Here is a 56,717-nt window from a genome sequence, read left to right as displayed (position 1 = left end):
CAGTACCTCGAGCAGCAGGGCTACGACGCGACGAACGTCGACGGCGGCATCACGCAGTGGCAGGCCGAGGGCCTGCCCGTCTCGCGCGGCTGACGCTGTCCGAGCGCTCCTAGAGGGCGTTCTGCCGTGGCACGACGACCTGCTTGATGATGAGCAGGATCGCGGCCGCGGTGGGGATGGCGATGAGCGCGCCGAGGATGCCGAGCAGCGTGCCGCCGGCCAGCGCCGCGACGACGACGAGCACGCCGGGCACCTTGACCGCGCGGTTCATGATGTTCGGGCTCAGCACGTAGGCCTCGATCTGCATGTAGATCACGTAGTAGATCGCGCAGATGATGAGCACCGGCAGGCTGAAGCCGCTGAACAGCCAGGCCGACAGCGTGATGATCACGGAGCCGGTGATGGTGCCGACGAGCGGGATCAGCGAGAACAGGAAGGCGATGAAGGCGAGCAGCGCGTAGTACTTCACGCCGAGGGTCGCCGACAGGATCGACAGCAGGATGAAGCTGAGGATGCCGTTGCAGAGGCCCAGCGCGACCTGCCCGACGACGTAGCGTCCGACGGCCTGGCTGATCTGCTCGGCGATGTCGATGAACTTCTCGCGCTTGGTGGCCGGCACCAGCTGGTACAGGCCGCGCTTGATGCTGCCGAGCGAGGCGACGAAGTACAGGGTGAGGATCAGCACGATGATCACGCCGAAGGCGCCCGAGCCGATGGCGGTGATCGTGCCGACCGCGGCGCCGGTGATGCCGCCGAGGTTCTTGGTGAGGTAGTCCTGCGCGCTCGTCAGGGTGGCGTTGTAGTCGAGCCACGGCAGGTTCGTCGTGACCCAGTCCTCGAGGCTGTTGTTCTGGAACAGGTCGACGATCGAGGGGATCTGGTCGATCAGCGCGCTGACCTGGTCGGTGATCACCGGGATCAGGGCGAGCACGAGCCCGGCGAACACGCCGAGGATCACGACCAGCACGATGAGGATCGCGAGCGGGCGGGGGATCTTCCGGCGCTCGAGGAAGCTCACGGCCGGGTCGATGCCGAGAGCGAGGAACAGCGCCGCGCCGACGTAGGTGAGGATCGTCGTGAGCGACCCGACCGCCATCCCGATGACGAGCGCGACGAGCACCCCCAGTCCGCCGAGCAGTCCGAAGCGGAACGGGTTCTGGATCTTCACTCGGCGGCTCCGCTTCCCTCGGCGATCCGCGCGAGGGATGCGCGCGCGATCAGTTGGATGATCCGATCTTCTCAGCCTGCGTGAGCATTCCGCGGAGGTTCTCGAAGTAGCCGCCGATCGCGTCGCGCTCGACGCGGATCTTCTCGAGCCGCTCCTCGGCGTCCGCCATCAGCTCGGCGGCCTTCTCCTCGGCCTCGGAGGTGATCGCGAGGGCCCGCGTCTCGGCGTTCGAGAGGATCTGCGCCGCGGTCGAGCGGGCGTCGGCGAGCGACTCCCGCGACTGCTTCTGCGCGGACTTCAGCAGCGTGTCCGCGTCGGAGCGCGCGGCCGCCGCACGGCCGTCGGCCTCGGTCAGCTGCTTCTTCGCCTCGTCGAGGAACTTCTGCGTGGAGGCGGCCGCCTCCTGGTGCGCGGAGGTGTACTCCTTCTCGGCCTCGTCGCGACGCGCCGTGAGCTCCGCCTCGAGGTCGAGCCGGGCCTGCGCGGCCTCGCGGGCGAGCGTCTCGCGCTGCTCGTCGGTCTCGGCGGCGAGGGCGGCCCGGGTGCGGGTCGCCTCGTCCGCGAGCGCGGCGCGCTGGCGGGCCGTGTCGCGGTCGAGGTCGGTGCGGGCCTTCTCGGTGTCCGACTCGAGCGCCGCGCGGGTCTCGGCGAGCTCGTGGTCGATCTCGGCGCGCGCGGCGGCGATGTCGGCGTCGAGCTGCGCCGTGCGGCTCGCGATCTCGGCCTCGAGCGCCTCGCGCTTCTGCGACGTGTCGGCGGCGAGAGCGGCGCGGCCGCCGGCGTGCTCGGCCTGGTACTTCTCGCGCTCCGTCGCGACCTCGGCGTCGAAGGCGGCGCGGGCGTCCGCCAGCTCGCGCTCGTGCTCGGTGCGGGCGTGCGTGAGCTCGGACTCGAGCGTGGTGCGCTGGCGGGCCGTCTCGGCCTCGAGGTCCGAGCGCTCGCGCGTGACGTCGCTCTCGAGGCGGGAGCGCGTCTCGGCGACCTCCTGCTCGAGGTCGGCGCGGGTCGTGGTGACGTGCTCGTCGAGCTCGGCGCGGCCGCGAGCGACGTCGGCGTCGAGGGTGGCGCGGGTGGTCGTGACGTGCTTCTCGAGCTCCCGGCGCGTGCGGGTGTCCTCGGAGGCGAGCTTCGAGCGGGCGCTCGCGACCTCCTTCTTCAGCGCGGCGCGGGTCTCGGTCAGCTGGGTCTCCAGCGCGAGGGTCTCGTCCGCCACGCGCTGCTCAAGGGCCGCGGTCGTGTCGGTCACGTGAGCCTCGAGCGCCGCACGTCGCTCGCGCTCGTCCCGCTCGAGGGCGGTCGTCGTGTCGGAGACCAGCTTCTCGAGCGCGGCGGTGCGCGTCGCGACCTCGTCGGCGAGGGCGGCACGGGTCTCCGTGACGTCGTTCTCGAGCGCGGTCCGCGCGGTGGCGACCTCGTCCGCGAGCTCGGCTCGCACGGCGGCGGCCTCGGCGGCCGCCTCGGAGCGCAGCGTCGCGGACTCGGCCGCGGCGGCGTCGCGCAGCGCGCTCGCCTCGGCTGCGGCCTCCGCGCGGAGTGCGGTCGCCTCCGCCACGGCCTCGTTGCGGATGCGGGCCGCCTCGTTCTCGGCCTCGGCGCGGGACTTCGCGACGTCGTTCTCCAGCTCGGTGCGCGTGCGCGTCACCTCGTCCTCGAGCTCGGTGCGCGCGCGGGTCACGTCGTTCTCGAGCGCGGCACGGGTGCGGGCCACGTCGTTCGCGAGCTCCGTGCGGGTCTGCGTCGACTCGGTCTCGGCATCGCCGAGCAGGCGGGCGACCTCCGCGTCCACGGTCGCGCGCGAGCGGGCGACGTACTCGTCGGTCTCGGCGCGCTCGGCGGCGACCAGGCGGTCGTGCGCATCGCGCGCCGCGACGAGCTCCCTCTCCAGGGCGCCGGACCGGTCGGCGATGTCCGCCTCGAGGGCGGCGGTGCGCTCGGCGACCTCCGCGTCGATGGCGCGCTGCTTGTCGGCCACCTCGGCGTCGACGGCGATGCGCGACTCGGTCACGTAGGTGTCGGCGTCGGACGTGCGGCGCGTGATGTCGGCGTCGGCCGCGGCGAGGGTTCGGGCGAGCGTGCGGTCGTGCTCCGCGCGCTCGTCGCCGATCGCCTGGTCGTGGTCGGCTCGCGACTGCCCGAGCTCGGCGTCGAGCGCGGCGCGGTCCTGGCCGAGCTCCGCGGTGAAGGCCTCGCGGATCTCCGCGAGCTCGGCGGCGAGCTCGGCGCGGGCCGCGCGGAGCTCCTCCTTGAGCTCGGCCTTCTGGGTGCGCTTCTCGGCGGCCAGCTCGGCGCGGACGCGCTTCTGGTCGGCGTCGAGCTCGCCGCGGCGGGTGGTCAGCTCCTCCGCGAGCGCGGCACGGGCGCTGTCGAGCTCCGACTGCAGCGCGGTGCGCTGCGCGGCCTCGTCGTTCTGCAGCACGGCCTGGGCGTCGGCGATCTCGCGCTCGAGGTCGGTGCGCCGCTGCTCGAGGTCGCGCTCGAGGTCGCCGCGGCGGCGCTCGTCCTCGCTCGTGAACTCGGCGTTGCCGCGCTCCGTGTCGCGGGCGAGCGTCGCGGCGGCCTCGCGGGCCTCCGACGTCTCCTTCTGTGCGACGACGCGGAGCTCGGCGGCCTCCCGCTCGGCCTCGGCACGCAGCGCGGCGGCCTCCCGGCGCGCGGCGGAGCGGGCGTCGGCGGCCTCGGTGGCGACGGCGCCGCGGATGGCGGCGGCCTCCCGCACGGCGTCCTGGGTGAGCAGCTCGGCGTCGGCCTGGGCTCGGGCGACGATGCCCTCGGCCTCCTCGCGCGCCGCCTCGGCCATCTCCTCGACGCGGGACTGGGCCTCCGCGAGCGCGGCGGCCGCGGTGCTGGCGGCGTCCGTGCGCAGCTTCGTGACCTCGGCCTGCACGCCGCCGCGGAGCTTCTCCGCGTCGATGTCGGCTTGGCTGATCAGGCGGGTGGCCTGCTCCTCCGCCACGCGCAGCGTGTTCTCGAGCTTGGTGCCGAGCCCGCTGTAGGTGGGGCTGCCGACCTCGTCGAGCTCCGCCTGCAGATCCTCGACCACCGCCTGGAGGCGCTTGGCCTCCTTGGCGCTGTCCGTCTTGTCCGAGTTCGCCTTGATCAGCTCGCGACGCAGGTCCGCGAGCGCACGGTCGACCTCGTCCTTGCGGTATCCGCGCAGCTCGGTGCCGAAGCCCGAATCGTCTGCCGCCACAGCCCCTCCTCCTCCGTTGGCGCCGAGACCGCCGGTCCGACGGCGCCGGGAACCTTCCGAGTCTAGAGGGAGGGAGGTGACCGGGAAGGAAACGGGGATCGGTCCGCCCAGCGCACTCCCCGACGGCTTTCAGGAGTGCTCCGATACGCTGGTATGTCTTGTCTGCGGCCCGGAGGAGCTCCGGGAGCCGTGCGCCCCGTCCGATGCGGGATCGCGGACGCCGGGCCGACGCCCGCGCGCAGATGCGGAAGGAGCCCCTCGAGTGAGATTCGTCCTCGCGATCGTGCTGTTCGTGTGCGCGCTCGCGTCGGCCGGCCTCGGCATCGCCCAGCGCACGGTGCTGGCCGGCCCGAGCGAGCTCTCGGCGACCGCCGATGTCGGGTCGTCCGCGCAGCTGACCGTGATCGACGGATCCACCCTGACGGCGGTGCCCGGGAGCCAGCGGCTCACCCTGGCCGGCTCGGGTGACGTCTTCCTCGCCTACGGCCGCACCGCCGACGTGCACGCCTGGGTCGGCAAGTCCGCCTACAAGACGGTGACCTGGAACTCGGCGAAGCAGAAGCTGGTCGGCTCGACCGTCGACGGCACCGCCACCGCCGTGCCGACGCCGAAGGGCTCCGACCTCTGGCTCGACGAGCGCACCGGCACCGAGGCGGTCACCTGGCCGCTCCAGCTCGACTCGGGCTACTCGGTGATCGCCTACACCGGCGAGAAGAAGGCCGCTCCGGGCGATGTCACGATCCGCTGGCCCATCGACAACTCGGCGCCGTACTCATCGGCGCTCATCACCGCGGGGGTCGGACTGCTGCTGCTCGGGCTCATCGCGTTCATCTGGGCGCTGATCCACGCCCGCCGCCGCCGCGGACCCCGCCGACGTCAGCCTCGGCTGCCGCGCGCCCCGCGCCCGCCGCAGCTCACCCGCCGGTCGCTGCGCGCCCTCCCCGCCGGCCCCTCCCGCGGACGCCGCCGCGGCTTCGTCGCGGGTCCGGTGCTCATCGGCACCCTCGCGCTCACGGGCTGCTCGCTCGGCGCCGCCCCGGCCAGCCCGACGCCGACGCCGAGCGGCTCGGCGACCGCGGGCCCGACGACCGACCCGGTCGCCGTCACCAGGCCGCAGCTGACCCGCATCCTCGAGCGAGTGTCGGCGTCCGTGAAGGACGCGGATGCCGCCATCGACCCCGCGAAGGCCGCCACCCGCCTCCAGGGCCCCGCGCTCGCCGTCCGGACCGCGAACTACACGATCCGCGCCGGCGACAGCACGCAGCCGGCGCCGACGGCCATCCCGTCCGGCCCGATCCAGGTGATGCTGCCGCAGCAGAACGCCGGCTGGCCGCGCACCGTCTTCACGGTCGTCGGCGACGAGAAGAGCCCGATCGCGCTCATGCTCATCCAGGCCGCCGCGCGCGACGAGTACAAGGTCGAGTACGCCCTGCAGCTGCAGCCGCGCGCCCAGGTGCCGGCGCTCGCGCCGCCCACCGTCGGCGCCCCGCGGGTGAAGTCCGACGTGCCGTACCTGCAGATCGCGCCGGATCAGGTCGGCGCCGACTACTACGACCTGCTGACGAACGGCGAGTCGAGCGAGAACTACGCCGAGTTCGACGAGACGAAGGACCAGGGCATCGTCGCGCTCGGTCCCGCGTACCGCGAGGCGCACAAGGCCGACACCCAGGGCGCGCCGCTCGCCTACTCGATGGAGAAGGGCACGGGTCAGACGATCGTGCTCAGCTCGGTCGACGCCGGTGCGATCGTGGCCGTCGACCTGCACGACATCGAGACGGTGACCCCGCCGGAGGCCGGGTCGACCATCAACGCGCAGGGCCGGGTGAAGCTGCTCTCGGGGCTCGGATCGACGCCGAAGGGCATCGCCTCGACCTACGACCTGCAGCTGCTGTTCTACGTCCCGCCGAAGACCGACAAGGACGCCAAGACGACGCTGCTCGGGTTCAGCTCTGAGCTCGTCGCAGCCAAGGAGGCCAGCTGACATGAGCAACCCCGGACCCGCAGCCCCCGGCCCGAGCCTGCGCGGCGCCGTCGACCTCTCGTCCTTGGTGAACCGCGCGAACGCCCCGGCCGGCGGCGCGCCCGCCGCGGCTGCTCCGGAGGCCGGCCGGATCGTGTTCGAGGCGGACGACGCGTCGTTCGAGTCGGTGCTCGACCTCTCGGCCCAGGTGCCCGTCATCGTCGAGTTCTACGCGAACGGCATCGAGCCGGCGCTCGAGCCCGCGGTCCGGGCCTACGGCGGACGCCTCGCGCTCGCGACCGTCGACGGCTCGCGCAACCCGCAGCTCGCCCAGGCGTTCCAGGTGCGCGAGGTGCCGACCGTCGCCGCCGTGATCGGCGGGCGTCCGCTGTCGCTGTTCGTCGGCATCCCGGAGGACGGCGAGCTGCGCCAGGTGCTCGACCAGGTGCTGCAGGTCGCCGCGCAGAACGGCGTCACCGGCTCGATCGCCCCGGCCGACGGCGAGGAGCCCGAGGAGCCCGCCGAGCCGGTGGAGGAGCCGCTGCCGCCGCTGCACCAGGAGGCGTACGACGCGATCGCCCGGGGCGACTACGCCGCCGCGCAGACCGCCTACCGCACCGCGATCGCGCAGAACCCGCGGGATGCGGAGGCCGTCGCCGGGCTCGCCCAGGTCTCGCTGCTCGCGCGGCTCGACGGGTCGACGGCCGACGCCGTCCGCGCGGCCGCCGCGGCGGCGCCGGAGGATGTCGACGCGCAGCTCGCCGTCGCCGATCTCGACGTGTCGGGCGGCCACCTCGAGGACGCGTTCGCGCGCCTGCTCGACCTCTTCCCGTCGCTCGACCAGCCCGGTCGCGACGCCCTGCGCGCGCGCCTGCTCGAGTACTTCGAGGTCGCCGGCGGCGACGACCCGCGCGTGGGCGCGGCGCGCGCCCGGCTGGCCTCGCTGCTGTACTGACGACGCTGTACTGACGACGCGGGCTCGAGCGGTTCGCACTCCGGTGGCTGAGTAGGCCGAGGAACGAGGCCGTATCGAAGCCCCGCGCCCTCGTATGCGGTGCTTCGATACGCTCCCTCGTCGCTACTCAGCCATCGGGGCGGCTACGCGGTGGGTGCCTCGTACTTGAGCCAGAGGCCCGCGAGCGGCGGGAGGGTGACCTCCGCCGACGCCGGCTTGCCGTCCCACGGCTCGGCGACCGCCTCGACGGCGCCGAAGTTGCCGACGCCCGAGCCGCCGAACTCCACCGCGTCGGTGTTGAGCACCTCGCGCCAGGTGCCGGTGCTCGGCAGTCCGACCCGGTACGAGCCGACCGGGTTGCCGCCGAAGTTCACCAGGCACGCGAGCCGGGAGCCGTCGCGCGCGGTGCGGAGGAACCCGATCACGTTCTGGTCCGGCGAGCTGGTGATCCAGTCGAGCCCGTCGGGGGAGCTGTCGAGCTCCCACAGGGCCGGCTCCTCGCGGTAGATGCGGTTCAGCGCGCTGACGAGCGTGAGCAGCCCGCGGTGCACCGGCTGGTCGAGGATCCACCAGTCCAGCTCGCGCGACTCGCTCCACTCACTCGGCTGCCCGAACTCCTGGCCCATGAACAGCAGCTGCTTGCCGGGGTGCGACCACATGAAGGCGTAGTACGCCCGCATGTTGGCGAGCTTCTGCCACTGGTCGCCCGGCATCTTGCCGAGCAGGGAGCCCTTGCCGTGCACGACCTCGTCGTGGCTGATCGGCAGCATGAAGTTCTCGCTGAACGCGTACACGAAGCTGAAGGTGATCTCGTTGTGGTGGTGCGAGCGCCACATCGGGTTCTCCGAGATGTACGACAGCGTGTCGTGCATCCAGCCCATGTTCCACTTCAGGCCGAAGCCGAGCCCGCCGGCGTCGCTGGGGCGGGTGACGCCGGGGAACGACGTCGACTCCTCGGCGATGATCACGATGCCCGGGTTGCGCTTGTAGGCCGTGGCGTTGACCTCCTGCAGGAAGCCGATCGCCTCGAGGTTCTCGCGGCCGCCGAACTGGTTCGGCAGCCACTGGCCGTCCTCGCGGGAGTAGTCGAGGTAGATCATGCTCGCCACGGCATCCACGCGGAGACCGTCGACGTGGAACTCCTCGAGCCAGTACAGCGCGTTCGACACGAGGAAGTTGCGCACCTGCGACTGCCCGAAGTCGAAGATCAGCGTGCCCCAGTCCATGTGCTCGCCGCGGCGCGGATCGCCGTGCTCGTAGAGCGGCTGTCCGTCGAACTTCGCGAGCGCCCACTCGTCCTTCGGGAAGTGCCCGGGCACCCAGTCCATGATCACGCCGATGCCGGCGTTGTGGAGGCGGTCGATGAGGTACTTGAGGTCGTCGGGATGCCCGAACCGGGAGGTGGGGGCGAAGTAGCCGGTGACCTGGTAGCCCCACGAGCCGCCGAACGGGTGCTCCGCGAGCGGCAGGAACTCGACGTGGGTGTAGCCGAGCTCGGTGAGGTAGTCGACGAGCTGGTCGGCGACCTCGCGGTAGCCGAGGCCGGGGCGCCACGAGCCGAGGTGCATCTCGTAGACGCTCATCGGGGCCTCGTGCGGCGCGCGGGTGGCGCGCTGGGCGATCCAGGCGTCGTCGCTCCAGGCGAACAGCGTGTCGCCGACCTTCGAGGCGGTCGAGGGCGGCACCTCCGTGTAGCGCGCCATCGGGTCGGCGCGCGTCACCCAGTCGCCCGACGCGGTGAGGATCTCGAACTTGTAGTTGGTGCCGGCGCCGAGTCCGGGCACGAAGAGCTCCCAGACGCCGTTGTCGTCGAGCCGGCGCATCGCGTGGCCCGCGCCCGACCAGTCGTTGAAGTCGCCGACGACGTGCACGGCCTGCGCGTGCGGCGCCCACACCGAGAACGAGGTGCCGTCGACGCCCTCGTGCGGCCGGTGGTGCGCGCCGAGCCAGTGCCACAGCTGCTCGTGCCGGCCCTCGCCCCAGAGGTAGAGGTCGATCTCGCCGACGCTCGGGACGAAGCGGTACGGGTCGCCGGCGGTCCAGTCGGGCCCGTCGGCGTAGGCGGTCTCCACCTCGTACGGCTGGCCCTCGCCGGGCAGGAAGCCGTGCCAGAGGCCGTCCTGCACGTGGCCGAGCTGAACGCGGGTGCCGTCGGCGCGCACGACGGCGACGCGCTCGGCGAGCGGGCGGATGACGCGCACCACCCAGCCGCCGCCGGCGACCGGGTGCGCGCCGAGCGCGTCGTGCGGGTGCGGATGGCGCCCCAGCACGAGCGCGCGGATGTGGTCGGCGTGCAGCTCCGGCAGCGCGGCGGCCGTGCCGCCGGCGCCGGTTCCTGTGGTCTCGGCCATGGTCAGATCCCCCTCGGGTAGTCGATGGCGAGCACGTGCGCCGGCTCGGTGAACGCGTCGAGGCGCACGTAGTTGGAGGTGCTCCAGGTCCAGCGCTGGCCCGTGATCAGGTCGCGGACGCCGAACTCCTCGGTGCCGGCCGGGAGGCCGAGCGCGGCGAGGTCGAGGTGCACGGAGGTGGCGCGCACGGAGTGCGGGTCGACGTTGACGACGACGATGACGCCGTCGGCGCGACCGGAGCGGACGAACTCCGCGGGCAGGGTCTTGGAGTACACGAGCACCGAGTCGTCGTCCGACCAGTGCACCTTGAGGTTGCGGAGCTGCCGCAGTGCCGGATGCTCGGAGCGGATCTGGTTCAGCAGCGTGAGGTACGGGGCGAGCGAGTCGCCCGCCGCCTCCGCCGCGGCCCAGTCGCGGGACTTGAACTCGTACTTCTCGTTGTCGATGTTCTCCTCGCTGCCGGGACGCGCGACATCCTCGAACAGCTCGTAGCCGGAGTAGACACCCCAGCTCGGGGAGGCGGTCGCGGCGAGCACGGCCCGCACCTTGTACGCGGGCCGGCCGCCGAACTGCAGGTACGGGGTGAGGATGTCATGCGTGTTCACCCACATGTTCGGGCGCATGTACGAGGCGGTGCGCGTCGAGATGTCGGTGAAGAACTCGGCGAGCTCGTCCTTCGTGTTGCGCCAGGTGAAGTACGTGTACGACTGCTGGAAGCCGGCGCCGGCGAGCGTCTCCATCGTCGCGGGGCGGGTGAAGGCCTCCGAGAGGAAGATCACCTCCGGGTGCGTGCCGTTGACCTGCGCGATCAGCCACTCCCAGAAGCGCACCGGCTTCGTGTGCGGGTTGTCGACGCGGAAGATCTTCACGCCGCGCGCGATCCAGGTCTCGACGATGTCGAGCCACGCCGCGGAGATGCCCTCGGGGTCGTTGTCGAAGTCGAAGTTGTAGATGTCCTGGTACTTCTTCGGCGGGTTCTCCGCGTAGGCGATCGAGCCGTCGGGCCGCTTCGTGAACCACTCCGGGTGCTCGGCGACCCACGGGTGGTCGGGGGAGGCGTTGAGCGCGAGGTCGAGCGCGACCTCGAGCCCGGCCTTCTCGGCGGAGCGGACGAAGAACCGGAAGTCGTCGACCGTGCCGAGCTCGGCGTGGATGGCCTCGTGCCCGCCCTCGGCCGATCCGATCGCGTACGGGCTGCCGGGGTCGCCGGGCTCGGAGGTCACCGAGTTGTTGCGGCCCTTGCGGAACGTCGTGCCGATCGGGTGCGGCGGCGGGATGTAGATGACGTCGAAGCCCATGGCGGCGACGGCCGGCAGCCGGCGCGCCGCGGTGCGGAACGTGCCGGACTTCCAGGTGCCGTCCTTGCGCTGCCGCGCGCCCTCGGAGCGGGGGAAGAACTCGTACCAGGCGCCGACGGCCGCGCGCTCGCGCTCGACCCGGAGCGGATGCTCCTCGGAGTCGGTGTGCAGGCTCGCGACCGGCGCCGCGGCGATCGCGGCGGCGAGCCGCGGGTCGTGGGCGACCTTGAGCCGGGCGGCGCCGGAGAGCCGCTCGTCGAGGAAGGCGGTGCGGGCATCCGCGAAGACCTTGGCCTTGCGCTTCCTGAGCAGCTCGGCGCCCATCGCGAAGGTGAGGTCGATGTCCTGGTCGGCGGCGACCTTGCCGTCGGCGTAGTGCACCCAGGTGGCCCAGTCGTCGCTCCAGGCGCGCACCCGGAAGCGCCAGACGCCCTCGGCCGTGACCGGCACCTCGGCGTGCCAGCGGTCGGTGCCGGGTGCGCCCGGCGCGAGCGGGTGATACGTCTGCTCGCCGGCCGGGGAGGTCAGCACCACCTCCGCGCCGAGCCGGCCGTGCCCCTCGCGGAACACGACGGCCTCGAACGGCACCACCTCGCCGACGAAGGACTTCGCCGGCCAGCGGTCCTCCGGTTGGACAGGGGAGAGCATGCGGATCGGGATGCGCCCGATGCGTCCGGACCAGGTGTCAGCCACCGTCCGACCGTATCGCGCGGGCCCCGCCCGGCGGAGGGGGGATCCGGCCCGCTCGGAGGCCCCTCCCAGGGCGCGCCGAGGGGCGGCCGAGGACGGGCGCCCGCCGTCGCTGCGTCCGATCGGGCGCCGGCGGGGCATCCGCTCACCCGGGGGACACCTCGTGTACCGACCGGTATATCCCCCTCCCTCTGGGGGCATCCGGGTCATTGCCTCCGCTTGCGGCGCCATCTAGCGTTTGAGGCGGGGGAGATCCCACTGTGCGGGCCGGACCCGAAAACCCGACACCTCGCACAGAGCACCACCGCCACGGCCGGACCCGAAGCCCGACCACCGTGACGTTCCACATCCCGAAACCATGCGAGGACCCGAAACTCGCGAACGCTTGATCAGCGGCCTGGGGGGCTCGGCTACGCCGAGGACCGTGCGCGCTGAGCAGTCCAGCGCGCCCAGGGTTCGAGCTCTGCCGTCATCGTGCGATGACGAAAGGACCCGAAGAATCATGAACAAGCTCACCAAGGGCGCCATCGCCGGTGCCGCCGGCATCATCCTGCTCATGGGCGGCGCGGGCTCGCTCGCGTACTGGTCGGACAACGTCACCGCCGGTGCCCAGGGCCAGACCGTCACCGCCGGCCAGCTGAAGTTCGGCACCCCGGCCGCCGGTGCCTGGTACCTCAACGACTCGACCACGGCGCTGACCGCGACGCAGCTCTCGCAGCTGAAGATCGTCCCCGGCGACAAGCTCGAGTTCAAGCAGACCGTCGGCTTCACCGCGCAGGGCACGAACCTCAAGTTCCAGCTCTCCAACGTCGCCGGCACCTGGTCCGCTGCGACCACGGGCAACGCGAACGACACCGCGCTCGCCAACGCGATCGCCTCCTCGGCCGCCACCACGGCGACCGTGTCGGGCACCGGCTTCACCAACACCGCCGGCACCTACACGATCACCACCAACACCGGCCAGGCCGTGACCGGCTCGGTCGCGATCAGCGTCTCCTTCACCTTCCCGTCGAGCACGACCGGCACCGTCGGCCAGCTCGGCAACGTGAAGCTCGACTCCACGACGGGCGTCGTCACCATCTCGCAGGTGGCCTAACCCTCTCGACGACGGCCGGGGCGGACCCGAACAACGTCCCGGCCGTCTTCACCTCCGATCCCTCAGCGGATCGGAGACCTCCACCCGACATCCCGCACGACCCGGAAACGGCGGACATCATGAGCAGGAACACGCGCGCGCTCCGCGCGACGAGGGCGACCGCCCCGTCGCGGCGGCGGCTCGCGCTGCTGATCCTGCTCCCGCTGGCACCCCTGGTCGTCGTCGCCCTGCTCGTCGCGACGCTCACCGCACATTCGCGGTCGGGCGCGCGGACTCGCGTCGCGGCGGAGGACGTCGCGGTGCCGGTGACCGACCGGACGCCCACCCGCTCTGCGGGGGTCGGCGTTTTCGGGACGCTGCGTGCGGCTCCCGGTCGGATGCTCGCCGGCGCCGCGGCGGTCGGGGTGGCCGTCGTGCTCGCCGTGACCGGCGCGGCCGGCAGCTACGCGTACTACAACAGCCAGACCTCGGTCGCCAGCTACACCATCTCCTCCGGCTCGCTCGCCATGACCGTCCAGTACGGCAGCGGCGTCGCCGGCGCATCGGCCGCTCTCCCGGCGACCGCCTTCCAGAACCTCCTGCCCGGCGACATCGCGAGCGTGCCCGTCACGATCGCCAGCACGGGCAGCGCGACCTCCACCGTCACCGCGCGGCTCGTGACCGCGGCCCCGGCCGGCTGGGAGGTCCGCATCGCGTCGGGCGCGTGCCCCGCGGGTCAGCTCGGCACGACCGCGCTGACCACTGCCGCGCTCGCCTACGGCACCTTCCCGGGCGGCACCTCGACCCCCGCCTGCGTGCAGGTCGTCCTCCGCGCCGACGCCGCGGCGGCCGTCGCGAACCTCGCCTTCGACATCCAGATCGACTCGACGCAGGTGCCCTCATGAGCGCCCGCCTCCCGCTCCACCGCCGCCTCGCGCGGCGCATCGGCGCGTACCGGGGCAGCGCCCGCACCCGCATCGCCGCGGTCGCCGGCATCGTCGTCTTCGCCGTGCTCGCCGGCACCACCGCCGGCTGGGCCTTCTGGAGCACCTCGCTGCACGTGACGGGGTCGGCCACGCGCGCGACCCTCGCGATTACCACCGCGAACTTCGAGTCGCTGAACTACACCTTCATGAACAACACGCTGACCACCACGGGCAGCGTGACCGTGACGAACACGACCGTCACCTCGAGCACCACGCCGGGCACCGTCACGCTGGGCTTCGGCCAGGCGGCGACGTCGACGCTCGGCACGAAGGTGTCGCTCACCGCGTGGCCGACCACGAACGTCGCGACCTGCACCACGGCCGCCGCCGTGGGCACCGGCTCGTTCACCGCCGTGTGGTCCGCCGGCACGAGCACGACCTTCTCGCTGGCGCCGGGCGCCGCGAAGTCGTACTGCGTGCGCAGCTTCGTCACGAGCGGCACCCGCAACTCGGTGTGGTCGGCGAGCGGCACGCAGAGCTTCACGCCGCGCCTCACCGCGACGATGACCCTGAGCACGAACGCGGCCTGGACCGCCTCGGCGACCCCGGTCACGACGACCGAGAAGACCCAGGCGATGTACCAGCCGACGACCGTCGACACCGACGGCTGGCTGTGGCTCCGCCCGAACTGGGGCAACGCGCAGTACGACTACTGCCTCGACGTCTCGGACGGCAACACGAACCCCGGCGGCTTCGTCATCGCCTACGGCTGCAAGACGACGGGCTCGACGAACCAGATGTTCCGCTTCGTCAGCACGGGCGACGGCTTCTACCGCATCAACCCGCGTCACGCGTCCGGCCTCTCGCTCGACACGGACGCGTCGCAGACCGCCGGCACCGGCATCTCGACGCGCACGACGGTCGCGGCCTCGAACAGCCAGCGCTGGCAGGCCCAGGACATCGGCAACGGCTACATCCAGCTGATGAACGTCGACAGCCTGCTCTGCCTCAGCGCGCCGAACGGCACCGGCCTGAACAACGGTCCGCTGACGCAGGCGCCGTGCGCCGACGCGCCCGGCCAGCAGTGGACCCTGTCGCGCACCGTCGAGAACGACGCCGCTGCCACGTCGAACAACTCCTCCGCCAACGCGACGATCACGTACACCTGGACGTCCATCCCGGACGGGCCGTACAAGGCGCAGCTGCTCCGCAACGGGGCCTGGGTCGACATCACCATGGCGTCGACGAGCGCGACCGGCCTCAGCTTCACGGCCGCCTCGCTCTACGCGGCGAACGGCAACACCGCCGGCACGAACCTCACCGTCCGGGTGCTCGACAGCTTCAGCACCCGCGTCGCCCAGGGCACGGTGTCGTTCTCGCGCACCACGTTCTTCACGACGTACTACACGGTCAGCGCCAACACCCTGTCGGACCTGCAGTGATGACCCGCCTCCGCGTCGCGCTCGCCGCCGTGACCGTCGCCGCACTCGCGGCGACGGGCGCGGTCGCGAGCGCACCGGCCGCCGCGCAGGCCGCGACCGCCGTGCAGGTCAGCCCGGACGGCACGAGCTTCGGCTCGTCCTGGGCCGGCCAGCTGTTCTCGGGCGTCGCGCTCGTGCCGCGCGACTCCGTCACCCGCCCGTTCTGGGTGCGCAACGCCGCCGGGGAGGCCGCCTACCTGCGGATCACCCTCGCCGACGTCGTCGTGCACGACGCGGACGTCGCGGATGCGCTCGCCGTCCGCTCCTCCGTCGCCGGCTGGCCCGGCTCCCCGATCGCGGTGACCGCGGCGCAGCCGTGCTACGTGCTGACCCAGGGCCCGGTGCTCGCCTCCGGCGGCACGACGCGCGTCGACACCGCGCTCGACCTCGGCGACCTCCAGGGACTCGCCGGCCAGGCCGGCACGGTGACCTTCTCGATCATCGTCACGCTGAGCTCCACCGCCATGACCTCGCTGCCGCCGACCGACTGCCCGTCCGTGGGCACCACCGTCATCGGCTACACCGGCGACGCCGCCCCGAGCTGGTCGACCGGCCGCGCGGGAACGGCCGTCTCCGGTGGCACCGCGGTGCTCGACCCCGGGACCGCCGCCGGCGGACTCCCGACCACCGTCGTCCCGGCACCCGCCGAGGGCACGGACCCCGTACCCGCCACCCGCGCGTCCGCGGTCGTGGCGAACACCGGCCGACTGTGGCAGGAGCTGGACGTGCTGTTCTGGCTGCTGCTCGCCGTCGCCGGTGCTCTGGTGGCGCTGCGCCGCCGACGCAAGGACATCCTGAAGGGAGCCGCGCCATGACCGCGAAGACCACCGAGAAGCGCCGCCGTGGACCCGTCTACTGGATCGGCATGATCGTCAGCGGCGCGCTGCTGCTGGCCGTGCTCGCCGTCGCGACGCTCGTCGTCGCGGTGCCGGCGCTGACCCGGTCGACCCCGTACACGATCCTCACCGGCTCGATGGACCCGACCTACCCGCCCGGCACCCTCGTCATCGTGAAGCCGACGGACCCGCAGCAGATCCGCCTCGGCGACGTCGTCACGTACCAGCTCGAGTCGGGCGAGGGCGCGGTCGTCACCCACCGCGTCATCGAGATCCAGGCGCCCACCGCGGCGACGAAGGGCGAGCCGCGCTTCATCACGAAGGGCGACGCCAACGACGTGCAGGACCAGAAGGCCGTGCGCCCGGTGCAGATCCGCGGCGTCGTCTGGTACGCCGTGCCCTACATCGGCTGGGTCAACAACGTCGTCAACGGCGACATGCGCCCGGTCATCATCCCGATCGTCGCGGGCGGCCTGTTCCTCTACGCCGGCTGGATGATGATCGCCGGCCTGGTCGACCGCCGTCGCACCCGCAACGGCGCGACCGCCGCCATCGAGGCCGCGGTGCCGCAGCCGGACCTGCGCGAGGACCCGGCCGACGACGCGGTCGAGACGCCGGCCGGGCCGGTCGTCGCGGGCGCCACCGCGCCGCGCGTGCGCCGGGAGCTCGAGCGCACCGGCTCGCGCCGCTCGCGCTTCGAGCCGCCGACCTCCTGAGCCGCTCGCCCGCACGTGCCGGAGGGGCCGTGCGGGCGGGCCACCGCCATCCGATCCCCGCATCGGGATGTCCGCCGTTCCTCGACCGTCGCGCAGCCGTCGCACGCGCGTAACCGGTTGCAGCCCCGGACGTCCTAGGCTGGCCGGGTGAAGGCCATCCGTCGTTTCACCGTCCGCACCGTCCTCCCCGAGGCGCTCTCCGCGCTCGACGAGCTCGCCGCGAACCTGCGGTGGTCGTGGCATCAGCCGACCCAGCTGCTGTTCCGCGAGATCGCCCCGGAGATCTGGGACGCCTCGAAGGATCCCGTCGGCACCCTGGGCGAGGTGGAGCCCTCGCGGCTCGCCGAGCTGGCCGCCGACGCGGACTTCATCGCCCGCGCCGAGGCGCTCCGCGACGGGCTGCGCGTCTACCTGACCGAGCCGCGCTGGTACCAGTCGCTCGAGGGCGACACCCCCGAGACCATCGCCTACTTCTCGCCCGAGTTCGGCATCGCCGCGGCGCTGCCGCAGTACTCCGGCGGCCTCGGCATCCTCGCCGGCGACCACCTCAAGAGCGCCTCCGACCTCGGCGTGCCGATCGTCGCGGCCGGGCTGTTCTACCGCGCCGGCTACTTCCGCCAGGCCATCTCCCGCGAGGGCTGGCAGGAGGAGAGCTACCCGGTGCTCGACCCGGACGGCCTGCCGATGTCGGTGCTGCGCCACCCGGACGGCACCCCCGCCGCCGTGACGCTGGCGCTGCCGGAGGGCCGCGCCCTGCACGCCCGCATCTGGCGCCTCGCCGTCGGCCGCGTCACGCTGCTGCTGCTCGACACCGACATCCCCGAGAACGACGAGGAGCTGCGCGGCGTCACCGACCGGCTCTACGGCGGCGGCGGCGAGCACCGGCTCCTGCAGGAGCTGCTGCTCGGCATCGGCGGCGCGCGCGCCGTGAAGCTGTACACCTCGCTGACCGGCCGCGCGCCGGCCGAGGTCTTCCACACCAACGAGGGCCACGCCGGCTTCCTCGGCCTGGAGCGCATCGCCGACCTCATCGCGGCCGGGCTCTCCTTCCCGGAGGCGCTCACCGCCGTCCGCGCCGGCACCGTCTTCACGACGCACACGCCCGTGCCCGCCGGCATCGACCGCTTCGACGCCGGCCTCGTCGAGCGCTACCTCACGCCGGAGCTGCTGCCCGGCGTGCACGCCGGCGACGTGCTCGCGCTCGGCGCCGAGGACTACGAGGGCGGCACGCCCGGCACGTTCAACATGGCCGTCATGGGCTTCCGCCTCGCGCAGCGCGCGAACGGCGTCTCGAAGCTGCACGGCGACGTGAGCCGCCGGATGTTCGGCGCGCTCTGGCCGGGCTTCGACCCGGACGACGTGCCGATCACCTCGATCACGAACGGTGTGCACGCCCCGACCTGGACGGACGACCGCGTGCGCCAGCTCGCCGGCGACCGGCTCGGCAGCACCGACTCGACCGCCGTCGACTGGACCTCCGACGCGCTCGGCGACGCCGAGCTGTGGGCCCTGCGCCGCACGCTCCGCGAGCAGCTCGTCGAGGACGCGCGTCGACGCGTCACGGCGGCCTGGGCGGAGCAGAACGGGGGCAGCGCGGCGCCGAACTGGTACGCCGACCTGCTCGACCCCGACGTGCTGACGATCGGCTTCGCGCGCCGCGTGCCGACCTACAAGCGGCTCACGCTGATGCTGCAGGACCCGGAGCGCCTCCGCGCCCTGCTCACGCACCCGGAGCGCCCCATCCAGCTCGTCATCGCCGGCAAGTCGCACCCGGCCGACGACGGCGGCAAGCGCCTCATCCAGCGCCTCGTCGAGTTCAGCCAGGACAAGGAGGTGCGCAAGCGCATCGTGTTCCTGCCGAACTACGACATCGGCATGGCGCAGCTGCTGTACCCGGGCACCGACGTCTGGCTCAACAACCCGCTGCGCCCGCTCGAGGCGTGCGGCACGTCCGGCATGAAGGCCGCGCTGAACGGCTCGCTGAACCTGTCGATCCTCGACGGCTGGTGGGCCGAGTACTTCGACGACGAGAGCGGATGGGCGATCCCGTCCGCCGACAGCGCCGGCGACGCCGCGGAGCGCGACGCGCTCGAGGCGAACTCGATGTACGACCTCATCGAGCACCAGGTCGCGCCGCGCTTCTACGACCGCGGCGCCGACGGCGTGCCCGGCAAATGGGTCAGCGACATCCGCCACACGCTCGCCACGATGTCGCCGGAGCTGTCCGCCGACCGGATGGTGCGCCAGTACGTGCAGAACCTGTACCTGCCGGCCGCCGCGGCCGAGCGCGCCGCCTCCGCCGACGACTTCCGCCCCGCGCGGGAGCTCGCCGCCTGGAAGTCGCGCGTCATCGCGGCCTGGCCGGGGGTGCACGTCGCGCACGTCGAGTCCGGCGGCGTCGACACGAGCCCGCAGGTCGGCGAGACGCTGCAGGTGCGGGCGTTCGTCGAGCTCGGCGAGCTGCAGGACTCCGACGTGCGCGTCGAGCTCGTGCACGGCCGCGCCCGCGGCGGCGACGACCAGCTCTCGGACGTCGTGCACGTGCCGCTCGAGCTCGTGTCGCACGACCTCGGCAGCCCCGCGACGTTCGCGGGCACGGTGCAGTTCGACCGCGCCGGCAGCTTCGGCTACACCGTGCGCGTCGTGCCGGCGAACCCGCTGCTCGCCTCGCCGTCCGAGCTGGGGCTCATCGCCTCCGCGGGCTGATCGGGCGACGGCACCGCGTGGGCTCCGGGAGCTTCAGCTACGGCTTCGAGGCCGCTGCGACGCTCGGGCGCGCCCTCGGCCTGCTCGGCGACCTCCGCGCCTCCGCCGAGCTCCATCCGAGCATCAGCCGGATCGAGCAGGTGGAGCCCGCCCCGGGTGCCCAGGAGTCGTTCCGGATGGTCGACAGCACCCGCTGGGGGCCGCTCGCGTTCGCGCTGGAGTACCGCGCCGACCTGCTCGGGCGCGAGACGGACGACGGCTGGGCGCGCATCACCACCCGTGCGCGGCAGGCGCCGGGCATCCGCTTCTGGAACGAGACGACGCTCGTGCAGCGCGGCGACCGGGTGCACGGTCGGGTCGGGATCACGCTCTCGACGCCGTCCTGGATGCAGCGCTGGGCGCTCGAGGGCATGCGCGCCCGGCATGAGCAGATCCTGCCGCAGCTCGTCGCCGCGCTGGAGCGTGGCTCGGGTCGATGAGCAGGTCGGCCGCTCGGACAGCTCCGCTGGCTGAGGAGCGCGCCAGCGCCACGCCGGCTTCGCGCGGCTTCGACGCCGCAGTTCTGCAGACATGGGGCTTCGAGACAGGCCGTCGACGGCCTTCCTCAGCCAGCGGTTCTCCGGTCACTACCCCGCGATGTCCGCCACGAGCGCGTCGGTCAGCCGGAGCAGGTCGGCGGGCGCGAGCTCGAGGTCGAGCCCGCGACGGCCGCCGCTGACGAAGACGGTGTCCCACAGCTCGACGGTCTCGTCCACGACGGTGCGGTGCCGGGTGCGCTGGCCGAGCGGCGAGATCCCGCCGACCACGTAGCCGGTGCGGCGCTCCGCGACCGCCGGGTCCGCCATCGCCCCGCGGCGGGCGCCGAGCGCGGCGGCCGCGCGCTTGAGGTCGAGGCGCGCGCTCACGGGCACGATCCCGACGGCCACCTCGCCGTCCGCCTCGAACAGCAGCGTCTTGAAGACGCGCTCCGGCTCCACGCCGAGCGCCTCGGCCGCCTCGAGCCCGAACGCGGCGGAGCGCGGGTCGTGCGCGTAGGCGTGCTCCGTGTAGGCGGCGCCGGCCGCGCGCAGGGCGGCGGTCGCCGGGGTGCCGGCCATCCGTCAGCTCCCGAGCAGATCGACGAGCTGCGCGAGCCAGTCGCGCAGGAAGCCGTTCGACGCCACCACCCAGGTCAGCACCCAGCCGAGCAGCCCGAGGATCAGCCCGACGCCCGCGGCACCGCGTCCCGCACCGCCGCGCCGGGCCGCACCGGCGAGTCCGGCGACGCCGAGGATGGCGGCGATCGTCGAGACGATCGTGAACCCGGTGGCCGAGAGCACGAGTCCGACGAGGCCGGCCACGACGGCCAGTCCCGGCAGCCCGCCGGCGCCGGCCGCGGGCTCCGCGCCGGACCGGGGGAGGGCTTCCGCGGCCGGCCCGGTCGTCGACAGGAGCGGTCCGCCCGCGCGGGGCCGGCGGGTGTCGCTCCAGCCCACGCCGTTCCACCAGCGCTCGAGCGCGTGGTCGCGCTCGTCCGGATACCAGCCGGCCGAGCGGCTCTCGGGTGCGTCGCGGTAGCCGAAGGGCATGGCGTCACGCTACCCGCCCTGGCCGGCGCCGCTCAGACCGCGCGGAACAGCATCATCGAGGTCGGGCCGACGACGAGCCGGTCGCCCGGCAGGTGGTCGGCCTCCCGGCCCGCGATGTCGTCGTGCGACGAGTCCCAGAGCAGCGTGTAGCCGGAGACGCCCTCGTGCTCCGGCAGGGTCACGGCCACCTCGGTCTCCAGCCCGTGCACGACGAGCAGGATGCGGTTGAACTCCTCGAGCTCCGGCGTCGAGGCGGCGAGGTACTGCAGCGTCCGCTCGGCGGGGGAGTCCCAGTCCTCCATCGACATCGACTCGCCGTCCTTGTTGAACCAGTCCATCTGGCTCGCGCTCGGCACGGTCTCGCCCCAGCGGCCGAATCGCACCGGGCGGAGGGCCGGGTTCTCGCGGCGCAGCCGGGTCAGCGTGCGCGTCACGTCGAGCAGCTCGCGCTGCCAGCGCTCGTGCTTCCAGCTCATCCAGGTGAGCTCGCTGTCCTGGCAGTAGGCGTTGTTGTTGCCCCGCTGGCTTCGGCCGTACTCGTCGCCCGCCGTGATCATCGGCACGCCCGCGCTGAGCAGCAGCGTGCCGAGCAGGTTGCGGATGGCCTTGCGGCGGGCCGCGAGCACGGCGCGGTCGCGGGTGGGGCCCTCCGCGCCGTGGTTGAACGACTTGTTGTCGTCCGAGCCGTCGCGGTTGTCCTCGCCGTTGCCCTGGTTGTGCTTGCGGTCGTAGGCGACGAGGTCGTACGCGGTGAACCCGTCGTGCGCGGTCACGAAGTCGATCGAGGCGAGCGGCCCGCGCTCGTGGGAGAAGACGTGGTTCGAGCCCGAGATGCGGCGTGCCAGGGAGCCGATGCCCTCGCTCGCCGTGCCGGTGCCGCGGGCCGACGCGATGTCACGCAGCCAGAAGTTGCGCGCGCGGTCGCGGTAGCCGTCGTTCCACTCCGAGTAGCCGTCCGGGAAGCGGCCGACCTGCCAGCCGCCCATGCCGACGTCCCACGGCTCCGCGATGAGCTTCGTCGTGCTCAGCACCGGGTCGTCGAGGATCGCGGTGAGCAGCGGATGCGCCGGATCGAAGTGCGCGTCGGCGTCGCGGCCCAGCGTCGCCATGAGGTCGAAGCGGAAGCCGTCGATCTGCACCTCCTCGGCCCAGTACCGCAGCGAGTCGAGCACCAGCCGGCGGGCGGCGGGCTTCGACACGTCGAGGGTGTTGCCGCAGCCGGTCACGTCGAGGTAGCCGCCGTCGGGCAGGTGGCGGTAGTAGTTCGCGTCGTCGAGCCCGCGGAGGCTCGTCGTCGGGCCGCCGCGGCCCTCCTCGGCGGTGTGGTTGTAGACCACGTCGAGGATGACCTCGATGCCCGCCTCGTGGAGCAGCTTCACCATGCCCTTGAACTCGCGGAGCACGGCGCCGGTGCCGCCGTGCTGGGCGGTGCGGCTCGCGTAGGCGGCGTGCGGGGTGAAGAAGTTCAGCGTGTTGTAGCCCCAGTAGTTGACCAGGTCCATCTTCTGGAGGCGCTGCTCGCTCGAGGACTGGTGCACCGGGAGCAGCTCGACCGCCGTCACGCCGAGCGACTGGAGGTGCTCGATCGTCGACGGGTGCGCGAGGCCGGCGTAGGTGCCGCGCAGCTCCTCGGGGATCGCCGTGTTGAGCTTCGTGAGGCCCTTCACGTGCGCCTCGTAGATGACCGTGTGGTCCATCGGCGTCATCGGCCGGCGCGACGACCCCCAGTCGAACGCGCCGTCCTGCACGTAGCCGCGCCACTCGCCGGTCTTCCGGGAGCGGACCAGGCCGCGGGCGTAGGGGTCGAGCAGCGCGAGGTCCGGATCGAACGCGTGCTGCGGACCGGTCGGGCCGTCGGCGCGGAGCGCGTAGCGGGTGCCGGGCACGAGCTCGGGCGACGTGCCGCTCCAGACGCCGTGCTCGTCGCGCGCGAGGGCGACGGTGCTGGCGACCCAGTCCGCGTCGGTCGCGTCGTAGAGCAGCAGGTCGACCGAGCGGGCCGATCCGCTCCAGACGCGGATCTCGCCGCCGTCCGGCGTCGAGCGCACGCCGAGGTCGCGGAGCGACGCCGCCTCCGCCGCGATCGCGGCGGCCGTCTCGGCGGCGATCGCGGCCGCCTCGGCCTCCGCAGCCGCCGCGGCGAGGTCCGCCTCGCGCTGCTCGGCGGCCTGGCGCTCGGCCTCGCGCTGCTGATCGGTCGGGGTCGCGGACGACGCCGCGGCGGTGTCGCCGGAGGCCAGCTCGGTGGCGGGATCGGGCATCTGTCGAGAATAGCCAGACCGATGGTCGGGTTCTCGCCATCCCCCCAGCCCGATCGCGCGGTCGCACATCCGTGCAGGCCCCGGATCCGGCGCGAGAATGGGCGCATGCCGGTCTACCTCGACCACGCCGCCACCTCGCCGATCCGGCCCGAGGTGCTCGCGGCGTACACCGAGGCGCTCGGCACGGTCGGCAACCCGTCGTCGATCCACGGGGCCGGCCAGGCCGCGCGTGCGCTGCTCGAGGAGTCGCGCGCCCGGATCGGCGCCGCGCTCGGGGCGGACCCGATGGAGGTCGTGCTCACCGCCGGCGGAACCGAGAGCATCAACCTCGCGATCAAGGGGCTGTACTGGCGTGGCGCGGCCGAGGGCCGCCGCCGCGTCGTCGTCCCGGCCGCCGAGCACCACGCCACCCTCGACGCGGTCGACTGGCTCGAGTCGCGCGAGGGCGCCGAGGTCGTGCGCACCGGCGTCGACCCGCTGGGCCGCGCGCGGCTCGACGACGTCGCCGCGGCGCTCGACCGCCCGGGCGGCACGGCCGTCGTCAGCGCGCTGCAGGCGAGCAACGAGGTCGGCACGCTGCAGCCGGTCGCGGAGCTGGCGGCGCTCGCCGCGGCGCACCGCGTGCCCCTGCACCTCGACGCGGTGGCGGCGCTCGGCCAGGTGCCGGTGCATCTCGCCGAGAGCGGTGCCGCCGCGATCAGCATCTCGGGGCACAAGATCGGCGCTCCGGTCGGCGTCGGCGCGCTGCTGCTGCGCCGCGACGTCGAGCCCGAGGCGCTGCTGCACGGCGGCGCGCAGCAGCGCGCACGATCCGGCACGCTCGACGCCGCCGGCGCCGCGGCATTGGCGCTCGCGGTCGAGCTCGCGACCGCGGAGCTCGCCGCGCACGCGGCGCACCTGTCCGCGCTGCGCGACCGCCTCGTCCGCGGCCTGGCCGAGCGGGTGCCGGAGGCGACGCTGCGCGGCGATCCGGAGCCGAGCGGACGGCTGCCCGGCACCGTGCACCTCACGGTCGCGGGCGCGGAGGGCGACTCGCTGCTGTTCCTGCTCGACACGGCGGGCTTCGAGGTCTCCACCGGGTCGGCGTGCCAGGCCGGCGTGCCGGAGCCCTCGCACGTGCTGCTGGCGATGGGGCTGCCGGCGGAGGAGGCCCGCGGCGCCCTGCGGATCACGCTCGGCCGGAGCACCACGGCCGACGAGATCGACGCGCTGCTCGTCGCGCTGCCGGACGCCGTAGCCCGAGCTCGCGGTGCCGGAATGGCCCGACGGGTGCCGGATATCGGGCGCGTTTCGGGATCCTGAGCATCCACACAGCGTTCCGAGAGGCGCTTGCCAGGTCGGGCCAGAGTGGAGCATGGCTGTGAAGGAAGAGACCGCCGCCGGGCCTCGCGATGGTGCGGAGCCCGAGCTCAAGCGGGTCATGGGGCCCAAGCTCCTGCTGCTGTTCGTCGTCGGCGACATCCTCGGCACGGGCGTCTACGCCCTGACCGGGCAGGTCGCCGGGGAGGTGGGCGGCGCCGCGTGGCTGCCGTTCATCATCGCGTTCGCCGTGGCGACGCTCACCGCGTGCTCCTACCTCGAGCTCGTCACCAAGTACCCGAGGGCCGCCGGCGCCGCGCTCTACGCGCACAAGGCGTTCGGCATCCACCTCGTCACGTTCCTCGTGATGTTCACGGTGATGTGCTCGGGCATCACGTCCGCCTCCGCCGCGTCGAGCGCGTTCGCGAGCAACTTCTCCGTCGGCTTCGGCATCGAGGGCACGCCCGCCCTGCTGCTCGTGCTCGCCGTCGCGTTCATGCTGCTCATGGCGGTCGTCAACCTCCGCGGCGTCGCGGAGGGCGTCGGGCTCAACGTCGTGCTCACGCTCGTCGAGCTGTCCGGCCTGCTGATGGTGATCCTCATCGGCGCCTTCGCGATCTTCGGCGGCCAGGCGGACTTCAGCCGCGTGGTCGTGTTCGAGAGCGAGAGCGGCAAGAATGTGGTGCTGGCCGTCAGCACCGCCACCTCGCTCGCGTTCTTCGCGATGGTCGGCTTCGAGGACAGCGTGAACATGGCGGAGGAGGTGCGCGAGCCGCACAAGATCTTCCCGCGCGTCATGCTCACCGGACTCGGCATCACCGCCGTCGTCTACGTGCTCATCGCCATCATCGCCGTGGCGCTCGTGCCGGTCGGCGACCTCAAGGAGAGCACCACGCCGCTCGTGACCGTCGTGCAGACCGCGGCGCCGGGCTTCCCGATCGGGCAGCTGCTGCCGTTCATCTCGCTCTTCGCGGTGGGCAACAGCGCCCTCATCAACATGATGATGGCGAGCCGGCTCATCTACGGCATGAGCAAGCAGGGCGTGCTGCCGCCTTTCCTGTCGAAGGTGCTGCCGGGCCGCCGCACGCCGTGGGCCGCCATCCTCTTCACGACGATCATCGCGCTCGGGCTCATCTCGTTCATCTCGCTCGACCCGAAGAACCCGGTCGTTCCCCTGCTCGGCGGCACGACCTCGCTGCTGCTGCTCGCCGTGTTCGCGGTCGTCAACGTCGCGGTGCTGGTGCTGCGGCGGGAGCGCGTCGACCACGACCACTTCCGCACCCCGTCGCCGCTGCCGGTGATCGGCGCGATCGTGTGCGTGTACCTGGTGCTGCCCTGGACCTCCGGCCGACCGGTCGAGCAGTACGGCATCGCCGGGGTGCTGCTCGCGATCGGGCTCGTGCTCTGGCTGGTGACGTTCCTGCACCGGCGGGCGAAGGGCTACGGCGAGGTGTCGCTCGACACCGAGGTGATCGACGAGATCGAGGACGGCACCGCCACCCGCAACTGATCTCGACGTCGCGGCATCGCCGCCGGTGCGCACGTACCCTGGAGGCATGCGCGTGCTGGCGGCGATGAGCGGGGGAGTGGACTCCGCCGTGGCGGCCGCGCGCGCCGTCGACGCCGGCCACGAGGTGGTCGGCGTGCACCTCGCGCTCTCCCGGCAACGCGGCACGCTCCGCACCGGATCGCGCGGATGCTGCACCGTCGAGGACGCGCTCGACGCGCGTCGCGCCGCGACCGCGCTCGGCATCCCCTTCTACGTCTGGGACTTCTCGGAGCGCTTCGCCGAGGATGTGATGGGCGACTTCGTGGCCGAGTACGCGGCCGGGCGCACCCCGAACCCCTGCATGCGCTGCAACGAGCGGATCAAGTTCGCCGCCGTGCTCGAGAAGGCGCTCGCGCTCGGCTTCGACGCGGTCGCGACCGGGCACTACGCGGATGTCCGCACCGGCGCCGACGGCGCGCTCGAGCTGCACCGCGCCGCCGACGCGGCGAAGGACCAGTCCTACGTGCTCGGCGTGCTCACGGCCGAGCAGCTCGAGCACGCGGTGTTCCCGCTCGGCACGACCGCCTCGAAGGACGCGGTGCGGGCGGAGGCGGCGGCACGCGGGCTCACGGTCGCCCAGAAGCCCGATTCGTACGACATCTGCTTCATCCCCGACGGCGACACCCGCGGCTGGCTCGCCGACCACCTGCCCGCCGGTGCCGAGCAGGGCGCGATCCTCGACCGGTCCGGCGCCCGCATCGGCACGCATCCGGGCGCCGCGGCGTTCACGGTCGGCCAGCGCAAGGGGCTGAGCATCGGCTACCCCGCGCCGGACGGCAGGCCGCGGTACGTGCTCGAGGTGCGGCCGGTCTCGAACGAGGTGGTCGTCGGACCGCGCGAGGCGCTCGCGGTCGCCGAGCTCGCCGGCGCGCGGGTCAGCTGGGTCGGCGCCCCGCCGGCGCACGCCGCGACCGCGTTCGCCTGCGAGGTGCAGGTGCGCGCCCACGGCGAGTCCGTGCCGGCGACCGCGCGGATGGCGGACGGCGAGCTCGTGATCCGTCCCGATGCCCCGCTCTCCGGCGTCGCACCCGGGCAGACCGCGGTGCTGTACGCCGGCACCCGCGTGCTCGGCCAGTGCACGATCGACCGCACGGTCAGCGCGGCCCCGGTCGCGGTCTGACCCCGGCGTGGCGTACACAGGGACCATGAGCGACACCGCGCCGGCCCCCGTCTTCGTCCTCGTCGACGGGGAGAACATCGACGCGACCCTCGGCGTCACCGTCCTCGGCCGCAAGCCGGAGCCGGACGACCGGCCGCGCTGGGACGCCCTGCTCCGCGCGCTCCGCGACCGGACGGGCCGGCCCACGACGGGCCTGTTCTTCCTCAACGCGTCGAGCGGCTACCTGCCGATGTCGTTCCTCCAGGCGCTGCAGGCCGGGCACTGGACGCCGGTGCCGCTGTCGGGCCGCGAGGGCGTCAAGGTCGTCGACGTCGGCATCCAGCGCACCATCGACGCGATCCTCGAGCGGCCGGGCGACGTCGTGGTCGCGAGCCACGACGGCGACTTCGCGCCGTGGATCGAGCGGCTGCTCGACGCCGGCCGCCGGGTCGCCGTGCTCGGCTTCCCCGAGCTCATGAGCCAGCGCTACCGCGAGCTGGCGCCGCGCGGGCTCGAGCTCATCGACCTCGAGTACGACGTGCCGGGGTTCCTGCGCACGCTGCCGCGCACGGTCATCGTCGATGCGGAGTCGTTCGACCCGGCGCGGTTCCTCGACCGGCCGCCGCTGACCTGATCTCCCGGCGTCCTGGGGCTCGACGCTCAGCCGGACGGCGGATGATCGGCGGATGCGCCTGGCGACGACCACCTGGGGCGACGGGCCGCGCCGCATCGGCCTCGTGCACGGCATGGCCGGCAGCGCGGAGCTCTGGACCGACTTCGCGCTGCTCGTCGCGGAGCGCCACGACGCGACCGTGACGGCTGTCGACCTCCGCGGGCACGGGCGCACCGGGCCGGCCGCGTCGTACCGGATCGCGGACTTCGCGGACGACGTGGTCGCCGCCCTGCCCGAGGGCCTCGACGTCGTCGTCGCCCACTCGCTCGGCGGACGGGTGCTGGCCGAGGCGGTCGGCCGCCTCCGGCCCGCGCACGCGGTCTACCTCGACCCTGCCTTCTCGCTGCCGTTCGCCGGCGCCGCGATCGGGCGGCTCGCGGCCGGCCGCCTCGTCCTCGGCTCGCGGGCGAGCGCCGCCGCGGCTGCCTGGCAGCTCGGACGGGTGCCCCGCGTCCGCCCGGACCTGCGGGCCCGCTACGCCCGGGCCGCCGCCTCCTGGGACCGCCGGACCGTCGCGGGCGTGCTGCCCGACCTGCTCGCGCCGTTCGCGATCGCGGCGCCGATCGTGCCGTCGTCGGTCGTGCCGTCGCGGCGGAGCATCATGGTGCGGCCCGCGCTGGCGCGGGCGCTCGCTGCCGCGGGCTGGCACGTCGAGGTGCTCCCCGGATCGGTACACGACCTGCCCGGACTCCATCCCCGGGAGACGGCCGACCTGCTCGCCGGGGTCCTCGGCGCCGTCGGAGGCCGCCGGTAGCCTGAGGCCGTGCCTCGCGGATCCCGGAAGTCAGCAGCGCCGTCCGACTCGGTCGCGGAGACCACCCCGCCGGATCTCGGACGGGCCTCCGACGAGGTCGACGCACTCCGCACCCGGCTGCAGGAGCTCCGCGACGCGTACTACGAGCGCAACGAGGTGCTCGAGAGCGACGAGGAGTACGACGCCCGGATGCACCGGCTCGAGCTGCTCGAGCGGATGTTCCCGGAGCTGCAGAGCCAGGACTCGCCGACGCAGACCGTCGGCGGGCGCGCGGACACCACGCTCTTCGCACCGGTGACGCACGCCGAGCGCATGCTCAGCCTCGACAACGTCTTCTCGCTCGAGGAGTTCCGGGAGTGGGCGGCGCGGGTCGACCGGAACTCCGGCCGGCACGTCGACTGGCTCTGCGAGCTGAAGATCGACGGGCTCGCGATCAACCTGCGCTACGAGCGCGGCGTGCTCGTCTCGGCGGCCACCCGCGGCGACGGCGTCGTCGGGGAGGACGTCACTCAGAACGTGCAGTACCTGCCCGTCATCCCGCAGCGGCTCGCGGGGGAGGGGCATCCGGACCTGGTCGAGATCCGCGGCGAGGTGTTCATCCCGACGGCCGCGTTCGAGCGGCTCAACGAGCTGCAGGAGCGCTTCCGCGAGCGGGTCGTCACCGAGACGCGCGAGCGCTGGGAGTCGCGCCGCAGCGGCGGCGGCGAGTTCGACGAGGAGAAGGCACGGCTCTCGGCGTCGCGGCGCTTCCCGTCGTTCGCGAATCCCCGCAACGCGGCGAGCGGCGGACTCCGCCAGCAGCTCGACAAGAAGGACGGCCTCGAGCGGGAGGCCGCGGAGGCGCGCTTCGCGGCGCTGACCATGTACGTGCACGGGCTCGGGGCGTGGCCCGACCCGCCCGTCGACAGCCAGAGCGGCATCTACGCCCTGCTGGAGGGCTGGGGGCTGCCGACCAGCCCGTACTTCTCGGTGCGCGACAGCGTCGACGGCGCGGCCGAGTTCATCGCCCGCTACGGCGAGCACCGGCACGCGGTCGAGCACGAGATCGACGGCGTCGTCGTCAAGGTCGACGAGCTGGCGCTGCACGACGAGCTCGGCGCCACCAGCCGCGCCCCGCGCTGGGCGATCGCCTACAAGTACCCGCCCGAGCAGGTGAACACGAAGCTGCTCGACATCGTGGTCAGCGTCGGCCGCACCGGCCGCGCCACCCCGTTCGCCGTCATGGCGCCGGCGCGCGTGGCCGGCTCGACCGTGCGCCAGGCGACCCTGCACAACCAGGACGTCGTCAAGGCGAAGGGCGTGCTCATCGGCGACACGGTGGTGCTGAGGAAGGCCGGCGACGTGATCCCCGAGGTGCTCGGACCGGTCGTCGAGCTGCGCGACGGCAGCGAGCGCGAGTTCGTGATGCCGAGGGACTGCCCGGCCTGCGGCACGCCGCTCGCGCCGGCGAAGGAGGGCGACATCGACCTCCGCTGCCCGAACGCGCGCGCCTGCCCGGCGCAGGTGCGCGGCCGGGTCGAGCACGTCGGGTCGCGCGGCGCCCTCGACATCGAGGTGCTCGGCGAGGTGGCCGCCGCGGCGCTGACGCAGCCGCTCGTGCCGTCGACCCCGCCCCTCGAGACCGAGGCCGGGCTGTTCGAGCTCACCATCGACGAGCTGCAGGGCATCGAGGTCGTCGTCCGCGACGGCGAGACCGGGATGATGAAGCAGGTCGAGCCGGAGGAGCCGGGCCGCGACATCACCATCCGCGACGGCTCGGTGATCCGCGTGAAGGTCGAGTCGCCGTTCCGCAAGATCGTCAAGCCGGCCCGCAAGGGGGAGCCGGCGGAGTACGGGCCGTCCGCGGCCGCCGAGAAGCTCGTCGCCGAGCTCGAGAAGGCGAAGACGAAGGACCTCTGGCGCATCCTGGTGTCGCTGAGCATCCGGCACGTCGGACCGGTTGCGGCCCGTGCGCTCGCCGGCTGGTTCGGGTCGCTCGCGGCCATCCGCTCGGCGTCGCGGGAGGAGCTCGCGGCCGTCGACGGCGTCGGCGGCATCATCGCCGACGCGCTGCTGGACTGGTTCGACGTGGAGTGGCATCGCGAGATCGTCGACCGCTGGGAGGCGGCGGGCGTGCAGACCGCGATCCCCGGGCACCCCGGGCCGGGCAACGCCGCCGCGGCGGACGGGCCGCTCGCGGGGCTGACGGTCGTCGCGACCGGCTCGCTCGAGGGCTTCACCCGCGAGGGGGCCCAGGAGGCGATCCTCGCCGCCGGCGGCAAGGCGGCGTCGAGCGTGAGCAAGAAGACGGACTACGTGGCCGCCGGACCCGGTGCCGGCTCGAAGCTGCAGAAGGCGGAGGACCTCGGGGTGCGGATCATCGACGCGGCCGAGTTCGCGCTGCTCGTCTCCCAGGGGCCGGCCGCGATCGCGCTGCTGGAGGCGGAGGTGCTGCCGGACGCGGAAGCAGAGGCAGAGGCGGACGCCGCGGGCCGGGATGCGGAGGACGCCGGCCCCGAGGACTAGCCGCCGCTCGGCCCGGACCGCCCGTTCCTGACCCCCGTTCGGGGGTGATCCGAGCGGTCCGGGGGACGATCCGGGTGACAACACGGGTGAATCGGGGTGGGAGCGAGCTGTCTGCCCTCGCGCGGGGGGCAGTCGTCCATTACCTTGGGGTACAGCGCCATGCCGATCCACGGGACGGGGAGGCGGGCGCTGAATACTCCGAGGGTTGGGACGCCCGGTGCTGGTCGTGGCCGCATTCGCTTTGCTGACCTCGGCGCACCTGGGTAGTGGCGTCGAGGTCTCCGTCGCGCCTGCAAACCTTCCCGGGAACGTGTCCGTCGTCGCGGACACCGTGCGCTCGACGAGTGGCGACATCCTCGCCGGGCTCACGGGGTACAGCACCGTCTCCGCCGGACCGGTGTCGGCCGGATCGGTCTCCGCCGGGTCGGTCTCCGCCGGGTCCGCCGCCGGCGCGGTGTCGCTGTCCCGCTCCGGTGCGACGGCCGGCGATCCGGTGGTCGCCCCGTCCGACACGGCGTCGTCCGGTGCAGCGTCGTCCGGTGCAGCGGGCGCCACCCGCGTGCCCGAGTCGAAGCTGACGCGGCTGACGGGAGTCGCGCTCGTGCAGCAGCTCGCCATCCGCAGCGACGCGGAGCTGCGCGGCGTGCTGAAGCGCGATCCGGCGCTCGTCGACCGGATCCTGGCACGCCCGCCGGTCGCCTCGGCGATGGCCGTGCAGTGGCGCGCGTTCGACACCGCCGAACGCGAGCGCCTCATCCGCGTGGCCCCGCAGCTCGTCGGCGCGCTCGAGGGCGTGTCGTACGCCGACCGCGACGAGGCGAACCGCCTGTACCTGTCGCAGGAGCGCGCCCGCCTCCACGACCGGCTCGACGCCGGCGTCGGGCGTGCGGTCCGGGCGGATCTCGAGCGCCGCCTCCACATGCTCGACCAGGTCGCGGAGGCCATCCAGACCGGGCCGGACGGGATGCACCGCCAGCTCGTGTCCATCGACCCGGTCGGCGAGGGGCGCGCCGCGATCGCGATCGGCGACCTCGACGAGGCCGGCTACGTGAGCTATCTCGTGCCGGGGATGTTCTACGGCGTCGACTCGCGCATCGTCCCGTGGACCGGCGTCGCCTCCGACGTCGCCATGGAGGAGCAGGCCTGGATCGACGAGCTCGGCGGCGGCGGCGGACCCGGCACGTCGGGCACCACCACGCCGACGACCACCGTGCCCGCGAGTGCGGTGACGTCGGACCCCGCGGGGGCGATGGGCTCCACGACGCTCGCCTCCACCATGCTCGCCTCCACGACCCTCGCCTCCACGACTGCGGCGGCGACGGCGTCCGCCCAGACGACCGCCGGCGCACTGCCGGCCCGGTCGCAGTCGGTCGCGGTCGTCTCGTGGATCGGGTACCACACGCCGACGCTCGTCAACGTCGCGTCGCTCGTGAACGCGCGCGAGGGCCAGCAGGCGATGACCGCCGCCCTCCGCGGACTGGATGCCGTCCGCGGTGACACGACCGGTGCCGGCGCGGTGACGAAGGCCGCCACGGCCCCGCCGTTCGTGTCGATCCTCGCCCACAGCTACGGCAGCACGGCCGCACTGCTCTCGCTGCAGGAGGACGACGTCGCCGTCGATGCGCTCGCGCTGGTCGGATCGCCGGGGAGTCCCGCCCGCACCGTGTCGCAGCTGCACGTGCACGGCGGCAACGTCTGGGTCGGGGCCGCCGACTGGGATCCGATCGCCGACAGCGGCGTCTTCGGCAGCCAGCCGACCTCGGCAGGGTACGGCGCGCACCGTCTCGAGCTCGACGGGGCGGTGGATCCCGTGACCGGACGCGCCCTCACCGGTGCCTTCTCCCACAACGACTACTTCACGCCGGGAAGCGAGTCCCTGCGGAACATGGCGCTCATCGCCATCGACCGCGCCGCCGAGGTCTCGGACCCCGCGCTCCGCGCCGAGGGCTGATCGCGCGCCACCCGGTCCGACTGCGGCCGCCCCGATCCGGTCGGAGCGGTCCGTGTCCGGACCGGGCGGACCGCTCCCGATCAGTGGGTGACGGATCCTGACGAGTCGCCGTTCGTCGACTGCTGCGCGTCCTGGCGGAAGGTGAGCGAGACGCCGGCACCCCGCATCGTGAGGTCGGATCCGGCGACGGTCGCCGAGGTGACCGCCTCCAGCGCCGCGAGGTAGCGGGACTCGAGCTCGGATCCGGCCGCGCACGCGCGCTTCGTGGTCAGCACCGGGGCGATGACGAGGGCCGAGGCCGATCCGGAGTAGGTGCCGCTGTAGGTGTTGCAGCCGCCGCTGCCCTGCAGCGCCCCGGCCGTGCGGAGGTCCAGGGTCGGCGCGGGCAGCGGGCCCGTCACGGAGCCCGTGGCGTCCGCCAGCGAGACGAGGGTCCACTCCGCCGCCGCGCCGTCGATCGTGCCCGACCCGGCAGGCCCCGCGGGGGCGGTGTCGTCCGAGCCGCTGCCGTCCGAGCCGCCGGAGTCGGATCCCGAGTCGTCGGACCCGTCCACCGGCCCGCTGGTCGCCGGCGTGTCTCCGGTGTGCACGGTCCCGGTCGCGGCGCATCCGGTCAGCGCCGTCGCGGCCACCAGCACACCGAGCGCGATCGCGAGCGCACGCCCGCGCGGCGCCCGCCGGCGCTGCGCCCGCCGGCGCTGCGCCCGCCGGACCCGCGTGCGGATCGTCTCGAGGTCGGTCATGGCACTCCCTCCCGAGTGGTCCTTCCACCCTTGCAGACGAACCGGATCCCGCAACCGTTGGGGCCCGATCGGCGACCGAGACGGGGCGAGCCCGTCGCCGCAGTCATGCCGGGGCGTCATCCGTGTCCGACGCCGCCACCGGTCCGTCGACGCCGCGGCCGATCCGCCACCGACCCGCCACCGACTCGCCACCGATCCGTCGACGCCGCAGCCGCAGCCGCAGCACCCCTCGCCGCCACCGGGCCGGACGGCATCCGCGGCCCCCGTAGACTGGCGGACGCCCCATCCTCCCCTCACGCGCGACGGAGACGCATGTCTGAGATCACGCCCGAGGTGGTCGCCCACCTCGCCGGCCTCGCCCGCATCGGCCTCGACCCGGCGGAGATCGACCGCCTGACCGGCGAGCTCGCTCACATCGTCGACGCGGTCGCCACGGTCCGCGAGGTCGCGACCGACGACGTCCCGGCCACCAGCCACCCGATCCCGCTCGCGAACGTGATGCGCGACGACGTGCCCGGCCGCACCCTGACCACCGCCCAGGCGCTCTCCGGAGCCCCGGACGCCGCCGAGGGCCGCTTCCGCGTCAGCGCGATCCTGGGGGAGGAGCAGTGAGCCGCACCGCCGACCAGCTGATCCGCGCCTCCGCCGCCGAGCTCTCCACCCTGCTGACCTCGGGCGAGGTCTCCAGCGTCGAGGTCACGCGCGCGCATCTCGACCGCATCGGCGCGGTCGACGGCGACGTCGCCGCGTTCCTCCACGTCAGCGAGCACGCGCTCGAGCAGGCGGAGGTCGTCGACGTCAAGCGCGCGGCCGGCGACCCGCTCGGGCCGCTCGCCGGTGTGCCCGTCGCGATCAAGGACGTGCTCTGCACGATCGACATGCCCTCCACCGCGGGCAGCCGCATCCTCGAGGGCTGGATCCCGCCGTACGACGCGACCACGGTCGCGCGCCTCCGCGCCGCCGACCTCATCCCGCTCGGCAAGACGAACATGGACGAGTTCGCGATGGGCTCGTCGACCGAGCACTCCGCGTACGGACCCACCCGCAACCCGTGGGACCTCACGCGCATCCCCGGCGGATCCGGCGGCGGCTCGGCCGCGGCGGTCGCGGCCTTCGAGGCGCCGCTCGCTCTCGGGTCGGACACCGGCGGCTCGATCCGCCAGCCCGCCTCCGTCACCGGCACCGTCGGCGTCAAGCCCACCTACGGCGGCGTCTCCCGCTACGGCGCGATCGCGCTGGCCTCGTCGCTCGACCAGGTCGGCCCCGTCACGCGGACCGTGCTCGACGCCGGCCTGCTGCACGACGTGATCGGCGGACACGACCCGCGCGACTCCACCTCGCTCACCGACACCTGGCCCTCTTTCGCGGAGTCCGCCCGTCGTGGCGCGACCCGCGAGATCCTCGACGGGCTGCGGATCGGCGTCGTGCGCGAGTTGGCCGGCGGCGACGGCTTCCAGGACGGCGTCGTGCAGCGCTTCCGCGAGTCCCTCGACGTCATGGCCGCGGCCGGTGCCGAGATCGTCGAGGTCGATGCGCCGAGCTTCAAGTACGCGATCGCCGCGTACTACCTGATCATGCCCGCGGAGGCATCGAGCAACCTCGCCAAGTTCGACTCGGTGCGCTTCGGCCTCCGAGTGACCCCGCCCGGCGGCGGGACCGTGGAGCAGGTCATGGCGGCGTCGCGCGAGGCCGGGTTCGGCGACGAGGTGAAGCGCCGCATCATCCTCGGCACGTACGCCCTGTCGGCCGGCTACTACGACGCCTACTACGGCAGCGCCCAGAAGGTGCGGACGCTGATCCAGCGCGACTTCGCCGCCGCCTTCGAGCGTGCGGACGTGCTGGTGTCGCCGTCGGCGCCGACCACCGCGTTCCCGCTCGGTGCGAAGCTCGACGATCCGCTGGCGATGTACCTCAACGACCTGACCACGATCCCGGCGAGCCTCGCCGGCGTGCCGGGGCTGTCTCTCCCGATCGGACTCGCGCCGGAGGACGGGCTGCCCGCGGGTATCCAGTTCCTGGCGCCGGCCCGTGCCGACGACCGCCTGTACTCGGTCGGCGCCGCGCTCGAGTCGCTGCTCGAGGAGGGCTGGGGCGGGCCCATCCTCGCGAAGGCGCCCGCCCTGGGCTGAGCCGCCGAACGCAGCGAAGCGCCCCGTCCTCCGAAGAGGGCGGGGCGCTTCGTCGTGGTGGCTGTGTCGGGCCGGGCTCAACCGGGCCGGGCCGGGCTGAACCGGGCTGGGCTGAACCGGGCTGGGCTGAACCGGGCGGGGTGAGCGACCAGTCAGTCGGATCGCTGCACGGGCCGGTCTGTGAGGCGATCGGTCGGTGGGGGCCACCGGTCCGTTCACGGCGATCACCGCATCCGGGCCGATCGGTCGGTCGGCCAGTCGGTCAGTCGGCCAGTCGGTCAGTCGGTGGGCCAGTCGGTCAGTCGGTGGGCCAGTCGGTCAGTCGGTGGGCCAGTCGGTCAGTCGGTGGGCCAGTCGGTCAGTGGGGGGCCAGTCGGTCAGTCGGTCAGTCGGCCGGCCAGTCGGTCAGTCCGTCGGTCAGTCGTGGATCATCCGGAGGGCTTCCCACGTGGTGTCGAGGGACTCGCGGGCGCCGATGCGCCAGTGGCCGCGTTCGGCGACCTCATCGAAGTCGTCGAGGTCGGCCTTGTGCACGTCGTCCTTCGAGTAGACGAGCCACAGGTGGGCGTCGTCGCGCGCCTCCTCGAGGTCGCCGAGCCGCAGCTCCAGCTCGTCGAAGCTCCGCGCGAACGCGAGGGCGACCTCCGCCTCGGAGATCTCGTCGGTGAGCTCGATCTCGTCGGGGAGCGGACGGATGGTCTCCAGCGCGTCCTCGTCGGCTCCCACGACGAAGAGGCGCTCGATGTCGGTGATGTGCAGCTTGTCGGCGACGGTCTGGACGGTCATGCCCCAACTCTGCGCCGCACCGGAGAGCGTCGCGGCGGATTCCAGCCGAGTCGCAGGTGCGGCTCAGCTCGGGTGCACCACCCCGAGCACGTCGGCGAGGAAGTCGGTGAACTGCTTCCACGACCGGCGGTCGGCGCGCTCTTCGTACGGACCCTCCGGCAGCGTGAACGCGTGCGGCGCTCCGCTGTAGACGGACGTCTGCCAGTCGAGGTCGGAGCGCGTGCGCAGCTCGTTCTCGAACGCGACGATCGCGTCGTCCGGTACGACGGGGTCGGCGCCGCCGAGGTACAGCTGGACCGGCGGGAGCGAGTCCACCTCCGCCGGCTCGTGGGCGATCAGCGAGGCGTGGAAGGCGGCGACGCCGCGCAGTCGCGGTTCCGTGCGGGCGAACTCGAGCGCGCCGTGGCCGCCGAAGCAGTACCCGGCGATCGCGATGCGGTCCGCGTCGATTCGGGGATCGGCTGCCGCAGCCTCGTACGCCGAGCGGATGCGCGCCCGCAGCAGCTCGAGATCGCCGTAGTACTTGCGGGCCTCGGCGCCCGCCGCGTCTCCGGTCGGCCGGATCGGCGTGCCGTCGGCCTCGTGCCCGTACACGTCGACCGCGAACGCCGTGTACCCGAGTCGGGCGAGCATCTGGGCGCGTGCTTTCGGATACTCGCGGAGTCCGGTCCAGTCGTGGACCAGCAGGACGGCCGGCTTCGGCCCGTCGATCGCCTCGTCGTGCGCGAGGTAGCCCTCGAGCCGCGTGCCGTCGAGCTCGTAGTCGACGAGCTCGTCAACGATCCGGGCGCCGGCCCCGGCCGTGACCGTCTCGATCAGCTGGAGGTGGGCGGGCGAGAGATCGGACGTCGCGGGGGAGCTCATGCCGCGGACTCTACGCCGGGATGGTGTCGTGTCACCCGCCTCGACCCCGCCGGTTCGCTTCCGAGCCTGCCTGCGCACCCCGAACCCGCCCGACCCCTTCCGAGCCTGCCTGCGCACCCCGAACCCGCCCGACCGCTCCGAGCCTGCCTGCACACCTCGAGCCCACCTGACCGACCCGCATGCCACACGCCCGCGTGTCCGTTCTCGGGCCGACCGGATCACGTCGGTCGCCGACACGTCGGCGACAGTGCGTGAGAGCGCCGTGACAGCACCCCGGCGCGACACTGGGGGTGATCCACCCGGATCGATGCATCGCATCGCATCGCACCGCACCGGCCCGCTCGCACCGCACTGGCCGCTCGCACCGCACCGCACCGCACACGCACACTCCGCACGCACGCACCCGCACGTGCGCCCATCACCCAGGAGCCCCCTATGCCCGCACTCGACGCCGTCGCCCTCGTGCTCCTCGGTCTGCTCGCGGGCGGCGAGGTCATCGTGCGGTTCGGCGTGCAGCCCGCGCTCTCGCGGCTCGCTGGCTCGGAGGCGATCCGTGCGCGCCAGGCGCTGATCGCGCGGCTCCGCTGGCTCGTGCCGGCGATCGCGCTTCCGGCCTTCGTGACGACCGTCCTCGCCGCGATCGTGACGACGTCGACAGGTGCCGCCGAGGTCGGAGCCGGGCCGGAACCGGACGTACCGACGCTCGTGCTCCGATGGGCGGCGGTCGGCTCGCTGGTCGTCTTCTGGATCGTCGCGGGGGTCGGGACGGTGCCGATCAACATCCGCATCACCGACTGGGACGCCGCCGCGCCGCCCGTCGACGCGGACGCGGTCGTGCGTCGCTGGGCTCGCGTCGACCTGATCCGCTGTCTGGCTGCCGTGCTCGCTTTCGTGTCCGGAGTCGCGGCCGCGGTCCTCGGGTGAGCCTTCGCCCGGCCGTGCCCGTTCCTGCGCTGGCGTGGGAGCTCGGCCCATGCCGACTGTCGCGCAATGCCCCGCCCCATGAGGCCACACCCGCTGCACGCGATGCCGCGCCCGGTGAAGGTCATGCCACTGCGCTTCACGCGATGACCCGCGCCGCGATCGGACTCCGCGCCGGCGCGGGGATCCGACGGCGCAGCGGATCCTCCGAGGCGGGCGGCACGACGAAGTAGTGCGCCCGGTCTCGTTCGACTCGCCAGCCGTTGTCGTGGATCAGCAGGTGATGGTGCCGGCAGAGCAGGATGCCGTCGGCCAGATCCGTGCGGCCTCCGCGCGACCATTCGACGAGGTGGTGCGCCTCGCACCACGACGGCGGTCGATCGCACCCCGGAAACCGGCACCCGCCGTCCCGTGCCGCGAGCCCGATCCGCTGTCGGGCCGTGAAGAGCCGCTGGTCTCGACCGACGTCGATGACCGAGCCGCGGGAGTCGAGGACGACCGGGACGGCTCCCTCGGCGCAGATGCGACGACGTGCGGTGTCGATCGACACTGCGGCTGCCTGTCCCTCGAGCCGCGCGAACCCGGCTTGCCCCGCAGCGCCGGACGTCTCCACCCGCAGATCCCGCTCCGCGACGAGCACGGTGACGCCGGCTCGCCGCGACCCGAGCACGGCACCGCGATCGGCTCGGGCGCCCACATCGAGCAGCCCCACCAGCGCGTCCAGTGCCAGCTGCTCGACGGTCCGGTGGTCGCGGAGCAGGTCCTCGTCGCGCGCCGCGGCGTCCGGATCGGAGAACCGGGGTCCGCCGCGCCGCGGCGAGGTGGCCGCATCGACGACCGACGACACGAGGGCCGCGGACTCGGGGTCGAGCAGCCCGACGATGCGGGTCATCCCGTCGCCCTGAGGGATCAGGTGCAGGTACCGGCGTTCCCGCAGCGCCCGCTCGCGGTCGGCGGCGCCCGCGGCGTCGAGCTCGTCACGCACCTCGCGGGCGCGCGCCCGCAGCTGTTCGATCGTGCGTGCGGGGACGTCCGCGATCAGCGTCGCCGCGGCGGCGCCGAGCACGGCATCCGGGACCGCGTCGTCCGCAGCGCCGAGCCCCGCGCGGATCGCCGCCGCCGCGGCTACCCCGACGCCGCGCTCCGACACGGCGGCCGCCAGCGCGGAGTCCACGGCGGAGACGGCCCCGGGGCCCGACGCCGCGCCCATCATCGAGCCCACCGAGACGAGCGACCGGGCCTCCGCCGCGGTCACCCCGGCGACCTTCTGCACGAGCGCCTCGGGCGTCCGCACCCCGAGCCGCTGAGCGAGTCCGGAGTAGCCGCGGTCGCGCGACGACCTCCGCGCGATCTCGCCGGCCACCTCGGCGGCCGCGGCATCCACCCGCTGGCGGACGCGCGCGAGCATCCGCTGGAGGTCGAGCACGGCGGTGTCCGGCAGCGCATCGAGCGCCGGGAGCCGCAGCCCGTCCGCTGCGGCGAGCAGCGGGTCCAGTGGGGGAGTCATGCCTCGATTTTCCCACGGTGTTCGAACGTATGTTCGATAAACGGCGAAGTGGTGCGAAAGCGCTCATGACCAGCCCTGTTGAGGAGGGGACGCCACCCGCCATCGCCCAACGCGAGCCGATCCCCCGCCCCCGCCCCTCGCTACCCCGACCCCCCCCCACCCCCGCGCCCCCGTCCCAACCCCCGGCGCGGCACCCCCACCCCACCGCCCCTCCTAGAATCGACGCATGGCCCGCGCGGAACTCATGGACTACGACAAGGCCCTCGAACTCTTCGAGCCGGTGCTCGGATTCGAGGTGCACGTCGAGCTGGCGACGAGGACCAAGATGTTCTCCGACGCCCCGAACCCCGCGAACAGCGAGAACGAGGGCACGGGTCCGAACACCCAGATCACGCCCGTCGACCTGGGACTCCCGGGCAGCCTCCCCGTCGTCAACGAGCAGGCCGTGCGCTACTCGATCTCGCTCGGCCTCGCGCTCGGCTGCTCGATCGCCGAGTCGAGCCGCTTCGCGCGGAAGAACTACTTCTACCCCGACCTCGCGAAGAACTACCAGATCAGCCAGTTCGACGAGCCGATCGCCTACGAGGGCGAGGTCGAGATCGAGCTGGAGGACGGCAGCGTCTTCCAGGTGCCGATCGAGCGCGCGCACATGGAGGAGGACGCCGGCAAGCTGACGCACGTCGGCGGCGCCACCGGCCGCATCCAGGGCGCCGAGTACTCGCTCGTCGACTACAACCGGGCCGGCGTGCCGCTGGTGGAGATCGTCACGAAGCCGATCTTCGGCGCGGAGGCGAAGGCGCCGGAGGTCGGCAAGGCCTATGTCGGCGCAATCCGCGACATCGTGCGAGGCCTGGGCATCTCGGAGGCGCGGATGGAGCGCGGCAACCTGCGCTGCGACGCGAACGTGTCGCTGCGTCCGCGCGGCCAGGAGAAGCTCGGCACCCGCACGGAGACGAAGAACGTGAACTCGCTCCGCAGCGTCGAGCGGGCCGTGCGCTACGAGATCCAGCGCCAGGCCGCCATCCTCGCGAAGGGCGGCAGCATCACCCAGGAGACGCGGCACTGGCACGAGGACTCCGGCACGACCTCCGCCGGACGTCCGAAGAGCGACGCGGACGACTACCGCTACTTCCCGGAGCCCGATCTCCTCCCGGTGCAGCCGCCGGCCCAGCTCATCGAGGAGCTCCGCGCCGCGCTGCCGGAGGCGCCGGCCGTGCGCCGTCGCCGCCTGAAGGGCGAGTGGGGCTTCACCGACGACGAGTTCCGCGACGTGCAGAACAGCGGACTCCTCGTCGAGGTCGCCGAGACGGTCGCCGCCGGTGCCGCCCCTGCCCAGGCGCGCAAGTGGTGGACCGGCGAGATCGCGCGCATCGCGAACGCCCGCGAGGCGGATGCCGCCACCCTCATCGCACCCGCGCACGTCGCGGAGATCGTCGCGCTCGTCGAGTCCGGCGACCTCACCGACCGCCTGGCCCGCCAGGTCGTCGAGGGCGTTGTCGACGGCGAGGGCACCCCGGCCGAGGTCGTCACCGCCCGCGGCCTCAAGGTCGTGTCGGACGACGGCGCGCTGCTCGCCGCGATCGACACCGCCCTCGCCTCGCAGCCGGACGTGCTCGAGAAGATCCGCGACGGCAAGGTGCAGGCCGCCGGCGCGATCATCGGCGCCGTCATGAAGGAGATGAAGGGCCAGGCGGATGCCGCCCGCGTCCGCGAGCTCGTGCTCGAGCGGGCGACCCAGCTCTGACGTCGCCGTGGCGGGCGGTCGGAGTGGCGAGCGTGGTCCGCGTCGGGTCACGGTGCTCGTGCTCGCCCCGGCCGCGCTGGCGTGCGCTGCGGTCTTCGTCGCCGCTGACGTCATCCACCACCGTGCCACCACCCGTCGCCTCGGCACGCACCCCGGCACGGCCGGAACGGGCGAGGCGGTCGTCGTGCTCGGGTTCCGCAACCGCGGACGGCACATCAACCTCGTGAACCGCTGGCGCGTCCGCGCGGCCCTGCGCTCGATCGAGCCGGAGCTCGGACCGAGCCTGCTCGTGCTCAGCGGCGGCGCGGCCGGCGGCGAGATCGCCGAGGCCGAGCTGATGGCCCGGGATGCCCGCGAGCTGGGCTACGGCGGGCGCCTCGAGGTGGAGGACGCGAGCCTCAGCACCGGCGAGAACGTGCGGAACGTCGTCCCGCTCATCGAGCACGTCGACCGGATCAAGATCATCTCGAACGCGCTCCATGCCGAGAAGGCGCGCGAGTACCTGCGGCGGGCGCGCCCGGACCTGGGGGAGCGGCTCGTCCGCGCGCGGGAGCACCGGCCGGGCGACCTGCTGCTGCTCGAGCCGGTGATGGCGGTGATCGGACTGCGGAACCTGCGGCGGCTGGATCGGCGGGGGGTAGCCCGTTCGCACGGACTCGTGCGGGCGGATCCGGTCGCGTCATGTGACACCGGACGACCCCGCGTTACGGGCGCGCTCGACGCGACGGGATGCCCTGCCTACCGTGGCCGCCATGACCCTCCTCGACAGCAGGAACGACAGCACTCCCGACACCGCCGCCGGCATCCCCGACGTCACCGCCGCCGAGCGCTCGGCACGGCTCGCGGGCGCCGGGCTCTCCTGGAGCGACCGCATCGCGGCCGATCCCGCCGCCGCGCAGCTGACCTACCGCACCTCGGGTGCCGGCGCCGGATCGGTCGCCAGCGTCATCCGGGCCGGCCGCCATGAGTTCGTGGTGGACGAGCCCGCCGCGCTCGCCGGCGACGACATCGCCGCGAGTCCGGTGGAGTACGCCCTCGGGGCGCTGATCTCCTGCCAGATCGTGATCTACCGCCTGTACGCGCAGGCGCTCGGCATCCGCTTCGACGACATCGAGGTGCATGCCGAGGGCGACCTGGATGCGCGGAGGCTGTTCGGCATCGACGAGTCGGTGCGGCCCGGCTTCAGCGCGGTGCGGCTCGACATCCGGCTCACCGGGCCGGATTCGGCGGAGCGCTACGAGCAGCTCAAGGCGGCGGTCGACGCGCACTGCCCCGTGCTCGACCTGTTCGCGAACCCGACCCCGGTCGAGGCGCGACTCGTCGCCTGAGCCGGAACCACGACCGGGCGGAGACGCCGGAGGGCGGTGCGGGTCTGCAGCCCCGCACCGCCCTCGGCGTCTCAGTTGCCCTTCACGTTGACGAGCTGGCGCAGCGTGTGCCGGACGACGACCAGGTCGGCGGCGTCCGCCATCACCTGGTCGATGTCCTTGTACGCCGCCGGGATCTCGTCGAGGAAGGCCTCGTCGTCGCGGAACTCGATGCCCGTCATCGCCTCGCGCAGCTCCTCGATGGTGAACCGGCGCCGCGCCGCCGACCTGGAGAACATCCTCCCCGCGCCGTGCGGGGACGACTCGAGCGCCACCGGGTTGCCGAGGCCCTCGACCACGTACGACGCGGTGCCCATCGAGCCCGGGATCAGTCCCGGCTGTCCGAGCCGCGCCGAGATGGCGCCCTTCCTCGACAGCCACACGTCCTTGCCGAAGTGCCGCTCCTGCTGCGTGAAGTTGTGGTGGCAGTTGATCCGCTCCAGCTCCTCCACCGGCTCGCCCAGGAACTCGGACAGCTGCCGGACGACGCGATCCATCATCTCCTCGCGGTTGAGGAGCGCGAACCGCTGCGCCCAGCGGAGCTCCGCGATGTAGCGGTCGAACTCGGGCGTGCCCTCGACGAGGTAGGCGAGGTCCTTGTCCGGCAGCTGGATCCACCACTCGTCCATCAGCCGCTGCGCGACCTTGATGTGGTGGCCCGCGATCCGGTTGCCGACACCGCGGCTCCCGGAGTGCAGGAACAGCCAGACCGCATCCGACTCGTCGACGCTCACCTCGATGAAGTGGTTGCCGGAGCCGAGCGTGCCGAGCTGCTCGCGCCAGTGCGCGGCGTGCGCGCCCGGGTCGAAGCCCGCCTCGGCCGCCAGCGCCTCGAGCTCCGCGATGCGCGGCGCGGCGGTGGCGACGATCTTGGCGTTCTTCCCGCCGGCCGACAGCGGTACGGCGCGCTCGATGCTCTCGCGGAGCACCGACAGCGGACGCGCCGCACCGGTGAGCGCGGTGACGTCGAACGGCGTGCGCACGGCGATCATGCCGCAGCCGATGTCGACCCCGACGGCCGCCGGCATGACCGCGCGGAGCGTGGGGATGACCGACCCGACGGTCGCGCCGAGGCCCAGGTGGGCGTCCGGCATGAGCGCCAGGTGCGGGTAGATGAACGGCATGGTCGACGCGGTGCGCGCCTGAGCCTCGGTGTTCGGCTCGAGCAGGCTCGCCCAGCTGACCAGCCGGTCGGTGATGTGCTTCATGGTCCTTTCGATTCTCTTGAAGGGATGGTGCGTGGCGGAGCCCGGGGTGCGAGCGCCGCACGACCGGACCTGCAGTTCCGGGAATCGAGCAGACGAGAACGCCCCGAGCCTCTCAGCGGGCACGGGGCGTCGAAAGTGACGGACCGCGCCTAGGAGAGGGGCCGGTTGAGGATGCGCAGCGCGCGCGACGCGTGCGGCTGCACGGTGCGCTGATACGCGGAACGCGGTTCGACGAGCGTCGACATGGCGTCCTCCTCCGGTCGGGCGTGATCGCGTGCCGGGGATCGGCACGGAAGGGCGACGCTAGCGGATGGCGTGTGGTCGTGACAAGTAGTCAGGTCGGGCTTCGACAGGCTCAGCCATCCGGAGCGGGCGGCTCCGCCATCCGGGACGGACTAGCTCAGCACGTCCTTCGAGCCGAAGCGCAGGAGCGCCGCGGCGCCGAAGATCGCGATATAGCAGGCCTGGAGGATCGCGTTCGAGGCGTACGAGTCCCAGGAGATCGGGGAGCGCAGCAGATCGCCGAAGCCGAGCCAGTAGTGGCTGAACAGGAACGGGTGGATGGCGGAGAGCTGGGGCAGGTTGTCGAGGATCTGCGAGACGGCGGCGAGCACGATCGTCGCCGCCATCGCCCCGACCGGCACGGTCGTCAGCGTCGAGATGAAGAGGCCGATTGCCGACAGCCCGAGCAGCGACAGCACGACGTAGCCGACGAGCAGCGCGCAGCGTCCGGCGAACTCGAGCGGGCCGACGCTCTGGCCCGACAGCAGCACCGCGTCGCCGACGGGGAACAGGATGGCGCCGATGATCGCCCCGACCACGACGAGCGTCGCGGCGGCGGCGACCGCGAAGACCGCGGCGCCCGCGTACTTCACGAGCAGCAGCCGCGGACGGCTCGCGGGCGCGATGAGCAGGTAGCGGAGCGTGCCGTGGCTCGCCTCGCCGGCGATCGTGTCGCCGGCCACCACGCCGACGGTCATCGGCAGGAACAGCGGGATGCTGACCACCAGCGCGGTGAACGCGACGAACAGCCCGTTCTCGGTGATCTGCGCGAGGAACGCCGGCCCGCGTCCGGACGTGCCCGCGGACGTGACCCGCACGGCCACCGCGATGAGGATCGGCACCAGCGCGAGCGCGCCGAGCATGGCGATCGTGCGGCGACGGCGGAACAGGGTCGCGAGCTCCGAGCCGAGCAGGGCGAGCGGACGGACCCGCGGCCGGGCGGCGAACGTCGAACCAGCCGAGGCCGGGTGGGCGCCTTCGACGGCGGTCGCCTCAGGCTCGGACATCGAAGCCCTCCCCGGTCAGCGCCACGAAGCGCTCCTCGAGCGTCTCGCCCTCGACCGCGATCCCGCGCACCCGCACGCCGGCCTTCACGAGCCGCGCGGTGAGGATCTCCGGCTGCGGAGCGCCCTCCGGGAGATCCGCGGTCACGGTCGCCGTCTCGTCCTCTGCGCCGTGCATGCCGTCAGCGGCATACGGCTCGAGGCCGAGAGTCACGAGCACCTTGCCGGCATCGGTGACGTCCGGCGTCCGCACGACGATGCGCGGCCGTCCGGTCGCCCGCAGGTCGTCGAGCGTGCCCTGCGCCACGAGGCGTCCGGCGCTCATCACGGCGACGTGCGAGCACAGTTGCTCGATCTCGCTGAGCAGGTGCGACGAGACGAAGACGGTCGCGCCCTCGTCGGCGAGCGAGCGGATGAGGGCGCGCACCTCGCGCGTGCCCTGCGGGTCGAGGCCGTTGGTCGGCTCGTCGAGGATGAGCAGGTCGCGCGGCGCGAGCAGGGCGTTCGCGAGCCCGAGCCGCTGCTTCATGCCGAGCGAGTAGGCGTGCGCGGCCTTGCGCGCGGCCGCAGTCAGTCCGACCCGCTCGAGCGCGGCGTCGACCCGGGCGCGGCGGGTGCGGGCGTCGGAGAGCCGGTCGGCGGCGTCGAGACGAGCGAGGTTGTCGCGGCCGCTGAGGAACGGATAGAACGCCGGACCCTCGACGAGCGCGCCGACCCGGGGGAGCACCCGTGCGGCGGCGTCGGGCATCGCGGAGCCGAGCATCCGGATCTCTCCGGCGCTCGCCGCCGCGAGCCCGAGCAGCATGCGGATGGTGGTCGTCTTGCCGGATCCGTTCGGCCCGAGGAAGCCGAAGATCGCGCCGCGTGGTACGGCCAGGGCGAGGTCGTCGACGGCGGTCTGCGCGCCGAAGCGCTTCGTGAGCCCGCCGGTCTCGATGGCGAGTTCGGACGCGCTCACGTGCCCTGCCGCTCCGTCAGCCGTGCCGCCGCGCTCAGCCGGCCGCGGCCTGCAGCGCGGACACCGGCACGGCGCCCACCAGCACGCGGCCGTCGTCGGTCAGCAGGACGGACACGAGCGAGGTCTGCACCGCGCGCCCGCCCGCGACCGCGGTGGTCAGCTGGTCGAGGAGTGCGGCGGCGTCACCGGAGCCCGAGGAACCGGAGCCCGAGGACCCGGAGCCCGGCCCCGAGGACCCGGATCCGGCCGAGAGCTTCGCGCCGGCGCTCGCGGGGAGGATCGCGATGCGGTCCCAGCCGGTGCCGACCACGGTCGGCCGGTAGGCGGCGGGCGCGGATCCGGTCGCCGAGGACGAACCCGCGGACGGACCGGCGGGCGGAGTCGACGACGAGAGGTCCTTCGTGGTGACCTTCGCGCTCGCGGGCGGCGTGAAGTCGAAGACGCTCGCCGCCGGGGCGCCGAGCGTGATGCTCGAGAAGCCGACCGTGAACGCGGCGGCCTTCTGGCCGACGGCGTGGACGACGACCTTGAGCGGCAGGCCGGTCGCGCTGTCGACGGTGAGGGTCGCCGAGTCGACGAGGGTGCCCTTCGACGTCGGGTCGAGCGTGAGCTCGTAGCCGGCGCGCCCGGCCACCCGGGCCGTGTCGTCGACCGACAGCGTCGTCGACGGCTCGAGCTCGGCGACGAGCTGCTGGGCGAGCGCGGCCGGGTCGCTCGCGGCGGCGCTCGGCGCGGCGCCGGCGGCACCCGATCCGGCGCCCGCGGGCAGCGTGGTCTTCGTCGCGGCGGCGGCCTTCGAGTCCCAGGTCCAGACCGTGGAGCCGGACCGGATCACGTCGCGCTCGGCCAGCTGGTCGACGATCTGCACGCGCTGGCGGTCCGCGCCGTCGGACCACACCTTGGCGGTGTGGCCGCCGCCGAGCAGCTCGAGCACGTCGGCGTAGGCGGAGTCGCCGGACGACCCGGCGGCGGCGCCGCTCGGCAGCTGGGGGAGCCCGAGGTCGGCGGTCTGGTCGACCGTGCCGGAGTACGCGGCGGTCTTCGCGTCGGCGATCATCGCCAGCACCTGGGCGGGCGTCTTGGCCGGCAGGTTCGGGGCGGCGGTCGCGATCGCCGGGATCGCGACGGCCCCGGCGATGACGACGGCCGGGATGGCGAGCACCGGGAGCAGTCGGACGGTGCGGTTCATGCTGATCACCTCGCTGGCGGCCGGATCGGGCCGCACGGATTGTCGAACGCAGTGCGAGCGTACGTCGGAGGCCTGCGCGGGCGCTGTACTCCGTCGGGATGAATCCGGCTGGGAGCGGGCTCGACGCCGGGGCATCCGACGGCCTCCCGGCTCAGCGCCCGCGGCCCGGCGATCGCGGCCCGGCGCTCGCGGGCCCGGCGATCGCGGGCCTGGTGCTCGTGCGGCCACGGTGGGACACTGCTCCCACCCTCCGCCTCACCGGGTTCCGGCCGGTCAGGGAGGAGTGCGGCTCATGGCGTTCCCGCGTCGCCGATCCGATCGTCCGCGAGCGCGTCCGGAACCGCTGCCGCCCTGGACCCGGTTCCGACGGATCGTCGAGGGCGTCGTCTTCGCGATCGGCGTGCCGACGGCGGTGATCGCGTTCCTCGCGCTCGGGCCGCAGGCCTGGGAGGCGACGCACCAACGCCAGGTGGCGTACGGCGACCTCCGCTGGCTGCACGCGGGCTACTCGACCGAGTTCCTGCAGTCCCGGTTCGGCGTGCCGACCCTCGCCCACGGCATCTCCGACGAGCCACGGCTGACCCAGCTGGTCTTCATGCAGCGCGAGTTCGCGGTCTCCGCCGTGATCGACGACTCCGATGCCGCGGTGGTGGTCGGCGTCTTCGCCTGCAACCCGGACTTCGAGCCCGCGCTGCTCTCGCCGGCCGGCACGCGCATCCAGCTGAACCGCGTGCCGCTGGATGCCGCGGAGACCGATCCGCGGCCGGACGGGAGCAGCATCCGCGAGCTCGGCGACCGCGTGCTGAGCTACCCGGTCGTGGATCGGAGCGGCCGCGAGCTGGTCGAGCGCGGCACGCTCTCCGGCTCGGAGGGCACGGCGCTCGCCGAGTCCTACCTGCTCGGCGTCAACAGCGCGTGCGGTGCGGACGTCGACGTGCCGGTCAGCGCCGGCGGCCGCACGGCCGCGATCGACGAGTACCGCGCGCGGGTCGCGCCGAACTTCTACGCGGAGTCCGTCGACCCGGAGCTCCGCGTCGACGGGGAGGGCTGCCTGCGCTTCGCCTCGCTGCCGGAGGATGCGCCGTGCGTGCACCCGACGCCCGCGCGGTCCGAGCTGCCGATCAACTTCGTGGCCGTGCCGCAGCCGGAGTGGTGGCAGAACCTGCCGTGATCGGACCGCCCTTCGACAGGCTCAGGGATCCGAGGGGTGCGCTCAGGGATCCGAGGGGTGCGCTTAGGGATCCGAGGGGTGCGCTCAGGGATCCGAGGGGTGCGGCCCGCACGACTCCCGGATGACGAGCTCGCCCGCGAAGGAGACGTGGCCGGGCCGGTCGGCCGGGTCGAGCAGCCGCGACACGGACGCCGTCGCCATCCGGACGATCGGCTGCCGCAGCGACGTCACGGCCGGCCAGGCGAAGTCCGCCTCCCACGACCCGTCGACGGAGGCGATCGCGACGTCGCCGGGGATGTCGAGCCGCGCGGCGTGGAGCGCGCGGAGGAGTCCGACGGCGATCTGATCGGAGGCCGCGAACACCGCGCGCGGACGCTCGCCCGCGGCCGCGAGCAGCGCGCCGACCCGCTCGCCGTCCTCGTGGGAGAACTCCGCGGCGAGCTCCGGACCGGGCTCGAGCCCCGCCTCGGCGAGGGCGTCCCGCCAGCCGAGGTGCCGGTGCTCGCCGAGCTGCCCGACGAACGCGATGGTGCGGTGCCCGTGCTCGATCAGGTGCCGCGTCACCTCGCGTCCCGCCGCGCGGAGATCGGTGCCGACCGTGCGGGTGCCGGGCACCGGCTCCGGCGCGTTGAGGTGCAGCCACGGCACGCCGACCGCGTCGAGCGCGGCGGGGTCGACGTCGCCGCCCGGCATCAGCAGCACGCCGTCGACCTGGCGGGCGGCGAGGTCGCGCAGCCGCTCGGCGACGGCGGGCTGGTCGGGGGCGTCGGCGGAGGCCATGAGCAGCGCGCAGCCGCGAGCGCGTGCGGCCTCCTCGACCGCCGCGGCGAACTCCGTGAAGAACGGGTTCGCGAAGAGCCGGGTCGCGCCGGCCGCCGCGACGAGCGCGAGCGTGCGGGCCGACCCCGATCGCAGCGCCCGCGCGGACTGATTCGGCGCGTAGCCGAGCTCCGCGATCGCGGCGCGCACCCGCGCCGCCGTCTCCGGCGCGACGGGCGCTCCGCCGGTCAGCGTGTAGGTGACGACCGGGTCGCTGACGCCCGCCAGCACGGCGACGTCGTGCCGCGTCGGCTTGCGTGCGGCGGACCCGGTCATCCGATCAGCGTCCCAGGCCGGGCCGCGTCCGCCCTGCCGGCCGGCTCAGGCGGCGCCCCGTCGCGCCGGCAGCGGCTCGCCGACGGCGACCGGGGCATCCCCGAAGTCCGGGATCTCGAGGCGCTCGCCGCCGCGGCGGGCCGACTCGAGCGCGAGCTGGCCGGGCAGCGTGTAGCGCGCGGCGACCCAGGCGTTGACGGTCGGCAGCACGCCCCGGTCGACGGCGGTCGCGAAGTCGTCGACGAGGAAGTGATGGGCCCCCTCGTGGCCGTTCGGCGCACCGGCGAGCTGCGAGGGGAGGCGCTCCGAGATCTCATCGTGCACCGGCGCGTGGCCGCTGACGAAGGCGTCGCGGAGCGCGGGGGAGACATCCGCGAGCCGCGGGTCGTCGAGGTCCATCGTCGGGCGGGTCTTCAGCAGCTCGGTGATGTCCTCGACGCCCTGCTTGTCCTGCCACACCGAGGTGACCGCGAGCTGCTCGAAGCTGCCCTCCGTGCCGAAGAAGCGGAAGCGGGACTCGCGGATGTGCGACGGGTAGCCGACGCGGCGGAACTCGTTGATGCGCATCGAGCCGCCCTCGCTGAGCTCGAACAGGGCGGTCATGTTCGAGAAGTCGTTGCCGAACATGCTGACGGACTCGTCGAAGACGCCGTCCTGCAGGTGGTCGTGCATGCCGACGCAGCTCACGCCGACCGCGTGCTGCGGGATGGCGCCCAGCACGCCGCCGATGGAGTGCGTCGGGTACCACATGGGCGGGTAGCTGGCGGTGGACTTCCACTGCTCGCCGCCGCTGTAGCGGTAGGCGTCGTAGAAGCCGAGGTCCATGTCGTGCAGGTAGTCGCCCTCGAGGTAGAAGACGCGGCCGAAGGCGCCCTCGGCGAAGCGGCGGCGGGCGTAGACCGTGGCCGGGTTGTACTGGCTCGTCTCGCCCATCATGTAGGTCAGCCCGGTCTCCTCGACGAGGCGGATGATCTCCGCGATCTCGTCGGCTGAGGTCGCCATCGGCACGGCGGAGTACACGTGCTTGCCGGCGCGGAGCGCCTGGGCGACGAGCGGGCCGTGTGTCCAGCGCTGGGTGAACACGGCGACCGCGTCGACCGCGGGGTCCGCGAGCATCGCGTCGAGGTCGGCGTGCGTGCCGGCGAGCCCGAGCTCGGCGGCGAGCGCCTCGGCCCGCCCCTCGATCACGTCGGTGACGTACACCGATGAGATGGCGGGGTGCAGCTGGAAGAGACGGGCGAAGTGCGAGGAGAACTGCCCCGCGCCGACGATGCCGAGGGTGAATGCCATGCGCACGACTTTACTCGTGTAAACCCAGCGGACGGAATAGCCGCCGGGCGCGGCGCGGGGACGTCCCGCGCGTGCCGCGAGCGGCCGCCCGCCGCGGACGGCCGCTCGGCTAGGCGCCGGCGCGGAGGCGGATGCGGCGTTCGTTCGGCTGCGTGCCGTTGCGGATCTCGATGACCCGCCGCTGCGACTCGAGGAAGTCGGTGAACGTCTTGAAGCCGACCGCCTTCTCCTTGAACGCGGGGTTGAGCCGCTGCATCTGCTGCTTGATCTCGCCGGGGAACTGCCAGTCCTCGTCGCTGTTCTTGTCGCTGACGAGCCGGAGCGCACGCACGAGCGTGTCGGTCGCCGACTGCACGTCCTTCGTCGACGGCGACTTCGGCGATCGCGTCGTCTCGACCGCGGGCGGGGTCTCGGCGGCGGGCGCCGCCTCCGCTCCGCCCTTCGCGGGCGCTGCCGCGGGCTCCTCCACCGACGGCACCGGCGCCTCGAGGTCGGGCAGGTCGTCGTAGAGCGTGAACTCGTCGCACGCGGAGATGAGCGCGGAGCTGGTGGAGCCGGAGACGCCGATGCCGATCACGACGCGGCCGAGACGGCGGGCGCGCTGGGCGAGGGCGATGTAGTCGGAGTCGCCGGCGACGAGCACCACGTGGGTCACGTCGGGCAGGCGGAACAGGTCCTCGACGATGTCGACCGAGAGCCGGATGTCGGCGCCGTTCTTGAGCCCGGACGTGACGGTGAACAGCTGCGTCAGGTCGACCGCGCGGTCGACGACGTCCTTGCGGTAGCCGGCGTTCGCCGTCACCGACCAGTCCGCGTAGGCGCGGCTGATGACGATGCTGCCGAACGAGGAGGCGTAGTCGAGGATGGCGCCGATGTCGACACGGGCATCCCAGAGCTTGCGCTCGATCTCGGTGCCGTCCTGCTTCTTCTCGAACTTGCGGGCGTCGTCGTCGCGCCAGGGCGTGTCTCGGCGGCTGCCGGTGCGCTTGCGGTGCAGCTGGTCGTAGCGCGACATCACGATGTTGTCGAAGTCGATGTAGACCGCGACTCTCGGATCGGACGAGGTGGAGGTCATGGGCCGAGCCTACCGACGTGCCGTTGCGACGGCGGGATCCCGGTGCCGGCTCACGGCGCGCTCACGAACCCGCTCGACTCCAGGAAGTCGAAGGCGACGTCGCCCGGGTCCTCGCCGCCCTCGTCGACGCGGAGGTTGAGCTCCCGCAGCGTCTCGTCGGTGAGCTTCGGCGAGATCCGGTCGAACACGCCCTTCAGGCCCGGATACTCCTGCAGCGTCGCCGAGTTCAGCACCGGCGCCACGTTGTAGGCCGGGAAGAAGCCGAGGTCGTCCTCGAGCACGGTGAGGCCGAGGCTCTTGATGCGGCCGTCGGTCGTGAACACCTCGCCGAAGTTGCAGGCGGCGCCCTTGTCGGTCGCGGTGTAGACGGCACCGGTGTCGTAGACCTTGATGTTGCCGTCCGGCACGCCGTCGGCCGCACCACGCTCGAGCCCGTACTTCTCCAGCATCGGCGCGAGGCCGTCGCTGCGCGAGTTGAACTCCGACTCCACGCAGATCGTGCGCTCGTCGACGGGGAGGTCGGCGAGCTGACTCAGCTTCGTGACGCCGAGCTCGTCCACCGCCTCGTCGCGGACGGCGAGGGCGTAGGTGTTGTTCATCGGCGCCGGGGGCAGCCAGGTGAGGCCGTTGCCGGCATCCTCCTCGCGCACCGCCTCGTACTGCGCCTGCTTGTCGGGGATGCCCTGCTCGTGCCCCAGGAACGTGAGCCAGGCCGTGCCCGTGTACTCCCACGTCATGTCGGCGTCGTGCTGCAGCATGAGCTGCCGTGCCGGCACGCTGCCCGGCACGTTCGTCTGGTCGTCGACCTCGAAGCCGGCCGCCTTCGCCGCGATGACGGCGATCTTGCCGAGCACGAGCTGCTCCGTGAAGTTCTTCGACGTCACGGTGATGCTCGCGCCGGCCGGCAGTCCGTCGATGCGCTGGATGGACCCGGGGGCGGCGTCCGGCGCGTAGGCGGCGGCCGACTGGAGCCCGCAGCCGGTCAGCGCGAGGAGGCCGGCGGCGGCGAGGCCGGCGGCACTGAGCGCACGGCGGCGGGTCGGACGGAGGGCGCGGGTCGCGCGGGGCATCAGATTCCCTTCGGGCGGGCGACGTGCTCGACGACGCGGCCGGCCCAGTCGACGGTGAGCGCGAGCAGGGCGACGAGCGCGGCGCCGACGAGCAGCACGGTGGTCAGGTACAGGCTCACGCCGGTCGTGATCAGCAGGCCGAGGCCGCCGCCGTTGACGAACGCGGCGAGCGTCGCGGTGCCGACGAGCAGCACGAGCGCCGTGCGCACGCCCGACAGCATCACCGGCACGGCGAGCGGCAGCTCGACGCGGAACAGCACGGCCGCGGCGCTCATGCCCATGCCGCGCCCCGCCTCGATGAGCCGCTGGTCGACGGCCTGGATGCCGAGCATCGTGTTGCGCAGCACCGGCAGCGCGGCGTAGAGCACGAGCGCGGTGATCGAGGCCCAGTAGCCCGAGCTGATGAAGACCGCGAGCAGCACGACGAGGCCGATGGCGGGCGCCGCCTGCCCGAAGTTCGCGATCGCGAGGATCGGCGGAGCGGCTCGGCGCAGCGGACCGCGGGTGAGCAGCACGCCCAGCGGGATCGCGATCACCAGCACGAGGAGCCCGGCCACGAAGGTGAGCGAGAGGTGCTGCAGCGTCGAGTTCCAGAGGGCTCCGGGCGCGAGCGTGCCGCGCTCGGTCGAGGACAGCGGCGCGAGCGCGAGGAACAGGCAGACGAGTCCGAACATCGCCGCGATGGCGACGATCTGGAGGATCAGACTGCGCCAGCCGGAGCGGGCGCCGGTCGCGGCGCGGGTCGCGACGGCGGTCATCGGGGGTCCGCCGCGGCCGGGGCGTCCGAGTCCGGGTCGACGGCCTCCGCGTCGACGGGCGCCCCGGCGCCTTCCGGCACGGGCACCGCGCCGGAGTTGGTGCCGACCGGGGCCTCCGTCGAGGCGGCGGCGGCCTCCCGGGCCTCGCGGATCGCGGCCATGACGGTCTCGACGTCGATGACGCCCTCGAAGCGGTCGCGGCGGCCGGTCACCAGGGCGGCGCCCGCGTTCGAGACGAGCATCGTGTCGAGCGCGTCGTTGAGGGTCGCGCGGCGGCCGACGACCGGCAGCTCCGGGTCGGGCGCGTCGGTCAGGACGTCGATGCGGCCGAGCTGCCGGCGCGACGGCCAGGAGATCGGACGGCCGCGGCCGTCGACCACGACGACGTGGCCGTGACCCGCCTCCTCGGCGAGACGGAGGGCCTCGCTGCCGCGGGTGCCGATTTCGACCACGACGGCCGGCTGCACGTCGACGTCGTCGACGCGGCGGAGGGTGAGCTGCTTGAGCCCGGCGCCCGAGCCGATGAAGTTCTCGACGAACTCGTTCGCGGGCTCCGGGAGGATGCGCTCCGGGGTGTCGTACTGCACGATCCGGGCGCCCTCCTCGAAGACCACGATCCAGTCGCCGAGCTTCACGGCCTCGTCGAAGTCGTGCGTGACGATGACCATCGTCTTCTGCACCTCCTCCTGGATGCGGATGAGCTCGTCCTGGAGGCGCTGGCGCGTGATCGGGTCGACGGCGCCGAACGGCTCGTCCATGAGCAGCACGGGCGGGTCGGCGGCGAGGGCGCGGGCGACCCCGACGCGCTGCTGCTGGCCGCCGGAGAGCTCGCGCGGGAAGCGGTCGCGGTAGACGGCCGGATCGAGCGACACGAGCTCGAGCAGCTCATCGACGCGGGCCGCGATGCGGTCCTTCGACCAGCCGAGCATCTTCGGCACCATGCCGACGTTCGCGGCGACGCTCATATGCGGGAACAGCCCGCCGGCCTGGATGACGTAGCCGATGCGGCGCCGCAGGTCGTCGCCGTCGATGGCGGTGACGTCCTCGTCGCCCATGACGATCCGGCCCTCGGTCGGCTCGATGAGGCGGTTGATCATCTTCAGCGTCGTGGTCTTGCCGCAGCCGGACGGGCCGACGAACATGACCACCTTGCCGGCGGGGATCTCGAGCGTGATGCCGTCGACGGCCGGCTTCCGCTGGCCGGGGTAGCGCTTCGTGACGCCCTCGAGGCGGATCGGCCGCCCGCTGACCTCGCTGACGGTGTCGGCGCGAGCTGCGGTGGTCGTGTCGCTGGTCGTGGTGTCGGCCATGTCAGGCACGGATTCCCTTCGAGGTGGTGAGCCGGCCGAGGCCGACGAGCAGGAGGTCGAGCACGAGCGCGAGGAGCACGACCCCGACGACGCCCGTGACGATCGACTCGGTGGAGCCGGCACCGCCGAGGCGGCTGAGCCCGGAGAAGATGAAGCCGCCGAGCCCGGGGCCGAGCACGTAGGCGGCGACGGCCGCGATGCCCATGACCATCTGCGCGGAGACGCGGATGCCGCCGAGGATGACCGGCCAGGCGATCGGCAGCTCGACACGGAGGAAGGTGCGTGCGCGGCTCATCCCGATGCCCCGGGCCGACTCGACGAGCGCCGGGTCGACGCCGTCGAGGCCGACGATCGCGTTGCGCAGCACCGGCAGCGCGGCGTAGAAGGTGACGACCACGATGGCGGGGGTGACCCCGAAGCCGAGCGGCGCGATCATGAGGCCGATCAGCGCGAACGCGGGGATGGTGAGGCCGATCGCGGAGACGCCGTTCGCGAGCCCGGCGAGTGCGGGTCGCCGGTAGACCAGGGCCGCGATGCCGATCGCGAGGAGCGAGGCGAGGAGCAGGCACTGCACCACGAGGCTGAGGTGCTGCCACCCGGCGAAGGCGATCTGGTCGATCCGGCTCGTCAGGTAGTCCCACATCGCGTCGCTCGCGCCGTCCGTTCCGTATCCGCTGTCCATGACTCATCGCAGCGGCACGCGGTCGGTGTTCCGGCGGACGAGGTTCGTCCCCCGGAGCGGGCGACAGCACACGACCCTAACGAGCGCCCGGGCGCCGGGCCGAACGCCGTCCGCGCGGGATACCGCACCCGTCAAGTCGCGAAGCTCACCGTAGAACCCCCGGTCAGGGGCGCGTCGAGCGGCGCCCATCCGTATCCCCTGGGAATGACTCACGGACGGGCGCCGGGCCCGCGCGGACGCTCAGTCGTCGCCCGACAGCTCCGCGAACCTCGCCCGCGCCGACTCGAGCCGGGCCAGCGCGGACCGCGCCGTCGCCTCCGACTCGTCCCGGTCGCGCGCGGTCGTGCGGCGGCGGTGCTCGAGGTCGTCCCGCCGCTCGCGCAGGTCGGCCGCACGCCGGTCGAGCTCGGCGAGCTCGGCGAGCACCGCATCGGCCTCGTCGGCGGTGGCGCGCGCCGCCGTCACCGCCAGCGCGAGATCGTCGGCGGCCTCGCGGGCCTCCCGCTCCGCCGCGTCGGCGGCGTCGGCCGCCGCCTGCCGCGCGGCCTCGCGC

46 protein-coding genes and 1 pseudogene (1 of these 47 running past the window's edge) are annotated in these 56,717 nt (G+C 73.2%); 24 read left to right on the top strand and 23 right to left on the bottom strand.

The window, feature by feature from the left end; genetic code table 11:
- On the top strand, nt 1-93 hold the 3' end of the coding sequence (locus AC1RSJ_RS09620) for a rhodanese-like domain-containing protein (protein ID WP_493118149.1). 204 nt of this gene lie to the left of the window's left edge; only the last 93 of its 297 coding nucleotides appear in the window; the start codon falls outside the window, past its left edge; the stop codon is at nt 91-93.
- Between the two features lie 16 nt (nt 94-109).
- Here the strand turns inward: AC1RSJ_RS09620 and AC1RSJ_RS09615 are convergent, their stop codons facing one another.
- Together AC1RSJ_RS09615 and AC1RSJ_RS09610 are read right to left on the bottom strand one after the other, a co-directional pair.
- Nucleotides 110-1,168: an AI-2E family transporter gene (locus AC1RSJ_RS09615; protein WP_493118148.1), complete on the bottom strand. Its 1,059-nt coding sequence runs from the start codon at nt 1,166-1,168 to the stop codon at nt 110-112.
- Between the two features lie 49 nt (nt 1,169-1,217).
- Nucleotides 1,218-4,358, bottom strand: coding sequence for a hypothetical protein (locus tag AC1RSJ_RS09610; protein ID WP_493118147.1), 3,141 nt, complete (start codon nt 4,356-4,358; stop codon nt 1,218-1,220).
- A 262-nt stretch (nt 4,359-4,620) separates the two neighbouring features.
- On the opposite strand from AC1RSJ_RS09610, the gene AC1RSJ_RS09605 reads away from it, so the two are divergent.
- Together AC1RSJ_RS09605 and AC1RSJ_RS09600 are read left to right on the top strand one after the other, a co-directional pair.
- Nucleotides 4,621-6,339 carry a DUF8094 domain-containing protein gene (locus tag AC1RSJ_RS09605; protein WP_493118146.1) on the top strand — a complete coding sequence of 573 codons (1,719 nt, stop codon included), beginning with the start codon at nt 4,621-4,623 and terminating at the stop codon, nt 6,337-6,339.
- A 1-nt stretch (nt 6,340) separates the two neighbouring features.
- On the top strand, nt 6,341-7,273 hold the full coding sequence (locus AC1RSJ_RS09600; RefSeq protein WP_493118145.1) for a tetratricopeptide repeat protein: 933 nt from the start codon (nt 6,341-6,343) through the stop codon (nt 7,271-7,273).
- A gap of 143 nt (nt 7,274-7,416) precedes the next feature.
- On the opposite strand, the gene glgB is transcribed toward AC1RSJ_RS09600, so the two are convergent.
- Together glgB and AC1RSJ_RS09590 are read right to left on the bottom strand one after the other, a co-directional pair.
- Entirely contained in the window at nt 7,417-9,624 is a 2,208-nt protein-coding gene (glgB, locus tag AC1RSJ_RS09595; RefSeq protein WP_493118144.1) for a 1,4-alpha-glucan branching protein GlgB, read from the bottom strand.
- 2 nt (nt 9,625-9,626) lie between these two features.
- Complete coding sequence (locus AC1RSJ_RS09590) at nt 9,627-11,570, bottom strand: alpha-1,4-glucan--maltose-1-phosphate maltosyltransferase (RefSeq protein ID WP_493118286.1); 1,944 nt, start codon at nt 11,568-11,570, stop codon at nt 9,627-9,629.
- 544 nt (nt 11,571-12,114) lie between these two features.
- Here AC1RSJ_RS09590 and AC1RSJ_RS09585 point away from each other — a divergent pair.
- From AC1RSJ_RS09585 to AC1RSJ_RS09555, 7 genes are all read left to right on the top strand, one after another.
- On the top strand, nt 12,115-12,708 hold the full coding sequence (locus AC1RSJ_RS09585; protein ID WP_493118143.1) for an alternate-type signal peptide domain-containing protein: 594 nt from the start codon (nt 12,115-12,117) through the stop codon (nt 12,706-12,708).
- Nucleotides 12,709-12,827: 119 nt separating this feature from the next.
- The gene (locus AC1RSJ_RS09580; RefSeq protein WP_493118142.1) at nt 12,828-13,592 is read left to right on the top strand and encodes a hypothetical protein; all 765 of its coding nucleotides are present in this window, start codon (nt 12,828-12,830) and stop codon (nt 13,590-13,592) included.
- The gene (locus tag AC1RSJ_RS09575) at nt 13,589-15,055 is read left to right on the top strand and encodes an RICIN domain-containing protein (RefSeq protein ID WP_493118141.1); all 1,467 of its coding nucleotides are present in this window, start codon (nt 13,589-13,591) and stop codon (nt 15,053-15,055) included. The genes AC1RSJ_RS09580 and AC1RSJ_RS09575 overlap by 4 nt, the downstream gene beginning before the upstream one ends.
- The gene (locus AC1RSJ_RS09570) at nt 15,055-15,909 is read left to right on the top strand and encodes a hypothetical protein (protein WP_493118140.1); all 855 of its coding nucleotides are present in this window, start codon (nt 15,055-15,057) and stop codon (nt 15,907-15,909) included. Before AC1RSJ_RS09575 ends, AC1RSJ_RS09570 begins: the two co-directional genes overlap by 1 nt.
- Nucleotides 15,906-16,646 carry a signal peptidase I gene (locus tag AC1RSJ_RS09565; protein WP_493118139.1) on the top strand — a complete coding sequence of 247 codons (741 nt, stop codon included), beginning with the start codon at nt 15,906-15,908 and terminating at the stop codon, nt 16,644-16,646. The genes AC1RSJ_RS09570 and AC1RSJ_RS09565 overlap by 4 nt, the downstream gene beginning before the upstream one ends.
- A 147-nt stretch (nt 16,647-16,793) precedes the next feature.
- Nucleotides 16,794-19,352, top strand: a complete 2,559-nt coding sequence (gene glgP / locus AC1RSJ_RS09560; RefSeq protein WP_493118138.1) for an alpha-glucan family phosphorylase — start codon at nt 16,794-16,796, stop codon at nt 19,350-19,352.
- Nucleotides 19,353-19,369: 17 nt separating this feature from the next.
- Nucleotides 19,370-19,831, top strand: coding sequence for a hypothetical protein (locus AC1RSJ_RS09555; protein WP_493118137.1), 462 nt, complete (start codon nt 19,370-19,372; stop codon nt 19,829-19,831).
- 147 nt (nt 19,832-19,978) lie between these two features.
- Here the strand turns inward: AC1RSJ_RS09555 and ybaK are convergent, their stop codons facing one another.
- Genes ybaK through glgX form a run of 3 tightly spaced genes read right to left on the bottom strand, consistent with a single transcriptional unit; the run spans nt 19,979 to nt 23,181 of the window.
- Nucleotides 19,979-20,449, bottom strand: a complete 471-nt coding sequence (gene ybaK / locus AC1RSJ_RS09550; protein ID WP_493118136.1) for a Cys-tRNA(Pro) deacylase — start codon at nt 20,447-20,449, stop codon at nt 19,979-19,981.
- 3 nt (nt 20,450-20,452) lie between these two features.
- Nucleotides 20,453-20,920, bottom strand: coding sequence for a DUF2510 domain-containing protein (locus tag AC1RSJ_RS09545; RefSeq protein ID WP_493118135.1), 468 nt, complete (start codon nt 20,918-20,920; stop codon nt 20,453-20,455).
- Between the two features lie 32 nt (nt 20,921-20,952).
- Nucleotides 20,953-23,181, bottom strand: coding sequence for a glycogen debranching protein GlgX (glgX, locus tag AC1RSJ_RS09540; protein WP_493118134.1), 2,229 nt, complete (start codon nt 23,179-23,181; stop codon nt 20,953-20,955).
- 105 nt (nt 23,182-23,286) lie between these two features.
- On the opposite strand from glgX, the gene AC1RSJ_RS09535 reads away from it, so the two are divergent.
- The 7 genes from AC1RSJ_RS09535 to AC1RSJ_RS09505 all read left to right on the top strand — a co-directional run bounded on the left by AC1RSJ_RS09535 (nt 23,287) and on the right by AC1RSJ_RS09505 (nt 33,011).
- On the top strand, nt 23,287-24,483 hold the full coding sequence (locus tag AC1RSJ_RS09535) for a cysteine desulfurase family protein (RefSeq protein ID WP_493118133.1): 1,197 nt from the start codon (nt 23,287-23,289) through the stop codon (nt 24,481-24,483).
- Nucleotides 24,484-24,535: 52 nt separating this feature from the next.
- The gene (locus AC1RSJ_RS09530; RefSeq protein ID WP_493118132.1) at nt 24,536-25,990 is read left to right on the top strand and encodes an APC family permease; all 1,455 of its coding nucleotides are present in this window, start codon (nt 24,536-24,538) and stop codon (nt 25,988-25,990) included.
- A 46-nt stretch (nt 25,991-26,036) separates the two neighbouring features.
- Nucleotides 26,037-27,149: a tRNA 2-thiouridine(34) synthase MnmA gene (mnmA, locus tag AC1RSJ_RS09525; protein ID WP_493118131.1), complete on the top strand. Its 1,113-nt coding sequence runs from the start codon at nt 26,037-26,039 to the stop codon at nt 27,147-27,149.
- Nucleotides 27,150-27,174: 25 nt separating this feature from the next.
- Nucleotides 27,175-27,762, top strand: a complete 588-nt coding sequence (locus tag AC1RSJ_RS09520) for an NYN domain-containing protein (protein ID WP_493118130.1) — start codon at nt 27,175-27,177, stop codon at nt 27,760-27,762.
- A gap of 52 nt (nt 27,763-27,814) precedes the next feature.
- Entirely contained in the window at nt 27,815-28,555 is a 741-nt protein-coding gene (locus tag AC1RSJ_RS09515) for an alpha/beta hydrolase (RefSeq protein WP_493118129.1), read from the top strand.
- Nucleotides 28,556-28,564: 9 nt separating this feature from the next.
- A complete protein-coding gene (gene ligA / locus AC1RSJ_RS09510; RefSeq protein ID WP_493118128.1) occupies nt 28,565-31,060 on the top strand; it encodes an NAD-dependent DNA ligase LigA in 2,496 nt (831 codons plus the stop codon).
- 310 nt (nt 31,061-31,370) lie between these two features.
- The gene (locus tag AC1RSJ_RS09505) at nt 31,371-33,011 is read left to right on the top strand and encodes an alpha/beta hydrolase (protein WP_493118127.1); all 1,641 of its coding nucleotides are present in this window, start codon (nt 31,371-31,373) and stop codon (nt 33,009-33,011) included.
- Nucleotides 33,012-33,091: 80 nt separating this feature from the next.
- Here AC1RSJ_RS09505 and AC1RSJ_RS09500 read toward each other — a convergent pair whose 3' ends face one another.
- Nucleotides 33,092-33,754, bottom strand: a complete 663-nt coding sequence (locus AC1RSJ_RS09500) for an META domain-containing protein (RefSeq protein WP_493118126.1) — start codon at nt 33,752-33,754, stop codon at nt 33,092-33,094.
- Nucleotides 33,755-34,066: 312 nt separating this feature from the next.
- Between AC1RSJ_RS09500 and gatC the strand changes: the two genes are divergently transcribed.
- A complete protein-coding gene (gene gatC / locus AC1RSJ_RS09495) occupies nt 34,067-34,366 on the top strand; it encodes an Asp-tRNA(Asn)/Glu-tRNA(Gln) amidotransferase subunit GatC (RefSeq protein WP_493118125.1) in 300 nt (99 codons plus the stop codon).
- Nucleotides 34,363-35,883 carry an Asp-tRNA(Asn)/Glu-tRNA(Gln) amidotransferase subunit GatA gene (gene gatA, locus AC1RSJ_RS09490; RefSeq protein WP_493118124.1) on the top strand — a complete coding sequence of 507 codons (1,521 nt, stop codon included), beginning with the start codon at nt 34,363-34,365 and terminating at the stop codon, nt 35,881-35,883. Before gatC ends, gatA begins: the two co-directional genes overlap by 4 nt.
- A 417-nt stretch (nt 35,884-36,300) precedes the next feature.
- Here the strand turns inward: gatA and AC1RSJ_RS09485 are convergent, their stop codons facing one another.
- Both AC1RSJ_RS09485 and AC1RSJ_RS09480 read right to left on the bottom strand, forming a co-directional pair.
- Nucleotides 36,301-36,669: a hypothetical protein gene (locus tag AC1RSJ_RS09485; protein WP_493118123.1), complete on the bottom strand. Its 369-nt coding sequence runs from the start codon at nt 36,667-36,669 to the stop codon at nt 36,301-36,303.
- Between the two features lie 63 nt (nt 36,670-36,732).
- Complete coding sequence (locus AC1RSJ_RS09480) at nt 36,733-37,533, bottom strand: dienelactone hydrolase family protein (protein ID WP_493118122.1); 801 nt, start codon at nt 37,531-37,533, stop codon at nt 36,733-36,735.
- 435 nt (nt 37,534-37,968) lie between these two features.
- Between AC1RSJ_RS09480 and AC1RSJ_RS09475 the strand changes: the two genes are divergently transcribed.
- A complete protein-coding gene (locus AC1RSJ_RS09475) occupies nt 37,969-38,457 on the top strand; it encodes a hypothetical protein (protein ID WP_493118121.1) in 489 nt (162 codons plus the stop codon).
- Nucleotides 38,458-38,593: 136 nt separating this feature from the next.
- On the opposite strand, the gene AC1RSJ_RS09470 is transcribed toward AC1RSJ_RS09475, so the two are convergent.
- Nucleotides 38,594-39,961: an HNH endonuclease signature motif containing protein gene (locus AC1RSJ_RS09470; RefSeq protein ID WP_493118120.1), complete on the bottom strand. Its 1,368-nt coding sequence runs from the start codon at nt 39,959-39,961 to the stop codon at nt 38,594-38,596.
- Nucleotides 39,962-40,187: 226 nt separating this feature from the next.
- Here AC1RSJ_RS09470 and gatB point away from each other — a divergent pair, with 226 nt between their 5' ends.
- From gatB to AC1RSJ_RS09455, 3 genes and pseudogenes are all read left to right on the top strand, one after another.
- Nucleotides 40,188-41,705 (top strand): Asp-tRNA(Asn)/Glu-tRNA(Gln) amidotransferase subunit GatB, encoded by a 1,518-nt coding sequence (gatB, locus tag AC1RSJ_RS09465; RefSeq protein WP_493118119.1) that lies wholly within the window; start codon nt 40,188-40,190, stop codon nt 41,703-41,705.
- A pseudogene (locus AC1RSJ_RS09460) lies at nt 41,656-42,207 on the top strand (YdcF family protein); the annotation flags it as partial. The gene gatB and the pseudogene AC1RSJ_RS09460, both read left to right, overlap by 50 nt.
- 250 nt (nt 42,208-42,457) lie before the next feature.
- Nucleotides 42,458-43,033 carry an OsmC family protein gene (locus AC1RSJ_RS09455; RefSeq protein WP_493118118.1) on the top strand — a complete coding sequence of 192 codons (576 nt, stop codon included), beginning with the start codon at nt 42,458-42,460 and terminating at the stop codon, nt 43,031-43,033.
- Between the two features lie 71 nt (nt 43,034-43,104).
- Here AC1RSJ_RS09455 and AC1RSJ_RS09450 read toward each other — a convergent pair whose 3' ends face one another.
- From AC1RSJ_RS09450 to AC1RSJ_RS09435, 4 genes are all read right to left on the bottom strand, one after another.
- Nucleotides 43,105-44,280 carry an RtcB family protein gene (locus AC1RSJ_RS09450; RefSeq protein ID WP_493118117.1) on the bottom strand — a complete coding sequence of 392 codons (1,176 nt, stop codon included), beginning with the start codon at nt 44,278-44,280 and terminating at the stop codon, nt 43,105-43,107.
- Between the two features lie 395 nt (nt 44,281-44,675).
- A complete protein-coding gene (locus tag AC1RSJ_RS09445; RefSeq protein WP_493118116.1) occupies nt 44,676-45,569 on the bottom strand; it encodes an ABC transporter permease in 894 nt (297 codons plus the stop codon).
- Nucleotides 45,556-46,524 (bottom strand): ABC transporter ATP-binding protein, encoded by a 969-nt coding sequence (locus tag AC1RSJ_RS09440; RefSeq protein ID WP_493118115.1) that lies wholly within the window; start codon nt 46,522-46,524, stop codon nt 45,556-45,558. Before AC1RSJ_RS09440 ends, AC1RSJ_RS09445 begins: the two co-directional genes overlap by 14 nt.
- Before the next feature lie 34 nt (nt 46,525-46,558).
- Nucleotides 46,559-47,713, bottom strand: a complete 1,155-nt coding sequence (locus AC1RSJ_RS09435; RefSeq protein WP_493118114.1) for a LolA family protein — start codon at nt 47,711-47,713, stop codon at nt 46,559-46,561.
- Nucleotides 47,714-48,005: 292 nt separating this feature from the next.
- On the opposite strand from AC1RSJ_RS09435, the gene AC1RSJ_RS09430 reads away from it, so the two are divergent.
- The gene (locus AC1RSJ_RS09430; RefSeq protein WP_493118113.1) at nt 48,006-48,884 is read left to right on the top strand and encodes a hypothetical protein; all 879 of its coding nucleotides are present in this window, start codon (nt 48,006-48,008) and stop codon (nt 48,882-48,884) included.
- Between the two features lie 84 nt (nt 48,885-48,968).
- On the opposite strand, the gene AC1RSJ_RS09425 is transcribed toward AC1RSJ_RS09430, so the two are convergent.
- The 8 genes from AC1RSJ_RS09425 to AC1RSJ_RS09390 all read right to left on the bottom strand — a co-directional run.
- Nucleotides 48,969-49,979 (bottom strand): LacI family DNA-binding transcriptional regulator, encoded by a 1,011-nt coding sequence (locus tag AC1RSJ_RS09425; protein WP_493118112.1) that lies wholly within the window; start codon nt 49,977-49,979, stop codon nt 48,969-48,971.
- 45 nt (nt 49,980-50,024) lie between these two features.
- Entirely contained in the window at nt 50,025-51,269 is a 1,245-nt protein-coding gene (locus AC1RSJ_RS09420; protein ID WP_493118111.1) for a Gfo/Idh/MocA family protein, read from the bottom strand.
- Between the two features lie 109 nt (nt 51,270-51,378).
- Nucleotides 51,379-52,344: an NYN domain-containing protein gene (locus tag AC1RSJ_RS09415; protein WP_493118110.1), complete on the bottom strand. Its 966-nt coding sequence runs from the start codon at nt 52,342-52,344 to the stop codon at nt 51,379-51,381.
- Nucleotides 52,345-52,394: 50 nt separating this feature from the next.
- Nucleotides 52,395-53,414, bottom strand: a complete 1,020-nt coding sequence (locus tag AC1RSJ_RS09410; protein ID WP_493118109.1) for a glycine betaine ABC transporter substrate-binding protein — start codon at nt 53,412-53,414, stop codon at nt 52,395-52,397.
- A complete protein-coding gene (locus tag AC1RSJ_RS09405) occupies nt 53,414-54,172 on the bottom strand; it encodes an ABC transporter permease (RefSeq protein WP_493118108.1) in 759 nt (252 codons plus the stop codon). The genes AC1RSJ_RS09410 and AC1RSJ_RS09405 overlap by 1 nt, the downstream gene beginning before the upstream one ends.
- On the bottom strand, nt 54,169-55,482 hold the full coding sequence (locus AC1RSJ_RS09400) for an ATP-binding cassette domain-containing protein (protein ID WP_493118107.1): 1,314 nt from the start codon (nt 55,480-55,482) through the stop codon (nt 54,169-54,171). The genes AC1RSJ_RS09405 and AC1RSJ_RS09400 overlap by 4 nt, the downstream gene beginning before the upstream one ends.
- Before the next feature lies 1 nt (nt 55,483).
- The gene (locus tag AC1RSJ_RS09395) at nt 55,484-56,125 is read right to left on the bottom strand and encodes an ABC transporter permease (RefSeq protein WP_493118285.1); all 642 of its coding nucleotides are present in this window, start codon (nt 56,123-56,125) and stop codon (nt 55,484-55,486) included.
- A gap of 279 nt (nt 56,126-56,404) precedes the next feature.
- On the bottom strand, nt 56,405-56,717 hold a 313-nt coding region (locus tag AC1RSJ_RS09390; protein ID WP_493118106.1), incomplete at its 5' end, for a hypothetical protein.

This window comes from Schumannella sp. GW821-FHT10F01 (assembly GCF_058809295.1).
This window is presented reverse-complemented; position numbering and strand designations above follow the sequence as displayed.

What these genes read in the sequence shown, in the direction of transcription:
- AC1RSJ_RS09600 (WP_493118145.1), top strand. Translation starts at nt 6,341, where the DNA reads ATGAGCAACCCCGGACCCGCAGCCCCCGGCCCGAGCCTGCGCGGCGCC.
- glgB (WP_493118144.1), bottom strand. Translation starts at nt 9,624, where the DNA reads ATGGCCGAGACCACAGGAACCGGCGCCGGCGGCACGGCCGCCGCGCTG.
- AC1RSJ_RS09590 (WP_493118286.1), bottom strand. Translation starts at nt 11,570, where the DNA reads ATGCTCTCCCCTGTCCAACCGGAGGACCGCTGGCCGGCGAAGTCCTTC.
- AC1RSJ_RS09585 (WP_493118143.1), top strand. Translation starts at nt 12,115, where the DNA reads ATGAACAAGCTCACCAAGGGCGCCATCGCCGGTGCCGCCGGCATCATC.
- AC1RSJ_RS09580 (WP_493118142.1), top strand. Translation starts at nt 12,828, where the DNA reads ATGAGCAGGAACACGCGCGCGCTCCGCGCGACGAGGGCGACCGCCCCG.
- AC1RSJ_RS09575 (WP_493118141.1), top strand. Translation starts at nt 13,589, where the DNA reads ATGAGCGCCCGCCTCCCGCTCCACCGCCGCCTCGCGCGGCGCATCGGC.
- AC1RSJ_RS09570 (WP_493118140.1), top strand. Translation starts at nt 15,055, where the DNA reads ATGACCCGCCTCCGCGTCGCGCTCGCCGCCGTGACCGTCGCCGCACTC.
- AC1RSJ_RS09565 (WP_493118139.1), top strand. Translation starts at nt 15,906, where the DNA reads ATGACCGCGAAGACCACCGAGAAGCGCCGCCGTGGACCCGTCTACTGG.
- ybaK (WP_493118136.1), bottom strand. Translation starts at nt 20,449, where the DNA reads ATGGCCGGCACCCCGGCGACCGCCGCCCTGCGCGCGGCCGGCGCCGCC.
- AC1RSJ_RS09545 (WP_493118135.1), bottom strand. Translation starts at nt 20,920, where the DNA reads ATGCCCTTCGGCTACCGCGACGCACCCGAGAGCCGCTCGGCCGGCTGG.
- glgX (WP_493118134.1), bottom strand. Translation starts at nt 23,181, where the DNA reads ATGCCCGATCCCGCCACCGAGCTGGCCTCCGGCGACACCGCCGCGGCG.
- AC1RSJ_RS09535 (WP_493118133.1), top strand. Translation starts at nt 23,287, where the DNA reads ATGCCGGTCTACCTCGACCACGCCGCCACCTCGCCGATCCGGCCCGAG.
- AC1RSJ_RS09530 (WP_493118132.1), top strand. Translation starts at nt 24,536, where the DNA reads ATGGCTGTGAAGGAAGAGACCGCCGCCGGGCCTCGCGATGGTGCGGAG.
- mnmA (WP_493118131.1), top strand. Translation starts at nt 26,037, where the DNA reads ATGCGCGTGCTGGCGGCGATGAGCGGGGGAGTGGACTCCGCCGTGGCG.
- AC1RSJ_RS09520 (WP_493118130.1), top strand. Translation starts at nt 27,175, where the DNA reads ATGAGCGACACCGCGCCGGCCCCCGTCTTCGTCCTCGTCGACGGGGAG.
- AC1RSJ_RS09515 (WP_493118129.1), top strand. Translation starts at nt 27,815, where the DNA reads ATGCGCCTGGCGACGACCACCTGGGGCGACGGGCCGCGCCGCATCGGC.
- AC1RSJ_RS09500 (WP_493118126.1), bottom strand. Translation starts at nt 33,754, where the DNA reads ATGACCGACCTCGAGACGATCCGCACGCGGGTCCGGCGGGCGCAGCGC.
- gatC (WP_493118125.1), top strand. Translation starts at nt 34,067, where the DNA reads ATGTCTGAGATCACGCCCGAGGTGGTCGCCCACCTCGCCGGCCTCGCC.
- AC1RSJ_RS09485 (WP_493118123.1), bottom strand. Translation starts at nt 36,669, where the DNA reads ATGACCGTCCAGACCGTCGCCGACAAGCTGCACATCACCGACATCGAG.
- AC1RSJ_RS09480 (WP_493118122.1), bottom strand. Translation starts at nt 37,533, where the DNA reads ATGAGCTCCCCCGCGACGTCCGATCTCTCGCCCGCCCACCTCCAGCTG.
- AC1RSJ_RS09475 (WP_493118121.1), top strand. Translation starts at nt 37,969, where the DNA reads ATGCCCGCACTCGACGCCGTCGCCCTCGTGCTCCTCGGTCTGCTCGCG.
- AC1RSJ_RS09470 (WP_493118120.1), bottom strand. Translation starts at nt 39,961, where the DNA reads ATGACTCCCCCACTGGACCCGCTGCTCGCCGCAGCGGACGGGCTGCGG.
- gatB (WP_493118119.1), top strand. Translation starts at nt 40,188, where the DNA reads ATGGCCCGCGCGGAACTCATGGACTACGACAAGGCCCTCGAACTCTTC.
- AC1RSJ_RS09455 (WP_493118118.1), top strand. Translation starts at nt 42,458, where the DNA reads ATGACCCTCCTCGACAGCAGGAACGACAGCACTCCCGACACCGCCGCC.
- AC1RSJ_RS09450 (WP_493118117.1), bottom strand. Translation starts at nt 44,280, where the DNA reads ATGAAGCACATCACCGACCGGCTGGTCAGCTGGGCGAGCCTGCTCGAG.
- AC1RSJ_RS09445 (WP_493118116.1), bottom strand. Translation starts at nt 45,569, where the DNA reads ATGTCCGAGCCTGAGGCGACCGCCGTCGAAGGCGCCCACCCGGCCTCG.
- AC1RSJ_RS09435 (WP_493118114.1), bottom strand. Translation starts at nt 47,713, where the DNA reads ATGAACCGCACCGTCCGACTGCTCCCGGTGCTCGCCATCCCGGCCGTC.
- AC1RSJ_RS09430 (WP_493118113.1), top strand. Translation starts at nt 48,006, where the DNA reads ATGGCGTTCCCGCGTCGCCGATCCGATCGTCCGCGAGCGCGTCCGGAA.
- AC1RSJ_RS09425 (WP_493118112.1), bottom strand. Translation starts at nt 49,979, where the DNA reads ATGACCGGGTCCGCCGCACGCAAGCCGACGCGGCACGACGTCGCCGTG.
- AC1RSJ_RS09420 (WP_493118111.1), bottom strand. Translation starts at nt 51,269, where the DNA reads ATGGCATTCACCCTCGGCATCGTCGGCGCGGGGCAGTTCTCCTCGCAC.
- AC1RSJ_RS09415 (WP_493118110.1), bottom strand. Translation starts at nt 52,344, where the DNA reads ATGACCTCCACCTCGTCCGATCCGAGAGTCGCGGTCTACATCGACTTC.
- AC1RSJ_RS09410 (WP_493118109.1), bottom strand. Translation starts at nt 53,414, where the DNA reads ATGCCCCGCGCGACCCGCGCCCTCCGTCCGACCCGCCGCCGTGCGCTC.
- AC1RSJ_RS09405 (WP_493118108.1), bottom strand. Translation starts at nt 54,172, where the DNA reads ATGACCGCCGTCGCGACCCGCGCCGCGACCGGCGCCCGCTCCGGCTGG.
- AC1RSJ_RS09400 (WP_493118107.1), bottom strand. Translation starts at nt 55,482, where the DNA reads ATGGCCGACACCACGACCAGCGACACGACCACCGCAGCTCGCGCCGAC.
- AC1RSJ_RS09395 (WP_493118285.1), bottom strand. Translation starts at nt 56,125, where the DNA reads ATGTGGGACTACCTGACGAGCCGGATCGACCAGATCGCCTTCGCCGGG.